Below are 56,269 nucleotides of genomic sequence, written 5' to 3' on the forward strand. Positions count from 1 at the left end.
TTCGGCACGATCCTGGGCGCGGTCAACTTCATCACCACGATCATCTGCATGCGCGCGCCGGGCATGACGATGTTCCGGATGCCGATCTTCACCTGGAACGTGCTGCTGACCAGCGTGCTCATCCTGCTGGCCTTCCCGCCGCTGGCGGCGGCGCTGTTCGCCCTGGAGTCGGACCGGGTGTTCCAGTCGCACATCTTCGACCCGTCCAACGGCGGCGCGCTGCTGTGGCAGCACCTGTTCTGGTTCTTCGGCCATCCGGAGGTCTACATCATCGCGCTGCCGTTCTTCGGCATCGTCTCCGAGGTCATCCCGGTCTTCAGCCGCAAGCCGATCTTCGGCTACATCGGCCTGATCGGCGCCACCATCGCCATCACCGGTCTGTCGATCACCGTGTGGGCGCACCACATGTTCGCCACCGGCGGTGTGCTGCTGCCGTTCTTCTCCTTCATGTCGTTCCTGATCGCGGTGCCCACCGGCGTGAAGTTCTTCAACTGGATCGGCACGATGTGGAAGGGCTCGCTGAGCTTCGAGACGCCGATGCTGTGGACGGTCGGCTTCCTGGTCACCTTCCTCTTCGGCGGTCTGACCGGTGTCCTGCTGGCCTCCCCGCCGCTGGACTGGCATGTGACCGACTCCTACTTCGTGGTGGCGCACTTCCACTACGTGGTCTTCGGCACGGTCGTCTTCGCGATGTTCGCCGGCTTCCACTTCTGGTGGCCGAAGTTCACCGGGAAGATGCTCGACGAGCGGCTCGGCAAGATCACCTTCTGGGTGCTGTTCATCGGCTTCCACATGACCTTCCTGGTCCAGCACTGGCTGGGCGCGGAGGGCATGCCGCGCCGGTACGCCGACTACCTGGCGGCCGACGGCTTCACCGCGCTGAACACGGTCTCCACCATCGGCTCGTTCCTGCTGGGCATGTCGTTCCTGGTGTTCTGGTACAACGTCTGGAAGACGGCGAAGTACGCGCCGAAGGTCGCCGTGGACGACCCGTGGGGCTACGGCCGCTCGCTGGAGTGGGCGACCTCCTGCCCGCCGCCGCGGCACAACTTCGTCACCCTGCCGAAGGTCCGCTCCGAGTCCCCGGCGTTCGACCTGCACCACCCGGAGATCGCGGCCATCGACCAGGTCGAGAACGTCGGGCGCAGGGACATCGCCGACGTCTCGGCGGAGCGGCGCGGCGACATGGGGTGAGCGCGGAGCCGGACGCAAAAGATCCGCAAACGGTGTAATCCAGGCATCCCCGGGAACGCGGTCCCCACGTCGGCGCACGCCGCCGGCCAGCGCTTCGACCTTTCGGGAGGACGAGATGGCCACGCACGGCAGGAACAAGACCGGCCCCGCCCGGGACGACGAGCTCAAGCACGAGATGGAGGGCGAGCTCCGCGCGGGCCGGTCCCTGCGCATGGAGGAGGACCACGAGCTCCAGCCCTCGGGCGAGGACCAGCCCGATGTGGACCGCGCGCCGAACACCGTGCTCACCGGCGGCACGCCCCCGGGGATGGACCACAGCGACGTCGAGGTCCGCAGTGAGCTGGCCCGGCACCTGGGCCTGGGGCTCTACCCGGCCGACCGCGACGCCGTGCTCGGCAAACTGCGCGAGAACAACGCCCCCGACCGTCTGCTGGGCCTGGCGGAGAGGCTGCCGGCCGGGCAGGAGTTCCGGAACGTCCAGGACATCGCCCGGGCCCTCGGGCTGGGCGTGGAGGACACCGGCCACCGCACCTGACCGCGACGGCCCGGGTGCGCCTCCCGCCGGGGACGGCCGGACGGCCGCGTCCGACCGGACGCCGCACCCGCCCGGAGCCTGAGGGCTCCGGGCGGGTGCGGCGTCTTCCGGGGGCGGATGGCGGCGACGGCGCCGAAGAGGGCCGGGGGCCGGGGGACCGGCGGTACGGAAGAGACGGCAGGACGAAGGAAGAAGGGCGGACATGAGCGACCAGGAGCAGCAGGACCCCACCCGGCGGCATCCACGACCGGAGTTCCCCCAGCAGGATCAGCCGCACCCCGGCCTGACCGGGCGGATGGAACCCGAGCCCGACCACGGCGAGTCGTCCTACCGGGGCAGCGGCCGCCTGACGGACCGGAGGACGGTCGTCACCGGCGGCGACTCGGGTATCGGGCGCGCCGTGGCCCTCGCCTTCGCGCGGGAGGGCGCGGACGTGCTGTTCACCTATCTCGCCGAGGAGGAGAAGGACGCCCGGGAGACGGCGCGGCTGGTCGAGGAGGCCGGCCGGAAGGCCGTGCCCCTGCTGTGCGACATCCGTGAGGAGTCCGAGTGCCTCAGGCTGGTGGACCGGGCGGTGGCGGAGTTCGGGCGCATCGACGTCCTGGTGAACAACGCGGCCTTCCAGATGGCGCAGTCCGAGAGCATCGAGGGCATCGGCACCGAGCAGTTCGACCGGACGATGCGCACCAACCTCTACGGCATGTTCTGGCTCTCCAAACTGTCCCTGCCCCACATCCCCTCGGGTGGCAGCATCATCAACACCACCTCGGTGCAGGGGTACAAGCCCAGCCCCCATCTGCTCGACTACGCGATGACCAAGGGCGCCATCGTCACCTTCACCCAGGGGCTCGCCCAGTACCTGGCCGAGCGGGGCATCCGGGTCAACGCCGTCGCGCCGGGGCCGGTGTGGACCCCGCTGATCCCCTCGACGATGCCCGACACCTCGGAGTTCGGCGCACAGTCCCCGCTGGGGCGGCCCGCCCAGCCCGCCGAGATGGCCCCGGCCTACGTCTTCCTGGCCTCCCAGGAGGCGAGTTACATCACCGCCGAGATCGTCAACGCCACCGGCGGGACCCCGCTGCCCTGACGCTCCGCCGGCAGGGCCCGCGGCGCTGACGGGTACTGACGGGCGCTGACGGGTGCTGACGGGTGCTCACCGAAAGCACCCGCATGGCCGCACCCCTTCCGGGTAGGCGTGAGGCTACGACACAAAGCGTCACATACCAGTCATCACAGCGAGAGAAGGGATGCTGGATGTCTCACGTCGAGGAGTCGATCGAGGTCCGCGTGCCGGTGCGCACCGCGTACAACCAGTGGACCCAGTTCGAGAGCTTCCCCGAGTTCATGGAAGGCGTCGAGCGGGTCGAGCAGAAGGACGACACGCTGACCCACTGGGTGACGAAGGTCGCCGGCGCCGAGCGGGAGTTCGACGCCCGTATCACCGAGCAGATCCCGGACGAGCGGGTGGCGTGGACGACGGTCGACGGCCAGGCCAAGCAGGCCGGTGTGGTCACCTTCCACCGGCTCGACGACAGCACGACCAAGGTGATGCTCCAGATGGACCACGACCCCGAGGGCGCGACGGACACCGTCGGCGACAAGCTCGGTGTGGTCCGCCACCGCGCCAAGGGCGACCTGAAGCGGTTCAAGGAGTTCATCGAGAAGCGTGGCGCGGAGACGGGCGCCTGGCGCGGCCAGGTCTGATCCGGTCCTCCGGACCGCGAGGGGGCTCCTCACCCCCTGTCATGCGGCCGCGGCCCGTGACCACCTCCACGGTGGTCACGGGCCGCGGTTCTCCCGTGCGCACGGGTGGGGGCTCACTCCCCCGGCCGGTCCGGCGGCTGCGGTCCCCCGGCCGGCTCCTCCGCCCGCTCCTCGACCGGTTCCGGCGGGGCCCACTGCTCCGGCTCGGGCGCCAGCCTGCGGACCACCGGGGCCGCGGCGGCGCCCAGCAGCGTGGCCGTGGTGATCGAGCCGAGGGTGATGCCCCAGGCGACGGGGCCGAGCGGGGTGCAGCCGAAGAACTGGCTGACCCCGGGCGTCTGGATGACCCCCACCAGGGCCGCGGCCGAACCGATCCCGGCCGTCAGCACATTGCGGTCCAGTCCGCCGGTGAGCAGCGTCTGCGCGAGCTGGGTGCCCACCACCGAGGCCAGGGCCACCGTCCCGGCGCGCCGCCCCCGCCCGGTGAGCCTGGCCGCGCCCCAGGCCAGCCCGGCACCGAGCGTGGTGGTGGCGCCGCGCAGCAGCACCTCCTGGCTCAGACCGGCCCCCAGGGAACGGTCCGGGCCCTCGCTGAGCAGCCGCTCGCCGGCCTCCGTCGCCGGTTCGCGCACCGCGATGGCCAGTGCCGGGGCGAGGTCGGTGAGGAGGTTGACGAGCATGATCTGGCGGGCGTTCAGGGGGGAACTGCCCGTCAGTGCGGCGGCCAGCACGCTGAAGGCCACCTCCCCGAGGTTGCCGCCGACGAGGATGGCCAGCGCGTCGCGCACCGAACCCCACATCGCGCGGCCCTCCAGCAGCGCGGCGATGATCGTCTCCAGCCGGTCGTCGCCGACGACCAGATCGGCGGCGGCGGTCGCGGCGGGCGTGCCGCGCCGCCCGAGCGCGATCCCCACGTCCGCCAGCCGGATGGCCGGGGCGTCGTTGGCGCCGTCCCCGGTCATCGCCACCACCCGGCCGATGCGCTGGTACGCCTGGACGATGCGGACCTTGTGGTGGGGGCTGCACCGGGCGATGACGTCGAGCGTGGGCAGCAGTTCGTCGAGCTCGCCGTCGCTCAGCTCGTCGATCTCCGCGCCCGTGCACACCTTCTGGTCGGGGTCCTCGCTGACGGTGGCCGCGATGGCGTCCGCGGTGGCGGGGTGGTCGCCGGTGAGCATCACCGTCTGCACGCCGGCCGCCCGCAGCCGCGCGGTGGCCGGCGCGGCCGAGGAGCGCACGGGGTCGGCGAGGGCGACGAAGCCGAGGAACGTCAGGCCGGCGACGGCCTCGTCGGTGAGGTCCTCCCCCTCCTCCAGCGTGCGCTCCGCCACGGCCAGCACCCGCCGCCCGGCGCCGGCGAGTTCCTCGGCCGCGCCGGTCAGGCGCTCGCGGGCCGCCGCGTCGAGCTCCTTCTCCTTCCCGGCGTCCTTGCCCGCGTCCTTGCCGCCGCTCCCCTCCCGCAGCCGGGTGCAGCGCTCCAGCACGTTCTCGGGCGCGCCCTTGACGCTGAGCAGCATTCCGCGCGAGGTGCGGCCGGCGGTGGCGTGGTAGGCGCGGGACGGCTCGAACGGCAGGGCGTCGGTGCGCCGCCACTGCGACGCCCCCTGGCGTACGGCCACCTTCGCCCGCCGGGCCCCGGCCGCCACCGCGCGGTCGGTCTGGTGCTCCATGGGCTCGGAGGCGCGGGCCGGCGGGGTGGCGCGCAGCGCGGCGCCCAGGATCTGCTTGCGGGCGGTGTCGAGCCGGTCGGCGGGCAGCTCGCGCCGGCCGTCGCTGACGGCGGCGAGCTGCAGATCGCCCTCGGTGAGGGTGCCGGTCTTGTCGAAGCAGAGCACGTCGGCGCGGCCGAGCGCCTCGATGGTGCGGGGGTTGCGCACCAGCGCGCCGTGGTCGGCCAGGCGGCGGGCGGCGGCGAGCTGGGCCGCGTTGACCAGCAGCGGCAGCCCCTCGGGTACGGAGGCGACGGCCAGGTTCACCGCGGAGGCGAGCGTGTCCGCCAGAGGGCGGCCGTGCAGCAGCCCGGATCCGGCGACCGCGGCGGCCGAGCCGAGCGCCAGCGGCAGGCTGGTCTTCGTCAGGGCGTGCAGCCGCGACTCCACCCCGGTGTCGGGGGCCTTCTGGCGGGCGGTGGCCAGGCTGCGCCCGACCTCGGTGGCCGATCCGGTGGCCACCACGACGGCCACCGCGGTGCCCGCCGAGACGGTGGTGCCCTCGTAGAGCATCGAGCGGCGGTCGGCGATCTGCGCGGCGACCACTGGAGCCGGGTCCTTGGCCACCGGCAGGGACTCGCCGGTCAGCGAGGACTCGTCGACCTCCAGCCCCTCCCCCCGCAGCAGCCGGCAGTCGGCGGGGACGACCTCCTGGGAGCGCAGCACCACCACGTCCCCGGCCACCAGGTCCCCCGCGGCCACCAGGCGTTCGGCCCCGCCGCGCCGCACCCGCGCGCCGATCGCCGAGCGGGCGAACAGTTCCTCCAGAGCCTTGTCGGTCCTGACCCGCTGGACGGCGCCCACCAGTGCGGACGCGCCGGTGATGCCGGCCACCAGCCCCGCGTCGGTACGCGATCCCACGGCCGCCGACAGGGCGGCGCCCGCCGCGAGCACCGGAGTGAGCGGATTGGCCAGCTCCTCGATGAACGCGGCCGGCAGGCCGATGCGGGCCGGCTGTCCGGAGGCGGCCTCCCGGCCCGCCCTGCGCCCGGCCTCCTCCCGGCTCAGGCCCTCGTCGGTGCTGCCCAGCCGCTCCAGCGCGCGGTCGGCGGGCATCAGATGCCAGGGGGTGGTCTCCACCGGCGGGGTGACCGGACGGGACAGCAGTTGCCGGGCCCGCCAGGTGCCCAGGCAGAACGCCGCGGTCCCGGCGCCGGTGCCCGCCGCGGCGCCGCGGGCCGTCGCCCGGGCGGGAGGCGCCTGGAGGGCCGCGACGGCGCCGACACCGCTGCCGCCCGCGGCCAGGAACCGGCTCTCCCGGTCGACCTGGGAGGCCACCCCGACCGCGTCCACGACCAGGCCGGCCGACTCCAGGTCGGTGCCGATCAGGATGTGCGCGCCCCAGGCCGGCGGTTCGCCCTCGCGGTGCACGCCGATTCCGCAGTCGGCGGCGGCCAGCGCCCGCCGGTCGCCCGACAGCAGCAGCACCACCGCGCCGTCCGCCTGCAGCCCGCGCAGGGAGGCGGTGAGGCGGTCGCCGCCGGGGACGACGGCGTCGGCGAAGCCGAACGCCGGCTCGGGGCGGGCACTGGCCAGGACCACGCGCGCCCCTGCGCGGCGGGCCGCGGCCGCCACCGCGTCCGCGCCCGGGGCCTTCTGCCGGGCCAGGCCGGCGACGGCCTCCAGCCGCCCGCCCCTGGCCAGGCCCAGGACGCTCTCGCTGCCCTGCCTGCGCAGCCGGGCCGCCGCCCGCGCCCCCTTGCGCCCGGTCAGCTCCAGTTCCTCCAGCGGCCCCAGGACCCAGCCGTCCTCGTCGCGGTGGGTCTCGCCGATCCTCTCGGGGACGAAGAGCGCGAAGAGCCGCTCGGCGGCCTCCCGCGGGTCGGCTCCCTCCAGCGGCACCAGGTCGGCCAGTTCGTGGTGGCTGCCGCTGAGCGCCTCCTCGTCCAGCACGACGGTGTCCGTCTGCCCCAGACGGCGCAGCACGCTCCGGTCCATGACGGTCGCCCCCCGCAGCGCCAGGGCGCGGCCGAGGGTGGTGGCGAAGCCCTCCCGGCCCGCGTCCGGGGCCTTGGGCACGCCGGAGAGCGCCACCGCCAGCCCGCGCCGCGGTCCGGCGAACGGCGCGGTCGCCGCCCCGGCCGCGGCCGTCAGCGCCATCGAGCGCTCGACGTAGCGGTCGACGGCGTCGGGGGGCGGGGGCACGGGCCGTTCCACCGCGACCGGGCCGGCCGCCGCGTCCTCGGGGCTGCCCACCAGCCTCGCCTCGGCCTCCTCCCATGCCATGCGGTAGGCCCCGGCCTCCCGCCACTGCGCCATGCGCTCCACGACGTCGAGCACGAGGCCGCCGCCGCGCGTGGCCACGCCCTGGGTCAGGGCGGTGAGCACCGGCAGCAGGGAGTCGGCCTGCTGCGGGTCGTGCAGCCCTCTGGCGACCAGTTGCCGCAGCCGCGGATGGCGGGCGACGGCCCCGGTGAGGGCGGCCACCTCGGGCGGCAGCGGCGTCCAGGGGGCCACCCGGTTGAGCGTGGACAGCCCCAGCCCCACCACGTCGGCGGCCAGGGCGGTGACGGACTGACCCGTCCGCGGTCCCTCGCAGGGGTGGTGCGGCTCCTGGCACCACTCCTCGTGCTCCTCGTCCGCGCAGGGGACGTGCCCCTCCGCGCGCTCCACCAGCGCCACCAGTTCGCGTTCGGGCGGCGGCGGGGACTCCAGCGCCACCACCACCCGCCCCGACGGCGCGTTCACCCGTGCCCACAGCACCCCGGGGTGCCGCTCCAGGACGCGTTCCACGCGCCGGGCGGTCCGCTCGCCCTCCGGTGTGTTGACCCCGTGGACGGTGATGTAGCAGCGCCCCGGCCGGGACCACACGGCCCGGCGCGACAGTCCCGTGAACTGCCCGGCCAGCCGGCCGGCGGTGCCCACCGCCTCGCGCGCCCCGGCCTTCACCCCCCGCGGCACCAGACCGGCCGGCGAAGGCACCGGCAGACGCAGACCGGGCAGCCCCGGTACACCCGGCAGACCCGACAGCAACGACATCGACCGTGCCCTTTCGACCCCGAACCGACAGACGAACCCGCGGGCGGCCCCGCGGACAAGCGGCACCACCGGCACAGTCCCCGCCGAAGGAGTCGCACGCTCCGGATAACCCCGTACGTCCGGCTCACACCTGCCGGCCGCGTCGCTCGCGGACAAGTGGGGCCGTACCCGACGTGTCGTACCGGCCCGAGGGGGAACCCCGGTGCGTCGAGACAGACGCACCGAGACAGCAGCGCGGCCCGGTCCGCCGGGCCGGCGGGATGGACATCTATGACCAGCGGGTACATGGGTCCCGAGGACTTCGGCCGGGATCCGCTCGGAGAGTTCCTCGCGCGCTTCCTGGGCGCCTCGTCGTCGGGCGGGCAGCGGCCGGGGCCCCGGTACTTCGACTTCGTGCGGCTGATGAGCGAGCCCGCCCGGCAGCTCGTCTCCTCCGCGGCCTCCTACGCCGCGCAGCACGGCAGCACCGACCTCAACACCGAGCATCTGCTGCGGGCGGCGCTCACCACCGACCCGACCCGCGCCATGGTCTCCCGCGCCGGCGGCGATCCCGACACCATCGTCTCCGAGATCGACCGGCACTCCGGGGACGGTCCGCCGCGCTCCTCCCTCTCCGTCAGCCCCGCCGTCAAGCGTGCCCTGATGGACGCCCACCAGGTCGCCCGCTCCTCCGGTTCGTCCTACATCGGCCCGGAGCACGTGCTGGTGGCCCTGGCCGCCAACCGGGACTCCGCGGCCGGCCAGATCCTCAACGCCGCCCACTTCGATCCCCGCTCCGGGCTTCCGGAGGGGCCGCAGCCCGGCGGTCCGGGTCCGGCCGGCGAACGCCCGCCCGCCCCCGGAGGACGCCCCGGGGGAAGTGGCACGCCGAACCTGGACAAGTTCGGCCGCGACCTGACCGAGCTCGCCCGCGAGAGCCGTATCGACCCGGTGATCGGCCGCGACGAGCAGATCGAGCAGACCATCGAGATCCTGGCCCGGCGGGGCAAGAACAACCCGGTGCTGATCGGCGAGGCGGGCGTCGGCAAGACCGCCATCGTGGAGGGCCTGGCCCAGCGCATCACCGACGGCGACGTGCCGGACAACCTGCTGGGCCGCCGCGTCGTCCAGCTCGACTTCGCGGGCGTGGTCGCCGGCACCCGCTACCGGGGCGACTTCGAGGAACGGCTCAGCGGCATCATCGACGAGATCCGCGAGCACACCGACGAGCTGATCGTCTTCATCGACGAGCTGCACACGGTGGTGGGCGCCGGGGGAGGCGGCGAGAGCGGCGCGATGGACGCCGGCAACATGCTCAAGCCGGCCCTGTCCCGCGGCGAGCTGCACGTCATCGGCGCCACCACGCTGGAGGAGCACCGCCGCCACATCGAGAAGGACGCCGCGCTGGCCCGCCGCTTCCAGCCCGTCCTGGTCCCCGAGCCGGGCACGGCCGACGCCGTGGAGATCCTGCGGGGGCTGCGCGACCGCTACGAGGCGCACCACCAGGTCCGCTACAGCGACGAGGCGCTGCTGGCGGCCGTGGAGCTGTCCGACCGCTATCTGACCGACCGCTTCCTGCCGGACAAGGCGATCGACCTGATGGACCAGGCCGGCGCGCGGGTGCGGCTGCGCTCCTCCACCCGGGGCACCGACGTGCGGGCCCTGGAACGCGAGGCCGAGCAGTTGCGGCGCGACAAGGACCAGGCGGTGGCCGACGAGGACTACGAACGCGCCAAGGAGCTGCGCGACCGCCTGGCGGAGGTGGAGCGGCAGGCCGCCGAGGGGGACGGGAGGCAGCCGGTGGGCGACCGTATCGCCGAGGTCGGCGTGGAGGACATCGCCGACATCGTCTCCCGGCAGACCGGCATCCCCGTCAGCACCCTCACCCAGGAGGAGAAGGCCCGGCTGCTGGGCCTGGAGGACCATCTGCACCGGCGAGTGGTGGGCCAGGACGAGGCGGTCTCCGTCGTCGCCGACGCCGTGCTGCGCTCGCGGGCCGGGCTGTCCAGCCCCGACCGCCCGATCGGCAGCTTCCTCTTCCTCGGCCCCACCGGCGTGGGCAAGACCGAGCTGGCCCGCGCGCTGGCGGAGGCGCTGTTCGGCACCGACGACCGGATGGTGCGCCTGGACATGAGCGAGTACCAGGAGCGGCACACCGTCAGCCGGCTGGTCGGCGCCCCGCCCGGGTACGTCGGCCACGAGGAGGCCGGCCAGTTCACCGAGGCGGTGCGCCGCCACCCGTACTCGCTGCTGCTGCTGGACGAGGTGGAGAAGGCCCACCCGGACGTCTTCAACATCCTGCTCCAGGTGCTGGACGACGGGCGGCTGACGGACGCCCAGGGCCGCACGGTGGACTTCACCAACACCGTCATCGTGATGACCAGCAACCTCGGCTCCGAGGCCATCACCGGACGCGGCGGCGCGCTGGGCTTCTCCCCCGGCGCGGCGGGCGGCGAGGCCGATGAGGCGGCCCGCCGCGAGCGGGTGCTGCGCCCGCTGCGCGAGCACTTCCGTCCGGAGTTCCTCAACCGCATCGACGAGATCGTGGTCTTCCGGCAGCTCTCCGACGAGCAGTTGCGGCGGATCACGGACATGCTGCTGGACGAGACGCGGCGGCGGCTGCACGCCCAGGACGTGGAGGTCGACTTCACCCCGCAGGCCGTGGAGTGGCTGGCCCGGCACGGCTACCAGCCGGAGTACGGGGCCCGGCCGCTGCGCCGCACCATCCAGCGGGAGGTGGACAACCAGCTCTCGCGGATGCTGCTGGGCGGTGAGCTGGCGCCGCACACCCGGCTGCGGGTGGACGTGTCGGACGGCGCTCTGGTCTTCCACCGGGACCGGGCGGCCGCGCCGACGGCGCCGTAGGCGGCGCGCCCGGGCCCACTCACCGAGCCCCGTGCGGCGGCCGCCGCACGGGGCTCGGTGAGTGGCCCGGGGGGCCGGTGTCCCTCCGTCGTCTCCTCAGTGGCCCTTGCCCCGGCCGGTGAGGGCGTCGCGGAGCCGGTCGACCATGCCCGCGCCGGCGTCCATGACCTTGTTGGCCGGCGGGGTGTCGGGGGCCGAGGGGTGGGGGCGCGTCGGGGCGGTCCTCTTCGCGGTGCGAGCCTTGTCGCCCAGCCGGTCCAGCTTCTCCTGGGTCGCCGCCCGGCGCAGCCGCGGGAAGAGGTTGCGTTCCTCGTCGGCGATGTGGGAGCGGATCTCGGTCGTCAGCTCGGCGACGAGCCGGTCGAACTCGGGGTCGTCGGCGCCGCGCCCCTCCATCGCCTTCATGGTGCGCTCGGCCGCGGAGTGCTCCTCGATCTCCTTGTCGGCGATCTCGTCGCCGTCCGGCAGCATCTCCCGCACCGCCGGGTACAGGTACTGCTCCTCGGCGACGGAGTGCCGCACCAGCTCCATGACGGCCTGGTCGGCGAACTCCTTGCGCCGCGCGTCTCCCACGGGCATGGCCTCGATCCTGCCGAAGAGCTCCTCGACCTCCCTGTGGTCCGTGCTCAGCTCCTGGATGATGTCTCCGCCGTGTCCCATGGCCGGTGTCTTCCTTTCGCCGTCTGTCACAGGCGCCCGCCGAAAGGCGGGCACAGACACCGTGTGCCCGGAGTCCGGAACGGTTAACGCCCGGTGACCCACCGCCGTGCGCGCCTCTGCCCCGCGGGGGTCCGGGCGCGCCCGGAGGTGTGTCCGGGCATGCCGACGCGGGGCCCGCGGCCGGGAGGCCGGGCCCCGCGTCGCCGTGCGCGCCGCCCGCGGCGGGCGCCGGCCGTCCGGCTCACTTCTGGGTCAGCATGCCCTCGCGCAGACGTGCCAGCGCCCTGCTCAGCAACCGGGAGACGTGCATCTGCGAGATTCCCAGCTCGGCGCCGATCTCCGACTGTGTCATGTCGCCGCCGAAGCGCATCTGCAGGATGCGCCGGTCGCGCTCGTCGAGCTGCTCCATCAGCGGCTTGAGCGCGTGGAGGTTCTCCACCTTCTCCAGGGCCGGGTCGACGTCCCCGAGCTGGTCGGCCAGAGGAGTGTCCTTGCCCTCGTCGCCCACCGGGAGGTCCAGGGAGCCGGCGACGTAGCCGTTGCTGGCCACCTGCCCCTCGATGACCTCCTCGACGGTGACGTTCATGAACTCCGCCAGCTCCTCGGTGGTGGCGGAGCGGCCCAGCCGGCGGCCGAGCTCCTCGTTCGCGCGGGCCAGTTCGATGCGCAGCTCCTGCAGCCGGCGCGGAACGCGCACGGCCCAGCTGGTGTCCCGGAAGAAGCGCTTGATCTCCCCCACGATGTAGGGAACGGCGAAGGAGGTGAACTCCACCTCGCGGCTCAGGTCGAAACGGTCGATGGCCTTGATCAGACCGATGGTGCCGACCTGGACGATGTCGTCCATGGGCTCCGCGCGGTGGCGGAACCGGGAGGCGACGTAGTTGACGAGCGTCAGGTTGAGCTCGATGAGGGTGTTGCGCGCGTACTGGTACTCGTGCGTCCCCTCCTCCAGCACACGCAGGCGCTCGAAGAACAGCTTCGAAAGCTGCCGGGCGTCGCGGGGCGCGACCTTGCCCGCGTCCTCGATTCTCGGCAGTTCGGGCAGATCAGTGGAGGCGGTCTCCTGCTCCTGGTCCGGCAAGACGTCACCGCTCGTCAGCTGAACCTCCGGGCTCAGGCTACGCATCATGCCCTCCTCTTTTGATCTGTCATGTGCAGCACGGCGCGTACCCGGCCCCGAACAACTCACACGCCCATCCGGGTGAGGTTTTGCCTACGTACACACGATGTCTGTTAATCACCCGGGGTAAATGCCACCATAACGGATTTACTTCTCACAGCACGCATGCGTGAATGGCATGTTCGCGGTGGCCGGCGGGCCGCCGGCGCCGCTCGGCCTCCCGCCTTCCGCGCGACCACCGGCGCGCGGAGGGCGGCAGGTCCTAGGTTGTGCACGGCGGCCGGCCCGGCCGCCGTCACACAGGGCACAGGATCAGGAGGGCCCCATGACCGACGGCCGAACCCGCACCGAACGGGACGCGCCGCCCGCGATCGACCGCAGCGTCCCGCACTCGGCGCGGATCTGGAACTACTGGCTGGGCGGCAAGGACAACTACACCGCCGACCGCGAGGCGGGTGACCAGTACCAGGAGATCTTCCCCGGGATCGTGGAGCTCGCCCGCGCCTCGCGGGGCTTCCTCTCCCGCGCCGTGACGCACCTGGCCGGGGAGATGGGCATCCGGCAGTTCCTGGACATCGGCACCGGACTGCCGACCGCCGACAACACCCACGAGGTCGCCCAGCGGGCCGCCCCCGCCTCACGGATCGTCTACGTCGACAACGACCCCCTGGTCCTGGCCCACGCCCGGGCCCTGCTGACCTCCACCCCCGAGGGCGCCACCGCCTACATCGACGCCGACCTGCGCAACCCCGACACCATCCTGGCCGAGGCCGCCCGGACCCTGGACCTCGACCGGCCGGTCGGTCTGATGCTGATGAACATCCTGGGCCACATCGGGGACTACGACGAGGCCAGGGCGACCGTGAAGCGGCTGATGGCCGCCCTGCCGTCGGGCAGCTGCCTGGTGAGCAACGACGGCACCGACGGAAACGAGGCCTTCAACCGCGCGCAGCGGTTCTACAACGAGCTGGCCGGGGTCCCGTACCTGCTCCGCACCCCCGAGCAGATCGCCGGGTACTTCAGGGGTCTGGAGGTGCTGGAGCCGGGCGTGGTACCGGTCTCGCAGTGGCGGCCGCAGGCCCCGCCGAACGGAGCGTCGCCCTCCGGGGGCCTTCCCCCCGCCGTGGACGAGTACGGCGGGGTCGGCGTCAAGCCGTGACGTCCGGGAGCGCCGGGAGCGCACGGGGACGGTGACCGGCGAACGGCACCGCCCGCGCGTGGCGGGCGGTGCCGTGGAACGGCCGCGGGAGACCTGACGCGGCGCTAGGGGAGGTACCTCTCGACTGCGGCGGCTCCGTGCTCCTCCAGCTCCCTGCGCGCCTTCTCGATCCGCTCCGGCGTGGGTTCGCGGCCGGACAGCCTGACCAGATCCTCCGGATCCACCGGCTGCTCGCTGCCGGTGCGCAGGTGCGTCGGCCGCGGCGCGGAGGACTCTTCCTTGTCGTGTTCACCCTTCACAGCGAGCCTCCTCTGCTCGGTTCCACCCCCATGAGCGGGGTTGTCTGCTGCGTACCCCCGCTTTCCCGGCTGATTCGCCCGGGCGGCACGCACGGTCACGGGCCGGCCGGCTCCGGGCTCGCCCCCGAGGCGCGCCCGGCGGCCCTGAACCGGTCGCGGCCCAGCCTCACCATCGCCCCGGCCCCCGCGGTGTAGGCCAGTGAGAGCACGGCCGCCGCCTGCGCCGGGTGCAGGGCGGACTCCAGAGCCCGCAGCGCCGCCCGGTGGGCGGAGCCCACCGCCAGCAGCGCGCACACCCCGGCGCCGCCCAGCAGCGCGCCGCCCGCGCCCGCCTGCCGGGCGGCGGTCCGCAGTCCGTCGCCGACCCCCTGGAAGCGGTCGCGGAACAGCTCGGACGCCTCCCGGGTCACCTGCTCCACGGCGTCGGCGATGTGCTCGCCCGCGGTACCGCTGTGCGGCATCGTCTCCCTCTCCCTTCCGGGCCCGGTCCGCCCGGTGCTCGTGTTCCCGCCGCGCCCGGTGGCGCGGCGTCCCGCGCGTGCCCCGTACCCGCCGCGGCCCCTTCGATGCCCGCCTTTGTCCGGACGTGCGGCGGCCCCGGCCCAAGCGGCCGGGGCCGGCGTGCGCGGGGCCGGGGTGCGCGGGGCCGGGGTCAGTCCCGGCCGCTGGGGTTGTCGTCCGAGAACTTGCGGGTGTCGCGCGGCTCGACGTAGGGCTCCTCCTCGGCCGGGTGCCCGCCCTCGATGGCCCGGCCGCGCTCGAGCTCGGCGTTGAGTTCCTGGCCCAGCAGGATCACGATGTTGGTGATCCACAGCCAGATCAGGAAGATGATCACGCCGGCCAGGCTGCCGTAGGTCTTGTTGTAGTTGCCGAAGTTGGCGACGTAGAAGGCGAAGGCGGCCGACGCCACGATCCACAGCAGCACGGCGACCAGGCTGCCGGGGCTGATCCAGCGGAAGCGGCGCTTGACGTTGGGCGCGGCCCAGTACAGCAGCGCGATCATGAAGGCGACGAGCAGCACCAGCACCGGCCACTTGGCGATGCTCCACACCGTCAGGAAGGTGCTGCCCAGGCCGATGACGTCACCGGCCCGCTGTGCGATGTCGCCCGTGAAGACCACCGCGACGGAGCTCAGCGCCAGGAGCACCAGCAGGGTCAGGGTGACGCCCACCCGCACGGGCAGCGTCATCCAGATCGGGCGCCCCTCCTCGATGTCGTAGACGGCGTTGGAGGCCCGCATGAAGGCGGCGACGTATCCGGAGGCCGACCACACCGCCAGCGCGACACCGATGGCCAGCGCGAATCCGGCGGCGCCCTGGTTGTTCTGGAGCTGCGTCAGCATGCTCTCGAGGATGTCGCGCGCGGCTCCCGGCGCAATACTGCCGAGGTTGTCGATCAGGGGCTGGATCGCGGAACTGCCGATCACGCCCAGGATCGACACCAGCGCGAGCAGCGCGGGGAAGATCGACAGGACTCCGTAGTAGGTGAGGGCGGCCGCCCAGTCGGTGATGTTGTCGTCCTTGAACTCGGCGACCGTGCGCTTCAGCACGTCCTTCCAGGACCTCTTCGACAGGTCGGTGGGCTTCTTGGGGGCCTGCCCGGCGGAACCGTCCCGCTGTCGGCTCTCGTGCTTCGTCATGTGGTGGCACCTCGTCCGTTCCCGGTCGCCCCCGCCCGCGCGGGCGGGGGCGACAGCCGCGGAGCCTGTCTCAGTGCGCCGAGCCGGGGCCCTGGCGGCGGGTTTCCTCGGCCATGCTCTGCTTGGACCGCTGGGCCTGTCCCTTGACCTCCCCCGCCTGGCCGCGCGCCTCCTCGGCAGTGGTGCGGGCGGCGCCCGAGGCGGTCTCCTTGACCTGCTGGGCCGCCTGCTGGCCGGATTCCCTGGCGTCCTCCTTCAGGTGCTCCACGGACTCCATCGCCGCTTCCCTGACCGGCTCGGCCAGTCCGCCCGCCTTCTCGGAGAGCCGGCCCACCGCCTGCTCCTCCTTCTGCGAGCCGCGCAGCGCCGAGGCCGCCAGCATCCCGGCGCCGAAGGCGATCACACCGGCGGCCAGCGGGTTGCCCTGGGTCTTCCGCGCGGCGTGCTGGGGGGCGGCCTTGACGGCCTCGCCCGCCTGCCCGGCTCCCTCGCGCGCCTTGTCGGCGGTGTTCCCGGCACTGTCACGGACCGACTGCGTCGTGTCCGAGGTGGTTCCCATGACTCGCTCCCGTACTACGGTCATCCTGCCCCGCGCCCGCTCCTTGCGGCGGCGGACGGCGTGGCGGGGGTTGGCGTGGTCGGCAAGCCTGCCGACGTCCTCCGACAGCTCCTGCCGGGTGGTGTCGATCCGAGCCCTCAGCTCGTCGGGTGACGTGCCCATTCGGCGTCCTCCTTGAGGGTCTGGACGGTGCGCTCCGGCTTGGGGTGGACCTGCTTCATCTTCGAGCGGCCCATCACGTACATCACGGCCGCGGCCACGCCCCACAGGGCGGTGACGATGAGCGCCGCCCAGCCCCAGTCCATGACGTTGGCCAGACCGAAGGTGAGCGCCAGCGAGGCGAACAGGACGGTCATGTAGCCGGCGAACCCGGCTCCGCCGTACATGCCGGCGGCCTTGCCCGCCTTGGTGGCCTCCTCGCGGATCTCGGCCTTGGCCAGTTCCACTTCCTGCCGGAACAGCTTCTGCGCGTCCGAGGTGACCGCGGAGAGCAGTTCGCCGATCGAGGCGTCCTCCTGCGTCGTCCTGTCCCGGGCCTCCAGGTCGGTGTCCGGCCGGTGAGCCGTGTACGCCATGTCAGCCCACCTCCGGACGGCGGGGGACGTCGGGGGTCCCGTAGGTGCCGGTGGCCCCGTAGCCGCCGGTGCCGGTGGTGCCCGGGGCTCCCGGGGCGGCGCCGTAGGAGGGCTCCCCGTAGCCGGGCATCTGCCGGACCTCTCCGCCCGGGCCCGTGGGGACCGCGGCGCCCGGGGACGGCGGGTAGGCCTCGTAGCCCTGCGCCTGCGCCGTGCCGGAGCCGTCCTGCCCCTGCCGGGCCGACTTGGTGCCCGCCTTGGCCACACGCCCGATGGCGAAGCCGGCCAGCGCCGCACCCGCCAGGAACGCGCCCGGACGGCGGCGCGCGAAGGACTCGACGCCCTCGACCAGACCGCCGACGCCCCGCTCCTCCAGCATGTCCGCCGCGCGGCGGCCGCCGTCGGCGGCCTGGGACGCCAGGTTCCGCACCGGGGAGTCGGACCGGGTGTTCTCCGCCATGCCCGACAGGTCGTCGGCCCACTGGCGTATGGTGTCGGCCGTCCTCCTGGTCTGCGTGTCCGCCTCCTGCGCGGCACGCTCCTTGAGGTGACCCGCCATGTTGACGACCTGGTCGCGGGCCTCGCCCGTCACGTTGTGCGCCTGCTCCTTGGCGCTGCCGGCCACGGTGCCCGCGGCCTCCTTCGCCCGGTCGGCCGTGGCGCGGCCCTCCTGCTTCGCGGCCTGGCCTTTCTGCTGTGCGGGGCCGTTGCCCGTGATCGGAGATTCACTCACCGGTGCCTCCAGTTGGTCTTACGAAATTTGCCTTTTGCGTCATATGTGACTAGTGACTCACAAAGGGCGAGGTACCCGGCCTTCGACCCGGCATTCACACAACATTCCCTTTTGCCCGGCGCTCCGGCACGGCCGGGGCCCGTACGGAAAGGACGTCTCCGAACGGGCCCCTGGGGGTGGAACCGGCGGTTCAGCGGCGGCGGCGCCGCTTGTCGTCGGCCTCCTCCTCGATGCGCTCCTTGCGCACCTGCCCCTCGACGGTCTCCTCCTCGGTGCGCTCGTCCGTGGTCAGGCGCACCCGCTCCACCGGGCGCACCTCGGTCTCGACCACCGGGCGCTCCTCGTGCAGGGTCACCTCGTACTCACCCTCGGAGATCTCCGGGCCGCTCATGGCCTCGCCCCTGTTCTCCTCGGTGATGGGCTCGCGCTCCACGCGGACTTCCTCGCGCCGCACGGGCACCGTCTTCTGGACGTCCTCGGTGACGACGTACTTGCGCAGCCGGGCCTTGCCGGTCTCCTGACGCTCGACGCCGACGCGCATCTCCTCCTCGGACCGCGTCATGGCCTCGTCGCGGTCACGGCCGCGGGTTCCGCCCGCACCGGTGCGGCTCCCGGCCGTGCCGGCCGTGCCGGCCGTGCCCGCCGCGGCGGTGCCCGTGGTACCCGCGGCGGCGGTGTCGGTGCGGCCGGCCTCCTGCCCGTAACCGCCCCAGTCGACGCCGTAGTAGTCGTACAGCCGGCGCTCCTCCTGTTCGGACAGGTGCCCGCCCTGGTCCACATCGACGTGGGGAGCGTCCTTGACCTGGTCCTTGGAGTACGGCACCTCCAGATGGTCCTCCACCATGGCCGCGTCATGGATCGGGACGAAGGTCTCGTGGCTGCCGAAGAGCCCGGTGCGGACGCTCGCCCACTCCGGCTGGCCCGTGACGTCGTCGAGGAAGACGTGTCCCGCCTCTCCGATCTTCTTGCCCTCGGCGTCGTAGACCTGGTGGTCCAGTACCTCGGGTATCTGCTCCTTGGTGATCATGGGCTCTCCTCGTTGCCGGTTCCTCTGACTCCAAGACTGCGGATAACCACCCGAAAGGCCCTGGAAACCGGAAAAAGGGACAAAAATAGATCAAAATGAACAGTTCTCCTTCTCTCTCCGGAGCGCGGGCCCTCCCCTCCCCTCGCCCGCCCGCGCAGCGCCCCCCGTGTAGCGGCGGGCTCACCGGGTACTCCGGTCCCCGGCGATCCGAGCGGGCCGAAGGGAGACGCGGAGTGCCGCTCCGGCTTGAGGACTACGCCCTGCTGGGCGACACCCGCACCGCCGCGCTGGTGGGATACGACGGTTCGGTGGACTGGCTGTGCCTGCCCCGGTTCGACTCCGACGCGTGCTTCGCCGCCCTGCTGGGCCGTCCCGAGCACGGCCGCTGGCTGCTGGCCCCCAGCGACCGGGCCCGGCCGCTGGCCCGCCGCTACCGGGGCGACAGCGCGGTGCTGGAGACCGAGTACGCCGGCCCCGAGGGCCGGGCCCGGGTGACCGACTGCATGCCCGTCGACGGCGACCACCCCTCGGTGGTGCGCGTGGTCGAGGGCCTGGAGGGGCGGGTGCGGATGCGCTCGCTGGTGCGCCTGTGCTTCGACTACGGCGTCACCCCGGCCTGGCTGCGGCCCGAGGGGCGCAGGCTGCGCGCCTACGCGGGACCGGACGTGGTCGTCCTCGACTCCGGCGCGGACTTCACCGTGGACGGTGACGGCGGCTGCGTCGCCGACTTCTCCGTCGACGCGGGCCGGAAGGTGGGCTTCCGGCTGGCCTGGAGGGGCCTGCGCCACGGGGAGCCGGAGCGCCCGGACACCGCGGAGCTGGTCCGCTCGGTGGCCGCCACCGAGCGGTGGTGGCGGGAGTGGGCCGGCCGCTGCACCTACTCCGGCGAGTACCGCGAGGCGGTGGTGCGCTCCCTGATCACACTCAAGGCCCTGAGCTACTCACCCAGCGGCGGCATCGTGGCCGCCCCCACCACCTCCCTGCCCGAGCAGCTGGGCGGTGTGCGCAACTGGGACTACCGCTACTGCTGGCTGCGCGACGCCACCTTCACCCTCATGGCGCTGCTGGACTCCGGATACGAGCGGGAGGCGGTGGCCTGGCGCGACTGGCTGCTGCGCGCGCTGGCGGGCGACCCGCGGCGGATGCAGATCATGTACGGCGTCGAGGGCGAACGGCTGCTGAGCGAGACGGAACTGGACTGGCTGCCCGGTTACGAGCACTCCCGCCCCGTGCGCATCGGCAACGCCGCCTCCGGCCAGCTCCAGCTGGACGTCCACGGGGAGCTCATGGACGCCCTGCACCAGGCCAGGGCCCACGGCGTGCCGCCGGACCAGGACGCCTGGCGGGTCCAGCGCGTGCTGATGGACTTCCTGGAGTCCCACTGGCGCGACCCAGACAACGGCATCTGGGAAGTGCGCGGCCCGCGCCGGGACTTCACCCACTCCAAGGTGATGGCCTGGGTGGCCGCGGACCGGGCGGTCAAGGCCGTGGAGCGCTTCGGTCTGGAGGGGCCCGCCGACCGGTGGAGGAGCCTGCGGCGGGAGATCTTCCGCGAGGTCTGCGCGTACGGCTACGACCCCGACCGCGCGACCTTCACCCAGTTCTACGGCTCCGCGGAGCTGGACGCATCGCTGCTGCTCATCCCGTCCGTGGGCTTCCTGCCCGCCGACGACCCCCGCATGAAGGGCACCGTGGCCGCGATCGAGCGGGAGCTGGTCGGGGACGGCCTGGTGCAGCGCTACACCATGGGCGGCCGCACCGACTCCGTGGACGGCCTGCCCGCGGGCGAGGCGGCCTTCCTGCCCTGCTCCTTCTGGCTGGCCGACAACTACATCCTCCAGGGCCGCGTGCGGGAGGGCCGGGAGCTGTTCGAGCGGCTGCTCGACCTGCGCAACGACCTGGGCCTGCTCTCGGAGGAGTACGACACCGGGCACCGGCGGCTGGTCGGCAACTTCCCCCAGGCCCTCTCCCACATCCCGCTGATCGACACCGCGCAGAACCTGGCCGGGAGCCGGGGGCCCTCCCGCCTCCGCTCCGGCGACGGGCGCCCCTGAGCGCGCCGCTCACGGGCCGCCGCTCACGGGCGCGCCCGGCCCGCTCAGTGCCGGGCGAGCTCGATGACCGTCTTGACGTCGTCCGGCCGCCGCTCGAAGGCCTGGGCGAAGGACTCCAGCGGCACCCGGCGGGTGATCAGCGCGTCCAGCCAGCCCCGGTCCGCCTCGGCGAGGGCCTCGGCCGCGGCCGCGTAGTGCTGCCGGTTGGCGTTGACCGAGCCGACCACCGCGGAGTTGTCCAGCACCAGTTCGCGGTTGAGGTATCCGGCATCCACCTCCAGGGTGCGCCCGGCGGGCGACAGCCCCGTCAGGCAGAGCACGCCGTAGGGGTCCATGGCCGACATCACCCCGAAGACGACCGGTGCGGCACCGGTCGCCTCGATCACCACGTCCGGCCGTACCCGCTCCATGACCCGCTCGGCGTCCTCACAGTGGTACTCGGCGCCCAGCCGCCGGACCAGCTCCGGCTTGGGGCCGCTCTCCACCCGGTCCAGGACGTGGACCTCCAGGCCGCGCCGGTGCCCGAGCAGCGCGGCGAGCAGCCCGATCGGCCCGGCGCCCGTGACGAGCACCGAGTGCGGGGCGAACCAGGACCTCCCGCCGACGCGCTCCACCTGGTCCCAGGCCTTGGCCACCACGGTGGTGGGCTCCATGAGCACCCCGACGTGCTCCAGTCCGGGGTCCAGACGCACCGCGTAGTCGGTCTCGACCGTCCAGGAGGTGGAGGCGTAGCCGTCGAGCCCCTTGATGCCGCGCTCGGTGAACATCCCGTTGCGGCACATGTCGAAGTAGCCGTGGGCGCACGCCCCGCACGGCACGGGGTCGGGCCGGCGGACGACGCCGACCACCAGGTCGCCGGGCACCCAGCCGCTGTCCGGCGGCGCCTGGCGCACCCGGCCCAGGGACTCGTGGCCGATGACCAGCCGCTCCCGGTCCGGCGGCGGGGCTCCGTGACCCCCCGAGAGGATCTCCGCATCGGTGCCGCACACGCCGACGGCCAGACCGTCCACCAGCAGTTCGCCCTCCCCCGGCTCGGGGTCGGGGAGGGTGTCGAGCCGCAGGGAGTTCCTCCGGTCGGGAGCCACGGTCAGCGCCTGCACGTCCACTCCATCCGTCGGTCGGGTCCGGTGTTCCTCTCCGGTACCCCCGACCGCGCCGGACACGCGCCACACTGGGGGCATGTGCCGCAGCATCAGGACACTCCGACCGCCCATGGCTCCCGAGGTCGGCGACGAGGACATCCGCGCCGCCGCCCTGCAGTACGTCCGCAAGGTCTCGGGTTTCAGGGAGCCCGCCGCCCACAACCGCGCCGCGTTCGAGCGCGCCGTCGAGGCCGTGGCCGGGGCGACCCGGGAACTCCTGGACGACCTGGAGGTACGCGGCCGGGGCGGCGCCCGGCCGCCCGGGGAGCCTTCGTCCCGCTCCTGACCCCCGCCCGGCCTCCCGGCCCCTGCTCCCCGGGCGGAGCAGGGGCCAACGGGCGTTGGCCTAGACTCGCCGCCATGCAGCCGACCGACACCGCCCCCGGCGGCCGTCCCCGCCGCTCCGACGCCACCCGGGCCGCCATCCTGGAGGCGGCCCGCGAGCGCTTCGCCTCCGACGGCTACGAGCGCGCCACCATCCGCGCCATCGCCCGGGACGCGGGCATCGATCCTTCGATGGTGATGCGGTACTACGGCAACAAGGAGGGGCTGTTCGCGGCGGCCAGCGAGTTCGACCTGCGCCTTCCCGACCTGACCGCCGTGCCCCGCGAGGAGGCCGGGACCGTGCTGGTCGGGCACTTCCTGGAGCGCTGGGAGGAGGACGACGCGCTGAACGCGCTGCTGCGCGTCGGCGTCACCAATCCCGCGGGCGCCGAGCGCATGCGCGCGGTCTTCCAGGAGCAGGTGGCGCCCGCGGTGGCGGCCGTCTGCCCCGATCCGGAACGGGCGGGGGCCCGCGCGGCCCTGGTGGTCTCGCAGATCCTGGGCATGGCCGTGAGCCGGTACGTGCTGCGCTTCCCGCCCGCCGCCGGGATGCCGCGGGCGGAGGCCGTCGCCTGGCTGGCGCCGACGGTACAGCGCTATCTGACGGCGGAGTCGCCCTGACGCACCTCACATGCCAACATCCGTTGGCCAACATCTGTTGACTGGATGCCGTCCGGCGCGCCATCCTGACACCAGACGTTGGCCAACAACCGTTGGCATCAAACGGAAGAGGTGCTGCCCCATGAGCGGAACCGCCGAAGCCGCCACCCCCGCACTTCCCGGACGGACGGACGTCGTCATCGTCGGCGCCGGACCCACCGGCCTGGCCCTGGCCGCCCACCTGGCCTCCGCCGGCGTGGCCTTCATCCTGCTGGACCGGATGCCGCAGGGCGCGGGCACCTCGCGCGCGGGGGTCGTCCACGCCCGCACCCTGGAGACGCTGGAGCCGGTGGGGGCCGCCGCTCCGCTGGTCGAACGCGGTCTGCGGGTGACGCGGTTCGGTGTGAGCCGGGGACGGCACCGGCTGGCGACCGTCGCGTTCGACGGCCTGCCGACCCCGTACCCCTACGCGCTGATGCTCCCGCAGCACGAGACCGAGGCCGTCCTGCGGGACCGCGTCCGCGCCCTCTCCGGCGATCCCGCCCCGGTACACCGCCCGTACACCGTGACCGGCCTCGGTCAGGAGCCCGGCGGGGTGACCGTCACGGTGGACGGCCCGCGGGGGACGCAGACGGTGCGGGCGGCGTACGCCGTCGGTGCCGACGGGATGCGCAGCACGGTCCGGGAGACGGCCGGCATCGGCTACCGGGGCGGCCGCTACGCCCAGTCCTTCGTGCTGGCGGACGTGCGGATGGACTGGCGGCCCGGCCGCGGGGAGGTGTCCATGCTGTTCGACCCGGACGGACCGGTCCTGGTGGCGCCCCTGCCCGGGGACGTCTTCCGTCTGGTGGCCGCCGTGCCCGAGGCTCCCGGGGAACCGGACGCCGCGTTCGTCCAGCGGGTGCTGGACGAACGCGCGGGCGGGCAGGGACGGGTCGGCGAGATGCTGTGGGGCTCGCGCTTCCACGTCCACCACCGGATCGCCGACCGCTACCGCGCCGGCCGGATCGTGCTGGCCGGCGACGCCGCCCACGTCCACAGCCCCGCCGGTGGCCAGGGCATGAACATCGGCATCCAGGACGCCGCCGCCCTCGGGCGGGCGCTGGCCGACGTCCTCCTCCGGGGCGCGGACCCCGGCGCCCGGCTGGACGCCTACGAACGGGAGCGGCGCCCGGCGGCCGAACGCGTCATCACCTTCACCGACCGCCTCACCCGGGCGGTCACCGCCCGCTCCCTGCCCGTCCGCGCCGGCCGCGACGTGACACTGCGTCTGCTGGGCCGCGTCCCGGCCTGGCGCACCCGGCTGGCCGCCGAACTGGCCGGGCTCCGCCCCTGACGGGGCCGGCGGGCGAGGGTCCCTCAGTACCCGCTCAGTACCCGCTCAGCACCCCGCCGGACTCCCCGTGCCCGCCGTACGGGACCAGCCGGGCCAGGGCGCCGGGCAGTCCACCGGTGTGCACCACTCCCAGCCGTCGGGTGGCGCGGGCCGATACGGTCAACGGCCCGTCGAGCCGTCGATGCGCTCGCGCAGGATGTCGGCGTGGCCCGCGTGGCGGGCGGTCTCCTCGATCATGTGCACCAGGATCCAGCGCATGGTCGGCGGCGGGGTCTCGCGCAGCGACCGCACCCCGGGCCGGTCCAGCCGGTCGCAGGCCGCGGCGATGGCGTTCGAGCGCCCGGCGGCCTTCCGATAGGCGCGCAGGATCTCCCCGGCCGTCTCCCCGGGCGCGGGCGGCGCGCCGTCGTCCGCGGGAGTGTCCCCCTCACCCGCGAACGCCCAGGCGAACCAGTTGTGTTCGACCGCCGTCAGATGCTTGACCAGCCCCAGCAGACTCGTCCCGGAGGGCACCCCCGCCGCCCGGGCCGCCTCGTCCGGCACACCGGCGGCCTTGGCCGCGACCGCGTCCCGCAGGTAGTCGAGGAAGGCCAGCAGGGTGGTCCGCTCGTCGGCTTCCGCCTCCGGGGGCCGCACGTCGCCGCGCGCCCCCTCCGCCGCGCTCGCCGTGCCGTCGGCGTCCGTGGCGTCCGTGGCGTCTGCGGTGTCCGTCGTGTCCGTCATGCGGCGACCCTAGCCGCCGCGCACGCCGCCGGGCAGAGCCCAGAGCGGCCTCAGGCCAGCAGTGCGTGCAGCGAGGCGGTCATCGCGGCGGCGAACGCCTCCCCCGTGCCGGCGTCCACCCGGTCCAGCGACAGATAGGGGTTGAGGTCCTCCAGTTCCACGAGCAGCAGTTCCCCCTCCGCCGTGCGGCAGGCGTCCACCCGCTGGATGCCGTGGTCGATGGCGTTCCAGTCCACGAACCGCTGCGCGAAGGCGAGGTCGTCCGCCGTGGGGGCGTACGGTTCCAGCTCCCAGCGCCGCGCGGGGTCGGGGGCGTAGAGGGCGTACTGGAAGGAGCGGTCGACGAAGTAGAACGAGACCTCGTGGCGGAAGTCGATCCTCGGCTGGACCAGCAGACCGGCGCCCGATCCCAGGGCGAGGTGGGCGAGCCGGTCCGCGGGGACGATCTCCAGGCCGATGGAGTCGGCGCCGAGTTCGGGCTTGACGACGTACTCGGCCGCCGGCGGCAGCCGGTCCAGGTCCTCGCGGCGGTCGACGGTGGGGATGACCGGCTCCCCCGCCGCGCTCAGCTCGGTCAGGTACCGCTTCCCGACCATGTCCGCCCTGCCCGACAGCTCGTTGAAGACCCTGCTCCCCCGTTCCAGCGCCCGGGCGCGGAAGCCCTCCCAGGCGTCCCGGTGGTGCAGCACGGGGCCGCTGTTGCGCACCACGACCGCGTCGAAGGCGTCCATCAGCGCCGCCGCGTCGCGCGGGTGGCAGAGCGCGATCCGGAAGTCCTCGCGCAGCCGGGCCGAGAGGCGGACGTCCTCGTCGCCGTAGCGGCGGCCCCGGGCCTCGTAGGAGAGGTCGGTGACGTAGAGCAGTGCGGGCTGGTGGCGCATGGTTCCCGTTCCCTGTCGCGTGTCGGCTCCCGAGAAACTACCTCCCGGCCTCCGGGGACCGGCCGCTCCCTCCGTCCGGACGGGGTACCCCGGGCGGAGCAGAGGAAATGTGCTGATATCACTCTTCCGCCGCTTTCGGCCCCCCGGACGCTCTGTGAAGCTTGAGGGACACACGGTGACAAACCCATCGCCACACAGGGAGTTGACCCATGGTGCTGTCGATCTCCGGTGTCCTGCTGTTCGGAGTGATCGTCTTCCTGTTCTTCCGCAAGGACAACCTCAAGCTCTCCCACGCCATCGTGTGTGCGCTCTTCGGGTTCTACCTGGCGGGATCGGCGATCGCACCCGGCATCCAGGCGGGCGGGGACACCCTCGCCAACCTCCTCGGGAACATCCCCTTCTAGGAACCCCCCGGCGCGGCCCCTCCGGTACGCCAACCGGGACCACCGCACCCACGACCCGCAGGACTTCGAGCCCCAGGGCTCCGGACGGCAGGAGATTCGGCGTGGCCTGGCGGCCCTTTCCCCCGGCACTCACCCCGCTGCACGCTTCCCACCCCCACCCCGCACCGGGCGCCGCCCCGCCGGCCCGCGGGCGGGACCTGCGGCGGGCGGCCGCGGAGCACGCCGTCGACGCACTGCGGCTGCCGGCCGTGGCCGTCCGCGGTCTGGGGCGCCTCGCCTCCGCGGGGCGGCGCCGCTGGGAGCGCACCCCCCGGGAGCGGCGGGGCCCGGTGCTGTTCACCGTGGCCGCCTGCCTGCTGGCGCTGTGGCTGGCCCCGTACGGGCCGCTGCTGGGGGCGGCCGCACTGGCGGGCGCCGCCCTCTGGCAGGGCCGCGACCGGTCCCCGGACACCGCCGGGGGCGAGCCGGGCGAGGCCGAGCGCGCACGGCTGCAGACCCTCTACGAGGCGCTGGTGCCGCATCTGTCGCTCGCCGACGACCCCCGCCCGCAGCCCCTGTACGCCCACGACGGCGACTGGCGGCGGGCCTTCACCGGCTTCGCGTTCGCCGAGGAGGGGCGGCTGGCCCGGCTGCGGCTGCGCTACCCGCCGCACTTCGGGGACGGCGATCCGGAGTCCCGCGCGCGCCTCCAGGAGCTGCTGTGCGCCAAGGCCGGCCGGGGCCGGGAGTACCACTTCGCCTGGGCGGAGGAAGTGGGCGAGCTCACCCTGACCGCGCTGCCGCCGCTGCCCTCCGGCATCTGCGCGCAGCGCTTCGTCACCGCGCCCGGCGAGACCGTGCTGGGCTTCACCGACCTCCACACCGTCCCCCGCACGGTGCCGGTGGTCGCGGAGGGCGGCGAGCGGCTGGACGTGCCTCCGGTGGTGTGGCGTACGGGCCCGCGCTCCACCGAGCCGCACCTGCTGGCGCTGGGCCACCCGGGGTCGGGGACGACCACGCTGCTGCGGTCGGTCGCCCTCCAGGCCCTGCGGCAGGGCGAGGTGCTGGTCGTGGACGGCGGCGGAGCGGGCGAGTACGCGTTCCTGGCCGGACGCGGCCGGGTGCGGGCGGTGGAGTCCACCCCGGCCGGCGCGCTGTCGGCGCTGGAGTGGGTGGTGCGGGAGACCGAGCGCAGGCTGCTGGCCGCCAACCGGGTCCGCCAGACCGGACGGGACGCGCCGGAGGACGTCTGCCGCCCGCTGTGGGTGCTGGTGGACCGGCCCTCGGTGCTCAGCCACCTGGCCCGTGCCGAGGGGCAGCGCGACCCGCAGGACCTGCTCCAGGTGCCCCTGCGGTACGGGCGCGCGGTGCGGGTGACCGTGGCGCTGGTCGACCAGTTCGAGGGCGCGGGGGAGCTGACCGGGGCCGTCCGCGCGTACACCCGGGCACGGGTGGTGCTCGGCGCGGCGACGCCGCAGGAGGTGCGGGCGGTGCTCGGCGAGGCGCCCTCGACCACACCGCCTCCCGAGGTGCCCGCGGGGCGCGGTTACGCCCGGCTGGGCTCGGGGCCGGTGCACCGCCTCCAGGTGCCCGCCGCCCCCGACCCCTTCGACGGGGAGGCGGCCGAGCCGCAGCGGCGGGCGGTCCTGGAACTGCTGCCGGAGCCGGTGGCCGGTCCGCCGAGGGCCGCGGCCCGGCGGGCGCTCCACTGAGGCTCCGGCAGGTGGCGGGGCGGGCGGCCGGGCATGCGGCGGGACGCGCGGCGCTTCAGGCGACGGAGCTGCGCGGGATGTCGCCGCCCGCGCTCCGTCCGTCGGCGACCAGCCGCGCGGCCGCCGCCAGCCGGGCCGCCGCCTCGGCGGCCACGGGGCCGGAGACCGTGAACGGCAGCCGCACATAGCCCTCGAAGGCGCCGTCCACCCCGAAACGGGGCCCGGAGGGGACGCGCACCCCCAGCCGCTCGCCGGCCTCGGCGATCCGCGAACCGGACAGATCACCGGTGCGCACCCACAGCGTGAGGCCGCCGCGCGGGACGGTGAACCCCCAGTCCGGGAGGTGTTCGCGCAGGGCCTCGGTGAGGGCCGCGCGGTTCTCCCGGGCCCGCTCGCGGTGGACCTCCATGGCCTGGTCCCAGCCGCTGTCCCAGCCGCTGTCCCGGCCGCTGTCCCCGTCTTCCCGCCCATCGCCCTGTGCCCCGCCCTGCCCGCCGCTCTCCGCCAGCAGCCGGGCGACGGCGAGCTGCTCCAGCACGGGACTGCCCAGGTCCGCGTAGACACGGGCCGCGACCAGGCTGCGGATGGTCTCGGGCGCGGCCCGGATCCAGCCGATGCGCAGCCCGGCCCAGATGGCCTTGCTGGCCGATCCGACCGTGACGACGGTGGAACCGCCCGGGTCGAACGCCGCGACCGGGCGGGGCATCGGCTCGCCGGGCGGGGCGTCGAGGTCGAGGCCGGCCATGGTCTCGTCCGCCACCAGCACGGTGCCCGCGGCCCGGGCGGCGGCCACCAGCTCCCGGCGCTGCTCCTCCCCGGCCAGCGCGCCGGTGGGGTTGTGGAAGTCGGCGATGACGTACGCCATCCGCGGTGCGGCGTCCCGCAGCACCCGGCGCCAGGCGGGCAGGTCCCAGCCGGTGAGGCCCTCGCCCATCGCGACGGGCACCAGCCGGGCGCCCGCCTCGCTCAGCAGGCGCAGCACGTTGGCGTACGAGGGGTGCTCGACGGCGACGCGCTCGCCGCGCGGCGCGAACAGCGCGCGGATGGCGGCCACCGCGCCCATGGCGCCGGTGGTGATCATGATCTGCTCGGGCATCGTCGGGACGCCGCGGGCGGTGTAGCGGTCGGCCAGGGCCTGGCGCAGGACCGGCAGCCCCGCCGGGTAGTCGCCGTGGGTGTGGGCGTAGGGCGGCAGATCGGCCAGGGCTCCCTGGAAGGCGCGGGTGAGCCAGGGCTCGGGGGCGGGAAGGGCGGCGCAGCCCAGGTCGATCATGGTCCCGGCGGCGTCGGGTGGCAGGGGCGCCAGCCCGCCGGACGGCAGGGGGTTGCCGGCGGGCAGGGCGGTCCAGCTCCCCGCGCCGCGGCGCGAGGCCAGGAACCCGTCGCCGCGCAGCGCCTCGTACGCGGCGGCCACGGTGGTGCGGCTGACGGACAGGGCCGCGGCCAGCTCCCGCTCGGCGGGCAGCCGGGCGGCGACGGGAACGCGGCCCTCCAGCACCAGCAGGCGCACTCCGTCGGCGAGGGCCCGGTAGGCGGGCGTCCGCCGCGCTCCGCCCGCCTCGGCACGGTGGGAGGACAGGAGGCGGGCGAGCTGGGACGCTCCGACCGCCGAAGTCCACTGAGCCATCGGTTGAGTCCACCTTCTCCAGATTGGCCATGTGCGGGAACCGTCTACAGGCCACAGAGTGTCACGCATCAGTCCAACGCGCCAGAAAGGACGGCCCCTTGTCCGGTTCCACAGGATTCACAGGATCCGGGGATCCAGGCGGTTCCGCCGCGCACCCCGGCCGCCACCCCGACCGCCGCACCGGTCACCTGGTCCGCCGTCTCGTACGGCTCTACGCCGGCCTGGTGCTCTACGGGGCCAGCCTGGCGCTGATGGTCCGCGCCGATCTCGGCCTCGGCCCGTGGGACGTCTTCCACCAGGGCGTCTCCGGGCACACCGGGCTGACCATCGGCACCGTGGTGATCATCACCGGCGCGGCCGTGCTGCTGCTGTGGATACCGCTGCGGGAGCGGCCCGGCCTGGGCACCGTCTCCAACGTGATCGTGGTGGGACTGGCCATGGACGCCACCCTGGCCCTCATGCCGGAGCCGGCCGTGCTCGCGGTACGGGCGCCGCTGCTGGTGGGCGCGGTGGTGCTGAACGGGGCGGCGACCGGCCTGTACATCACGGCGCGCTTCGGGCCGGGCCCGCGCGACGGCCTGATGACCGGCCTGCACCGGGTCACCGGACGCTCGGTGCGCCTGGTGCGGACGGGCATCGAGGTGGCCGCCCTGGCCACCGGCTTCCTGCTGGGCGGCACCGTGGGCGCGGGCACGGTGCTCTACGCGCTGGCGATCGGGCCGCTCTCCCAGTTCTTCCTGAGGGTCTTCGGCACGCCCGCCGGCGGGACGGACGGCGGCCGGGCCGGTTCGGGTGGCGATCCGGCAGGCGGCTTCGGGAACGGCTCGGCGGACCGCCCGCAGGGGCGCCGGAGGCGTCGCGCGATACTGCGTCCATGACGGCACCGGCCTCCCGCGCACCGCGCCCCGACCACCCCTTCTTCGACCACCCCGCTCCCCTGGCCTTCGCCCACCGGGGCGGCGCCGCGCCGGGAGCGGAGAACACCCACGGCGCCTTCGCGCGGGCGGTGGGGCTGGGCTACCGCTATCTGGAGACCGACGTGCACGCCACGGCGGACGGAAAGCTGGTCGCCTTCCACGACGCCACGCTGGACCGGGTCACCGACGGCAGCGGGGCGATCGCCTCCCTGCCGTGGGCACAGGTGCGGCGGGTCCGGGTGGGCGGCGGTGAGCCGGTGCCGCTCTTCGCCGACCTGCTGCGCGCCTTCCCCCGTGCCCGCTGGAACATCGACGTCAAGGCGGACGCCGCGCTCGCCCCGCTGCTGGAGATCCTGGACCGCGCCGACGCCTGGGGCCGGGTGTGCCTGGGGGCCTTCGACGAGTCCCGGGTGGCCCGGGCCCGGCGCCTGGCGGGCCCGCGGCTGGCCACCTCGCTGGGCACGCGCGGCGTCCTGGGCCTGCGGCTGCGCTCGTACCGCCTGCCGGGCGCGGTCGGCCGCGGCGCGCTGTGCGCGCAGGTCCCGGTGCGGCACGGCGGGATACCGGTGGCGGACCGGGCGTTCGTCCGCCACGCCCACCGCAGGGGCCTCCAGGTGCACGTGTGGACGGTCAACGACCCGGAGCGGATGAGGGCGCTGCTGGATCTGGGCGTGGATGGCATCATGACCGATCACATCGAGACACTGCGCACGGTACTGGCCGAGCGGGGAGCCTGGATCTGACGCCCGGCGGACGGGCGGCCGGAGCCGCCGGGCGGCGAGGGCCGCTCCCCCGCCCGCGTCCCGTGTCTGCGCACGGGACGAGCGAGGGGGCGCGGGTGGGCACCGAGACCGTGGCGGGGGCCGGGGACGCCGAGGGCACCGGGGACGCCGGGCGAACGGCGAAGAGCGCGGGCGGCACGGGCGGCACCGGTGGCACGGGCGGCGTGGAGAACCCGGAGGGCTTCGCCGGGGCCGCCGAGCGGCGCCGTGAGCAGCGCGGCTGGTACTTCTACGACTGGGCGGTCTCCGTCTTCTCCACCAGTGTGCTCACCGTCTTCCTCGGCCCCTATCTGACCTCGGTCGCCGAGGCCGCGGCGGACGGCGCCGGCTACGTCCACCCCCTGGGCATCCCGGTCCGCGCCGGCTCGTACTTCGCCTACACCGTCTCCGTCTCGGTGCTGCTGTCGGTGCTGGTGATGCCGCTGGCCGGGGCGGTCGCCGACCGGTCGGGCCGCAAGAAGCCGATCATGGGCGTGTTCGCCTACCTGGGGGCGGCGGCCACCACGGGGATGTTCTTCCTGGAGGGCGACCGCTATCTGCTGGGCGGGGCGCTGCTGGTGGTGGCGAACGTCTCCTACGCCACGGCCGTGGTGGTCTACAACTCCTTCCTGCCCCAGATCGCCACTCCCGCGGAGCGGGACGCGGTCTCCTCCCGCGGCTGGGCCTTCGGCTACGCCTCCGGGTCCCTGGTGCTGGTGGCCAACCTGGCGCTGTTCCTCGGGCACGAGTCGCTGGGCGTGGACGAGGGCACCGCGGTGCGGATCTGCCTGGCCTCGGCGGGCCTGTGGTGGGCGGTCTTCGCGATCATCCCGCTGCGGCGGCTGCGCGAGCGGCCGGCCGCGCACACCCCCACTGGTTCGGCCGGTTCGGCCGCCGGGGGGCTGTCCCTGCGGGGCGGCTGGCGGCAGCTCGCCGGGACGCTGCGCGATCTGCGCCGCTATCCGCTGACCCTGATGTTCCTGCTGGCCTACCTGCTCTACAACGACGGCGTGCAGACGGTGATCACCCAGGCCTCGGTCTTCGGCGCCGGGGAGCTGGGGATGGACCAGACCACCCTCATCGGCGCGGTCCTGCTGGTGCAGGTCCTGGCCGTGGTGGGGGCGCTGCTGCTGGGACGGCTGGCGCTGCGCTACGGCGCCAAGCGCACGATCCTGGGCTCGCTGGTGGCGTGGACGGCGACGGTGGGCGCCGGATACGTGCTGCCCGCGGGTGAGCCGGTGTGGTTCTTCGTGCTGGCCGCGGCGATCGGAATGGTGCTGGGCGGCACCCAGGCGCTGTCGCGCTCGCTGTACGCGCAGCTGGTGCCGCCGGGCAAGGAGGCGGAGTACTTCTCGCTGTACGAGGTCAGCGATCGCGGCACGAGCTGGCTGGGGCCACTGGTGTTCGGACTCACCTACCAGCTCACCGGCAGCTACCGGGACGCGATCATCTCACTGGTGATCTTCTTCGTTCTGGGTTTCGTCCTGCTGTTGCGGGTACCGGTCAGACGAGCGGTGGCGGCGGTGGGCGCCGCTGCGCCGGATCGGATTTAGGCCATCGGCCGAAGGGCGGGTAGTGTACGCCTGCAACTCGTCGGATGGACCGTTACCGCACGCCAAAGATAGGCGAACGTTACGTTACGTCCCTTGTGGGATGTGACGAAGCGGGCGGCTGCGGGTACCGCATATCCGACGAGGCAGCGGCACGACGGGCGACGCATGTCCCAGATCGGGAATCTTCACCGCCGACCGGACGTTGACCGGATGACGACGACAGCGACACCTGTCCTGTGGGCGACAAGCCCGGGAGGCACGATTCATGAGTGAGCGAGCTCTGCGCGGCACGCGACTCGTGGTGACCAGCTACGAGACCGACCGCGGTATCGACCTGGCGCCACGCCAGGCCGTGGAGTACGCATGCCAGAACGGTCATCGGTTCGAGATGCCGTTCTCGGTTGAGGCCGAGATTCCGCCGGAGTGGGAGTGCAAGGTATGCGGCGCCCAGGCGCTCCTGGTCAACGGCGAGGGCCCCGAGGAGAAGAAGGGTAAGCCCGCGCGTACGCACTGGGACATGCTCATGGAGCGGCGCACCCGTGAGGAGCTGGAGGAGGTGCTGGCCGAGAGGCTGGCGGTCCTGCGCTCCGGGACCATGAACATCGCCGTGCACCCGCGGGACAGCAAGCGCAAGTCCGCCTGAAGGCGGCACGCGGCACCGCGCCGCGGCGCACCGTGGGAGCACGTGGGTGAGGGCCCGGCCACCGTCCGGTGGCCGGGCCCTCACCCACGTGTGCGTTCCCGCAAGAACGGCTAACGCGCTCCCCCGCCCTCCTCGCCGGGGGCGTCGCGCTCGTCCTCGCGCACGACCTCTCCCCGCACCACCTTGCCGTCGGGCCGGTGGATGCGGAACTGCTCCTCCGCCGTACGCGCCTGCCGCAGGGAGTCCTCCAGGGATCCGGGGGCGAAGCCGGTGCGGCGGCCGAGCCGGCGCTCCACGCCGCGGCGCAGCAGCGCGGCCGTCGGCGGGAGGACGCACAGCAGTCCGGCCACGTCCGAGATCAGGCCGGGCAGCATCAGCAGCAGGCCGCCGAGCATGGCCAGCCCGTGCCCGCCCCGGTCGGCCTGCGGCCCCGGGCGCGGCTCGGCGCCCGGCTGGAGGCTCTCGACGGTCTCGACCAGACCGCGCCAGGCGCGGCGTCCCGCGCGCTTGACGACCGCGGCGCCCAGTACCGCCCCCGCGACCAGGACGATCAGGACGACCAGCCCGTTCGTGGCGTCCGCCAGCAGGGTCAGCAGCCAGGTCTCCAGGACCACGAAGGCGGCCAGTCCCAGGGGGACGAAGCTGCGCCGGGGGCGGCGCCGCGGCCCGGTGCCGGGAGATCCCGGGCCCTGTGGTCCGGTACGGGAGTGCCGCGGAGGTGGCTCGTACGGGTACGGTGCGCCGGTCGTCATGTCATCCAGTGTGCCTGCGGCCGAGCGCCTGGTTCACACGGGACCGCACACCCCAGGCGGTGACCCGCCACAGGGCCTCGGCGACGATGTCGCGGTTCATCTTGCTGTCGCCGCGCTCGCGCTCCACGAAGGTGATGGGCACCTCGACCACCTGGTACCCGGCCTGCACGGCGCGGTGGGCCAGGTCCACCTGGAAGCAGTACCCCTGGGACGCCACGTCGTCCATGCCCAGCCCCAGCAGAGTCTCCTTGCGGAACGCCCGGTAGCCGCCGGTGACGTCCCGCAGGGGCACGCCCAGCAGCAGCCGGGAGTAGGTGCTGCCACCGCGCGAGAGGAACTTGCGGTGGCCCGGCCAGTTGACCACCCGCCCGCCCGGCACCCAGCGCGAGCCCAGCACCAGGTCGGCGCCCTTGAGCGCGGTCAGCAGCCTGGGCAGTTCCTCGGGCTGGTGGGAGCCGTCCGCGTCCATCTCGACCAGGACGTCGTAGCCGTTGTCGATGCCCCAGCGGAAGCCCGCCAGATAGGCGGCGCCCAGCCCCTCCTTGCCCTCCCGGTGGAGGACCTCGACCCGCTCGTCCCCGGCCGCCATCTCGTCGGCGACCTTCCCCGTGCCGTCGGGGCTGTTGTCGTCCGCGACCAGGACGTGGGCCTCGGGGACGGCGGCGCGCACTCTGGTGACGATCGGCCGGATGTTGTCGACCTCGTTGTAGGTCGGGATGATCACGAGGATCCTGCCGAGCGGATCCTTCCGGCGCTGCCCCGCCTCGTTCACTGCTGCCGCCTCTTCTCGTCCGTCCTGTTCACCCCGTGTGCCCGCCCCCGTCGGCCGGTCGCGAAGGCCGCGGCGCAGGACAGGACGCCCACCATAGCGAGCACCCACTCCGGTGCGGGGCCGATCCGGTCGGAGAGGGTGGTCTCGTCGCGCAGCGGGAGGTCGGCGGTGACCACGTCCTGCGTGAACTCCTCCGTGCGCTGCCCGATCGTGCCGTCGGGGGCGACGATCGCGCTGATGCCGCTGGTGGCGGCGGTGACCACGGCCCGTCCGTGCTCGACGGCCCGCAGCCGGGACATGACCAGCTGCTGCTCGGGCTGGCCGGTGTTGCCGTAGGTGGCGTTGTTGGTCTGGATCACCAGTGCGCGGGCGCCGTCGTTGACGGTGTCGCGCACGATCTCGTCGTAGGCGACCTCGAAGCAGATGACGTCGCCGAGCCGGGCGGGGCCGACGTCCATCACCCCGGTGCTCTGGCCGGGCCAGAAGTCGCGCGGGACGCGCTGGAGGCGGGTGATGACCTTGCTGAGCTGGTCGCGGTAGGGAACGTACTCGCCGAAGGGCACCGGGTGCTGCTTGGTGTACGAGGCTCCGGGGCCCGCCTCGGGGTCCCAGACGATGCCCTGGTTCTCGACGTAGCCCTCGCGCTCGGGGTGCTCGACGAGGGCGCCGACCAGGACGGGGACGCCCACGGCCCTCGCCGCCCGGTCGATGGCGTCGTACGCCTGCGGGTACCGGTGCGGGTCCAGGTCGGAGGCGTTCTCCGGCCAGATCACCAGGTCGGGCCGCTCCTCCCGGCCCGCCTCCACGTCCTCGGCCAGCTTCAGGGTGGCCTCGACGTGGTTGTTGAGGATCATCATCGGGCGGCCGAGGAAGTCCATGCCGGGCTGCTGGACGTTGCCCTGGACGACGGCGATGCGGACGGTGTCGGCCGCCGCGGTGCGGACCGGCACGGCCTGGCCGGCGGCGGTCACGGCCGCGGCCAGGGCGACCGCCCCGGCGGCGGCGAGGGCCGGGCGCGCCGCACCGGCGCCGGCCTCCGCCGGGGAGGCGGTCCCGCCCCCCTCGTCCGTCTCCTCCGCTCCGCGTCGCCGCCTGGTGACGGCCGCCGCGACCCGGACGGCAGCCGCGGCGAGCAGGCCGCCGGTCAGCGCGACGGCGAAGGTCACCAGCGGGGCGCCGCCCAGGGCGGCCAGCGGCAGGAACGGCGAGTCGGTGACGGCGAAGGCCAGCCGCCCCCAGGGGAAGCCACCGAAGGGGATCCGGTCGCGCGCCCACTCCTCGGCGACCCACAGACAGGCTCCCCACAGCGGCCACAGCGGCAGCCGCGAGGTCGCGGCCAGCCCGGCGCCCATCGGGACGAGGAACAGCGACTCGACCAGGGACAGACCGAACACCGCGTCCCAGCCGATCACATGGAGCCACTTGAGCAGCACGAGGAAGAACGGCAGCCCCATCGCCAGACCGAGCCAGGCCCCCTGGCGGGCGGTACGCCCCCGGGCGAGGAGGGCGAGGACGGCGACCGCGGCGACCGACAGCGGCCACACGTCGTACGGGGGGAAGGCGGCGGCCAGGGCGACACCGCTCACCGCCGCGGCCGCCGTGCGCCACGCCTCGCGGCGTGCCGACCTGGCCAGGCGGACGGGGAGCCGGGGCGCCGGGCGGGCCCCGGCCTCGCCGGCGGCCGGGTCGGGGGCGTCCCCGGTTTCCCCGGCGGCGGCGCGGGCCGGGACGCCGGCCCGGGCGGGCGTACGGCGGTGCTGCGGCTCGTCCGGACGGTCGGCGGCCGCGCCGCCGGTCTCGGCTTCGGCGGTGGTCTCGGGGCCCGATGGCACGGTCGCGGCCTTTCTCGCAGGTCGTGCAGGTCGTGCGGTGATGAGCCCGACCGTACAACGCCCGGCGGCTCCCACGGGGCCGGGGTGGGGATGCGAAGGCTCCGTACCGGGGCGGGGCGGGGCGGGCGGAGCGGAGGGGACGTACGGGGCGGGGGCGTTCTCGGGATCGGGGCCCGGCGCCCTTCGGGCCGACCTGGGACCCGCTGGCTGCGGATCGGCCGAAAGTCGTTGTCTACTGAGCCTCCGGGCCCCACCCGGGTCGCACCGCCGACCAGCCGGGATCACTCCGTCTCCGTGCCGCGGACGCTGGATCTGGCTCCCGGCCGTACGCCGGTGCGACGCACCGCCCATGACCCAGCTCGCTCGACGACTGTGCGCGGAGGATCCCCGGTCGGACGTCCTGTGGTGGACCCGGCAGAACCTACCCGCCGACCGCCACAGCCTGTCAACACCCTCACGACCTGCGGCGTTTCCTCAAAGCAGCAGGTCAGTGCAGAGAGGGCCACCGCGGGAGGGCAGACCTGGGGGGACATCGTTCGGCGGTATGGCCCCGCCTTCCGTCACCCGTTCGGGTGTTGGTAGATCGTTTGTCCCCCGACCACCGTCCGCAGGCAGACGGGCAGCGGGCGCCCCGGGCCGAGGTCGGGCAGGCCCGGGGTGCCCGAGCGCGGGTCGGTGGACCAGGCGGCGATCCGGCCGTCGGGCACCTGCACCACCAGGTCGCCGGTGCGCCACACGGCGTAGTCGGCCGGGGCGCCGGGGACGAGGACGCCCGCGTCGTCGCGGCCGACCGCCCGCCAGCCGCCGCGGGTGTGGGCGGTGAAGGCGGCGCGGACGGAGATCCGGTGCTCGGGGGTGCGGTGGAAGGCGGCGGCGCGCAGGGTGCCCCAGGGGTCGAGCGGGGTGACGGGGCTGTCGGAGCCGAGCGCCAGGGGCACACCGGCGCGCAGCAGGGCGGCGTACGGGTTGAGGGTGCGGGCGCGTTCGCGGCCCAGACGCCGGGCGTACATGCCCCCCTCGCCGCCCCAGGCGGCGTCGAAGGCCGGCTGGACGGAGGCGGTCAGGGCCAGCTCGGCGAAGGCCGCGACGGTGGCCTCGGTCAGCATCTCGGCGTGCTCGACGCGGTGCCGGGCGGCCCGCACCCGCTCCAGGCCGACCCGCTCGGCGGCCGCGCGCACCCCCTCGGTGACGGCGGTGAGGGCGGCGTCGCCGATGGCGTGGAAGCCGGCCTGGATCCCGGCCTCGGTGCAGGCGGCGACGTGGGCGGCGACGGCGTCGGCGTCCAGGTGGCCGGTGCCGCGGTGGCCGGCGTCGGCGTAGGGCTCGTGCAGATGGGCGGTGTGGGAGCCCAGGGAACCGTCGGCGAAGAGGTCGCCCGCGGCGCCGAGGGCGCCGAGCTCCCGCACCCGCCGCGCCCCTTCGGGGGAGGTGATGTGCTCGGCCCAGTAGCCGAAGACGCGGGGTCCGGGCTCGGCGGCGGCCAGCGCCAGCAGGCCGGTGAGGTCGTCCTCGCTCGAGATCTCCGGTCCCGCGCACTCGTGGAGGGTTCCGATGCCGCGGGAGGCCGCGTGGCGCAGGGCGGCGCGCTGGGCCTCGGTGCGCTGGGCGGGGGTGATGGAGGCGTGGGCGACGGCGCGCACCGCGTGGTGGGCGTCGCCGGTCAGGGCGGCGTCGGGGGCGTAGCCGGGCAGCTCTGTGACGCCGGGGTCGCCGGGGACGAGGTCGAGCAGCGCGGTGGTGACCAGGGCCGAGTGGACGTCGACGCGGGTGAGGTAGAGCGGCCGGTGGTCTGCGGCCGCGTCGAGCTCGGCGCGGGAGGGAAGCCGCTGCCCGGGCCAGGCGGCCGCGTCCCAGCCGTGGCCGAGCAGGATCCGGTCGCCGGGGCGGGCCCGGGCGTACTCCCGTACGCGGTCCAGGACCTCGGCCGGGGAGCGGGTGCCGGACAGGTCGAGGCCGGTGAGCGCCAGACCGGTCGCGGTGGCGTGGACGTGGGAGTCGGTGAAGGCCGGGGTGACGAGTGCGCCGTCGAGGTGGACCACCTCGTCGACGCCGTCGGCGAAGGAGTCCGCGGCCCCTTCCGAACCGACCCAGGCGATGCCGCCGCCGTCGACGACCATGGCGGTGGCGAAGGGGTCGGCGGGGCTGTGGACCTCGCCTCCGCGTAGGAGGACGGTGCGGGGGCGGTCGAGGCGGTCGGGACCGTCGGGACCGTCGGGAGGGGCCGTGCTGTCGCTCATGACTGCCAGTCTCCCCCTCCCCCGCCGCTCCCGGCCGCCGGGGTCGCCCGTACGCGGCGCGGGGACCCTCACACGCGGGGCGGCCGGGCCTCGTAGGGGGTGGACAGCACGACGGTGGTGCGGGTGGAGACCCCGGCCAGGGAGCGGATGCGCGCCAGCAGGTGCTCCAGTTCGACGGGGGCGGCGACCCGGACCTTGAGGATGTAGTTCTCGTCGCCCGCGACGCTGTGGCACGCCTCGATCTCGGGCACCTCGGCGAGCCGGTCGGCGATGTCGTCCGGGGCGCTGGGGTCGAACGGCTTGACCGAGATGAAGGCGGTCATGGGCAATCCGACGGCCTCGGGGTCGACGATGGCCGCATAGCCGCGGATGACACCGCGCTGCTCCAGCCTGCGGACGCGCTGATGCACCGCCGAGGTCGACAGGCCGGTGGCCCTGCCCAGGTCGGTGTAGCTCATCCGCCCGTCCCTGACGAGCAATTCCACGATGCGACGATCCAGCTCCTCCACGACAGGCAACCTACTGCGCCGGGCGCACCACGGCACACCGTTCGGCCTGTCGGCGACCCCGGGGCGCGGACATGTGACCAACGCCACACCCGTGCTCCCGTGTCCGGGAGGGTGCGGAGATTACGGATGGGCAACGGAGGGAAATGCTTGCTGTGGCCGGGACACCCTCGATCGGACACCCGGCAGCCCGTCCAAGGGGGATTGCATGCGCAAGGTGAAGTCGCTCCACACCGGTCACCCGGACGCCGAGGCCCGCGAGGAGAGAGCCGAGGCCGACGAGACCTATGAGACCTACGAGATCTTCCGGGTGGTCTGCCCGGACTGCGCGCAGCCGATAGCGCTGCTGGCGGACGAGGAGACGCTCCCCGAGCACGCTCTGTGCCCGACCCCGTGGAACCCGTTCGGCCTGACGGTGTGCCAGGGCTCGGGGCGTCCGGTGGGGGACGCCGGGCCCGAGGGCCCGGAGCACGAGGCCCGGGAGCAGGACGCCGCGACACTGCTGACGCTGCCCGAGGGGCTGCACTGGCGGATGCAGCCCTTCTCCCATGTCGGCGGCCCGGGTACGCACCCGATGCGTGTTCCGCACGGGCGTCACCCGCGCCACTGACGGCTCGCGCCGCCCGGCCCGGAGGCACCGCACGCCCGCGCACCCGGAACGCCCCCGGACACCGCCGGGCACGGACGCACCGGCGGTCCGGCCGGCGGCCCGCGCCCGGGGCCCGTCCGGCGGCGCGGACCGCCGTCGCGCTCAGCGGCTCTCGGGACCGGCCAGGTGGCGGGCGATGACCACCCTCTGGATCTGGTTGGTGCCCTCGACGATCTGCAGCACCTTGGCCTCCCGCATCAGGCGCTCGGCCGGGTAGTCGCGGGTGTAGCCGTAGCCGCCCAGCAGCTGGACGGCGTCGGTGGTGACCTTCATGGCCGTGTCCGTGCAGAACAGCTTGGCCATCGCCGCCTGCCGGGCGAAGGACTCCCCGGCGTCGCGCAGCCGGGCGGCGGCCAGGTACAGGGCGCGTCCGGCCTCGATCTGGGTGGCCATGTCGGCCAGCATGAACCGTACGCCCTGGAAGTCGGAGACGGGGCGGCCGAACTGCTCGCGCCCGGCGGTGTGGGCCAGTGCCTCGTCGAGGGCGGCCTGGGCGACCCCGATCGCGCAGGCGGCGATGCCGAGCCGGCCGGAGTTGAGGGCGTCCAGGGCGATGGCGAAGCCCTGCCCCTCCTCGCCGATCCGGCGGCTGTCGGGGACGCGGACCCCGTCGAAGTGGACCTGGGCCGTCGGCGACCCGCCCATCCCCATCTTGCGCTCGGGGGCGGCGGCGCTGAGCCCTTCGGCGTCGCCGGGGACGAGGAAGGCGGTGATGCCGCGCGGTCCCTCCTTTCCGGTGCGGGCCATGACGGTGTAGAAGTCGGCGATGCCGCCGTGGGTGATCCACGCCTTGGTGCCGTCGAGCACCCAGTCGTCGCCGTCGCGGACGGCGCGGGTGCGCATCGCGGCGGCGTCGGAGCCGGAGGAGGGCTCGGACAGGCAGTACGCGCCCAGCAGTCCGCCGGCGAACATCCCCGGAAGGTGTTCGGCGCACTGCTCCTTGGAGCCGTAGTGGGCGAGCGCGTGGCAGGCGAGGGTGTGGACGCTGACGCCCAGGCCCACGGTGAGCCGGGCCGCGGCCAGCTCCTCCAGGATCTGCAGATACACCTCGTAGGGCTGCTCGCCGCCGCCGAACTCCTCGCCGTAGGGCAGTGAGAGCAGGCCGGACTCCGACAGGAGGGTGAAGGTCTCACGGGGGAAGCGGCCGGACTCCTCCTCCTCGGCCGCGACCGGACGGATCTCGCGCTGGGCGAGTTCACGCACCAGGGTGAGGAGGTCGCGGGACTCCTCGGTGGGCATCCGGCGTTCCACCGGCTGGGGGCCGTACTCGGTCATCGCGGCGCTCTCCTCCCTGTTGGGGGCTGCGGCGGCGGACGCTCGGGGTGGGGCGCCGCCACCGGGAAGTGGTGGTACCGGCCGATGTCGCCCCTCGGGTCGCGAGAGCGGCTGACCAGCGGCTGTGGCGATTGGAGTATGCCCGATCGGCGGCCCCGCGTCACCGCGGGGCGAGGATCACGGCGGAGATCCCGGCGGAGGTCGCGGCGGAGGTCGCGGCGGAGGTCACCGCCGGTTGTCGGTGCCCGCTGTCACACTCCACCGTATGCGGGACGGCCACGGCCCCGGGCGAGGGGGCGGACGGGACGGGGAGGGCGCGGTGCGCTGGGCGGTGGCGGTGACCGCCGAGGGCACGGCCCTGCTGTGCCCGCTGGACGGGCGGGGGCGCGCGGCGGGTCCGGTTGTGACCGAGCCGGACCTGGCGCGGGCCGTGGCGGAGCGCACCGCCTCCGGCTCGGCCACCCGGTGGGTGTGGCGGTCGACGGCGCAGGTGTACCCGCGGCTGCTGGAGGCCGGGGTGCGGGTGGAGCGGTGCCATGACACGGAGGCGTGCGAGGCGCTGCTGCTGGGCCACGAGGGCCGGTGGGGCGAGCCGCGTTCGCTGTCGGCGGCCTGGGCGCGGCTGCACCGGGCGCCGGTGCCGGAGGATCCGCCGCTGCGCGCGGCCGACCGGCAGCCCTCGCTGTTCGCGCCGGGCCCGGTGCCGCTGCCGCCGGGCACGGATCCGCTCGCGGCCCTGCTGGAGGTGTACGCCGGCCAGCTGCGGAGGGTGGAGGCGGCCGGGCACCCGGAGCGGATGCGGCTGCTGCTGGCCGCGGAGTCGGCGGGGACGCTGGTGGCGGCGGAGATGAACCGCGCGGGGGTGCCCTGGCGGGCGGACGTCCACCGGGAGCTGCTGCGGGAACTGCTGGGCGAGAGCTATCCGGGTGGCGAGCCCGCCCGGCTGGCCCAGCTTGCCGAGGAGGTCTCGCGCGCCTTCGGGCCGGGGGCGCGGGTACGGCCGGATCTGCCGGCGGACGTGGTCAGGGCGTTCGCGCGGGACGGGATCCGGCTGTCCTCGACCCGGGCGTGGGAGCTGCGGAAGATCGACCATCCGGCCGTCGCCCCGCTGCTGCGCCACAAGACGCTGTACCGGCTGCACACCGCGCACGGCCGGTCCTGGCTGCGCACCTGGGTGCGTGACGGCCGCTTCCATCCCGAGTACGTGCCCGGCGGCTCGGTCACGGGCCGCTGGACGAGCAACGGCGGGGGCGCGCTGCAGATCCCCAAGGTGGTGCGGCGCGCGGTGGTGGCCGACGAGGGGTGGCGGCTGGTGGTCGCCGACGCCGACCAGATGGAGCCCAGGGTGCTGGCCGCCGTCTCCCGCGACCGGGGCCTGATGGAGGTGGCCGGAAGCGGCCGGGACATGTACTCGGTGCTGTCGGACCGGGCGTTCGGCGGCGACCGGGACCGGGCCAAGCTGGCGCTGCTGGGCGCGGTGTACGGGCAGACCTCGGGGGACGGCCTGCGGCACCTGGCGGACCTGCGGCGCCGCTACCCGGCGGCGGTGGCGTACGTGGACGAGGCGGCACGCGCCGGCGAGGAGGGCCGGCTGGTGCGCACCTGGCTGGGGCGCACCTGCCCGCCCGCGGCCGCCCGGGAGGAGGATCTCGGGGACGGCGGGGCCGGTCCGCCCGGGACGGACGCGCAGGGCCCGTCCGGTGGCGGCGCGGCCCGGGCCCGCGGCCGGTTCACCCGCAATTTCGTGGTGCAGGGCAGCGGGGCCGACTGGATGCTGCTGGTGCTGGCCTCCCTGCGGCAGTCGCTGGCCGGGACGCGCGCCGAGCTGGTGTTCTTCCAGCACGACGAGGTGATCGTGCACTGCCCGGCGCGGGAGGCGGAGGCGGTGGTGGAGGCCGTCCGCGCGGCGGGCGAGCGGGCCGGGCGCGCGGCCTTCGGCGAGACCCCGGTGCGCTTCCCGTTCACCACGGCCGTGGTGGAGTGCTACGCGGACGCCAAGTGAGCGGGGTCTTCGGGGATCACGGCGGTGTACCCGGGTACACCGCATTCTCGCGGCCCTTCCCGGCCCCGCCGGGCCCCGTACCGCGTTTCCCGTGTTCCCCGCGTTCCCAGGAGCCACACCATGAGCGACACGATGAGCGGCACCGCGCAGATCGGCGTCACCGGACTCGCCGTCATGGGCCGCAACCTGGCCCGCAACCTCGCCCGTCACGGCTACACCGTCGCCGTGCACAACCGCACGGGCGCCCGGACCAGGGCTCTGGTGGAGGAGTTCGGCGGGGAGGGCGACTTCGTGACCGCCGGGACGCCGCGTGAGTTCGTCGCCGCGCTGGAGCGGCCGCGCCGCGTGATCGCGATGGTCAAGGCGGGCGAGGCGACCGACGCCGTCGTCGGGGAGTTCGCGCCGCTGCTGGAGCCGGGCGACATCCTCGTCGACGCCGGCAACGCCCACTTCGCCGACACCCGCCGCCGCGAGGAGGCGCTGCGCGAGCGCGGCGTCCACTTCGTCGGCGCGGGGGTCTCCGGCGGCGAGGAGGGCGCCCTGCACGGGCCGAGCATCATGCCCGGCGGCTCGGACGAGGCGTACGCCGCGCTCGGTCCGCTGCTGGAGGACATCGCCGCCAAGGCCCCCGACGGCGCGCCCTGCACCGCTCACATCGGGCCCGACGGCGCCGGGCACTTCGTGAAGATGGTGCACAACGGCATCGAGTACGCCGACATGCAGCTCATCGCCGAGGCGTACGACCTGCTGCGCGCCGTCGCCGGGTACACCCCGGCCCAGGTGGCCGAGGTCTTCCGCACCTGGAACACCGGGCGGCTGGACTCCTACCTCGTCGGGATCACCGCCGAGGTCCTGGCCCACACGGACGCCGTCACCGGGCGGCCCTTCGTCGACGTCGTCGCCGACGCCGCCGAGCAGAAGGGAACCGGCCGCTGGACGGTGCAGACCGCCCTGGACCTGGGCGTGCCGGTCTCCGGCATCGCCGAGGCGGTCTTCGCCCGCTCCCTGTCCGGGCACACCGGTCTGCGCGAGGCCGCCGCCGGCCTGCCGGGCCCGCACCGGCCCCCGCTCGGCGAGCGGGACGCCGCACACTTCGCCGACCAGGTCGAGCAGGCCCTGTACGCCTCGAAGATCACCTCCTACGCCCAGGGCTGGAACATGATGCGGGCGGCGGGCGAGGAGTACGGCTGGAACATCGACCTGGGTGCCGTGGCCGCCGTCTGGCGCGGCGGCTGCATCATCCGGGCCGCCTTCCTGGACCGGGTGCGGGCCGCGTACGCCGCGGACCCGGCGCTGCCCACACTGCTGGCCGACGCGGAGTTCGCCGATGAGACCGGCGCCGCGCAGGAGGCGTGGCGGGCGGTGGTGGCCACCGCCGTCCGGTACGGCGTCCCCGTGCCGGGCCTCTCGGCGGCGCTGGCCTCGTACGACGCCCTGCGAGCCGACCGGCTGCCCGCCGCCCTCACCCAGGCGCAGCGCGACTACTTCGGCGCCCACACCTACCGGCGCACCGACCGGCCCGGCGTCTACCACACCCTGTGGGGCCAGGACCGCTCCGAGGTCCGCACCGACGGCTGACTCCGGCGGCCGGGCGGTCAGAGGGCCCGACGGCCCGCCGCAGGCATTGGTATGGACATGACTTCAAATCCCTTCTACGCTCTCCCGGACCAGACCTGAGAGCGCTCTCATGTCTCCGCTGTCCGACCCCACCTCGACCTCACCAGGTAGAGCCGACAGAAGGAGAACAACCGTCATGCGACGCAGGATCGGTGTGCGCGCGGGCCTGTCCGCGCTGCTCGCGCTGGGCGCCCTGACAGCCACGGGAAGCGGGCTCGCCTCCGCCTCCCCCGCCCCGGCCGAGCCCCGCGCCGGCGCACCCGCGCAGGAACTGGTGGACGCCATGGAGCGCGACCTCAAGCTGACCGAGCGCCAGGCCCGGAAGCGGCTGCGGCAGGAGGCCGCGGCCATGGAGGCGGCCCCCGGGGCCGAGCGGGCCGCGGGCGCCGACTTCGCCGGCTCCTGGTTCGACGCCCGCTCCGGCGGGCTGGTCGTCGGCGTGACCGCCCCCGGCAGAGCCGCCGCCGTACGGGCCGCCGGCGCCGAGGCACGGGTGGTCGAGCACAGCGCGAAGGAACTGGACGCGGCCAAGGAGCGGATCGACGCCCGGGCGGAGCGGAAGGCGGCCCCGGATGCGGTGAGCGGCTGGCATGTCGATCCCCGCGCCAACACCGTGGTGGTCGACCTCGTGAAGGGGGCCGAACGCGACGCCGCGGTGCGGGACTTCCTGGCCGACGCACGGAAGGCCGGTCCGGTGACGGTGCGCGAGACCGCCGGCGGGGCGCCGCGCACCCTCGCCGCCGGCGTCGTCGGCGGCGACCCGTACTACACCGGCAACGCCCGCTGCTCCATCGGCTTCTCCGTGCACGGCGGCTTCGTCACCGCCGGGCACTGCGGGTCGGCCGGGGCGTCTGTGCGCGGCTGGGACGGCTCCCAGATGGGCACCTTCCAGGGCTCGTCCTTCCCCGGCAACGACTACGCCTTCGTGCGGACCGGCCACGGCTGGTGGACCGTCCCGGTGGTACTGGGCTGGGGGACGGTGCCCGACGTCCTGGTGCGCGGCTCGGCCGAGGCCCCGGTCGGCGCCTCGGTCTGCCGCTCCGGCTCCACCACCCGCTGGCACTGCGGCCAGATCCTGGCGAAGAACGAGACGGTCAACTACAGCCAGGGCGCCGTCCACCAGATGACCAAGACCAGCGTCTGCGCCGAGCCCGGCGACTCCGGCGGCTCGTTCGTCAGCGGCGACCAGGCCCAGGGCGTCACATCGGGCGGCTGGGGCAACTGCTCCGGCGGCGGCGAGACGTGGTTCCAGCCGGTCAACGAGATCCTGTCGGTGTACGGCCTGACGCTGCACACCGCCTGACACCACCCCCATCCCCGTACGCCGCGCCCGGGGGTGCGCGGAGTGGAGGCCGCCCGGCCGGACGCCGGGCGGCCTCCGGCCGTCCTCCCGCCCGCCGGGATCGGATCTGTGTTACGGTGAACCACGTTGCAGTTTTGGTACCCATGAACTTTGTGCGCGCCTGACGGTTTGTGACCTTCAGGCGCCTTTGTTTTTCCGGCTCTTCCGGCGGGGTCTCATTGCGGCGACACGGAGATCCGCACAGTGCGGATCTCCTGCTCTGCCCCTATCTGGAGGAGAAAAAGTATGGCTACTGGCACCGTGAAGTGGTTCAACGCGGAAAAGGGTTTCGGTTTCATCCAGCAGGACGGCGGCGGCGCCGACGTCTTCGCGCACTACTCGAACATCGCCACCCAGGGCTTCCGCGAGCTCCACGAGGGCCAGAAGGTCACCTTCGACGTCACCCAGGGCCAGAAGGGCCCGCAGGCGGAGAACATCCTCCCCGCCTGATCCCGCCGCGTTCGGCGAACGCGACGCGCAGCACCATGAAAGCCGGGGCCCGCACCACAGGGTGCGGGCCCCGGCTCGTGCCGCGTCCCGGCCCGCGGACGCGGCATCACCACGCCGCGCCGCCTCTTCGCCGCACCGCCGTGCGCCCCCAGCCGTACGCTCCTCTCCGGCCCGCCCGGCCGGCTCTCTCCGCGCAGCAGCGCGATCCGCTCTTTCACCGGCTCGTTCCCGCGACTCTCCGCCCGTTCACGCGCCGCGGAGCCTCCCCGGCACGCGCCGCCCCGAGGAAGGTCCCACCCCGCGTGAACCAGAATTCCGGAACCCGTTCCGCCCGCCCGGCCCGCCGCCGCCCCTCCCGCTCCCAGGCCGCCGCGCGGATTCCCGCCCAGAAGACGACCCCCGGCCGCGGGAGCGCCCCGCGCCGGGACGCGCCCATGGCGCCGGCCGGCACCCCCGGGCTGCCCCCGGCCGCCTCGTTCGCCGAGCTGGACATGCCCGCCCCGCTGCTGGAGGCCCTGGGGCGCGAGGGCGTCACCGCCCCGTTCCCGATCCAGGCGGCCACCCTGCCCGACTCGCTCGGCGGCCGCGACGTCCTGGGCCGCGGGCAGACCGGTTCGGGCAAGACCCTCGCCTTCGGGCTGGCCCTGCTCGCCCGCACCGCCGGACACCGCGCCGAGCCGCGCAGCCCGCTGGCCCTGGTGCTCGTGCCCACCCGGGAACTGGCCCAGCAGGTCACCGACGCCCTCACCCCGTACGCGAGGGCCGTACGGCTGCGGACGGCCACGGTCGTGGGCGGTCTGTCCATCGGCCGCCAGGCCGCCGCGCTCAGGAACGGCGCCGAGGTGGTCGTCGCCACCCCCGGGCGGCTGAGGGACCTGGTCGAGCGCGGCGACTGCCGGCTGGACCAGGTGCGCACCACCGTGCTGGACGAGGCCGACCAGATGGCCGACATGGGCTTCCTCCCGCAGGTCACCGCCCTGCTGGACCAGGTGCGCCCGGACGGCCAGCGGATGCTGTTCTCCGCCACCCTGGACCGCGACGTGGACCGGCTGGTGCGGCGCTTCCTGTCCGACCCGGTGGTCCACTCCGTGGACCCCCCGGCCGGCGCCGTCACCACGATGGAGCACCACATCCTGCGGGTGAGCACCGACGACAAGAACGCCGTCGCCACGCGCATCGCCGCCCGCGACGGGCGGGTGATCATGTTCGTGCACACCAAGCGCGCCGTGGACCGGCTGGTCAGAAGGCTGCTGGCCAGCGGTGTGCGGGCCGGCGCGCTGCACGGGGGCAAGTCGCAGAACCAGCGCAACCGCACGCTGGAGCAGTTCAAGGACGGGCAGGCCACGGTCCTGGTGGCGACCAACGTCGCCGCCCGCGGCATCCACGTCGACAACCTCGATCTGGTCGTCAACGTGGACCCGCCCGCCGACCACAAGGACTACCTGCACCGCGGCGGCCGTACCGCGCGGGCCGGCGAGTCCGGCAGCGTCGTCACCCTGGTCACCCCCGAGCAGCGCCGCGAGGTCGACCGGATGGTGGCCGCCGCCGGTGTGTCGCCCCGGGTCACCCCGGTGCGCTCCACCGGTGAGGAACTCGTCCGGATCACCGGGGCGAAGGAGCCCTCCGGCGTCCCCGTGGTCATCGCCGCGCCGCCCGCCGAGCGGCCCCAGCGGGCCCAGCGGCCCCGGGGCGGTTCTTCCGGCCGGGGCGGCGCGACCGGCCGGGGCGGCGCCTCCCGCGGACGCCGGGGGCGTCCGGCGCGGGGGCGGCGTGCGCCGGGTGCGGCGAGCAGCGCCTCCTCCTGACCCGCTCACGGCCGCCGGGGCACCCGGTCGGCCGTACGGGCCGGACCGCCGTGCATGCCGTGTGGGCCGCCGGGGTACCCCGGCGGCCCACACGGCGCACAGCCCGTGGAGCCGGTGGAACCCGTACAGCCCCGTGCAGGAGGATCCGATGGCGAAGATCAGCAACCCGATCGAGCTGCAGAAGGCCCTGGGCGGCGTGGACTACCCCGCCGACCGCGAGTCCCTGGTGAGGAACGCCAAGGAGAAGGGCGCCAAGAAGGAGGTCGTCGAGGAGCTCTCGTCGCTGAGGAAGGACCGTTTCGACGGGCCGGACGATGTGAGCAAGGCGGTCTTCGGCAAGGGCTGAGCCCCGGCCGTACGACATCCCTGGGGGCGCGACCGCCGAGCGGTCGCGCCCCCAGGGCGTGTGCGGTGCCGTGTACGGGGCCGCCTGCGGGTCAGTACACCTAGCTCCGCCCGCCCTCGCCCTTCTCGCCGGTGAGGTCCTCGCGGTCCATACCGGCCTCGTTCATGGCGTCCTCGAGCTGCCGTCCGACGTTCCCGCGGTCCTTGTTCGCCTCCTCGGCCCGGCGGGCGGACTCCTGGCCCTGCTCGTCGAAGACGACCTGGTCGGTCTTCTCGGTCTTCGGCCGGTTCTCCTCGGGGGTGGTCATGACGGCCTCCTCGGCTCCGTGGCGTGCGCGGTCGTCCGCGACCGCCGTCGATCTCCTGTGCAGGAGGACGCCGTACCCGTTCAGGGGCGCCGCATGCGCGTCCGTTTCCCCGTCCGCTTTCCCGTCCGCTTTCCCGTCCGCCGTCTCCGCGCCGCTCGTGCCCGCCGGTGTCCGCGGCGGTTCAGACGGTGGCCGCACGGTCGCCGTGCTTGAAGACCTGGCGGTCGTGCCACTTCACGAAGACGGGGTCGACCGTCGGCCGTCCGGGACGGGGCCTGGCCAGCGGGGTGCCGTCGAGCGCCTCGACGGCGCGGCCCGCCGGGCTGCGGGCGGTGTAGCGGGGGGAGACGCGGATGCGCAGGTCCGGGGTGAGGCCGAGCGCCCCCAGGTCGAACAGCGCGTGGTGCAGGGCGCACAGCGCCAGACCGTTGGACGGCTCGTCCGGGCCGTCCTGACTGTGCCAGCGCACATGGGCGGCCTCCAGCCCGGCCGGGTGGCGGCCCAGTGCCCCGTCGTAGCCGCACATCGCGCAGGCGCGGGCGTACGCGTGCAGCACCTGCCGGGTGAACTCCGGCCGGCGCGGGCGGCGCCTTAGGCCCTGTCTGACAAATAGCGCTGTCCGCCCGAAGGGCGGGCTCCGCGGCGTCTGGTGCGTGCGATCGCAAGGCGGAGGAGGAGAGCGCAGCGTGCTGCGCCGACGATCGACAACGCAGCGAGCGTGCGTGCCAGACGCCGCGGAGCAGGCGGGATTTGTCAGACAGGGCCTAGCGCCCCGAGGGTGAGGGCGGCCTCCTCCACGGCCGTCAGGTCCAGTCCGGCGTCGGCGCGGATGGCGGGGCCGAGGGCAGGGGTGAAGTGGAGGTCCAGCAGGAGCCGGGCGGCGGAGGCCAGGGTCCCGGGATCGGCCAGGAGGCGCTCGACGGGCTTGTGCAGCCTCCCGGTCGCGCCCCGGGCTCGCAGCCAGGAGCCGCGCTCGGGGGCGGAGGCGGGTATGGGGCGGCCGTCGGCGTCCCGCGGGTCCCACAGGGTGCGTTCCAGGTGCACGAAGGGCATGGCGGCGCGGTCGGAGGACCGCGCGGGCGGACCGTAGTCGTCGATCATGCGGCCGACCGGCTCCTCGGCCTCGCCGTAGGCCGCCGCCGTGCTGCCGGTGGCCGCGAAGCGGCCCAGCAGCCACAGCAGCAGGAGCGGTTTGTGCGGTGCGCGCCGTCCCGCGACGGTCGCCCGCCTCAATCCCGCCAGCGCGGACAGCAGTTCGTCCTCCGTCGCCACATGCCCCGTCACGGCGGCCACGGTGCCATGTCCGGACCGGTCCGCGCCGGGGAACGCGTGGACGGGCCCGGCCGCTCGTCAGTCCTTTTCGGTGGAGGAGCCGCCGCGGGAGGTCCACGGGACGGTCGGCTGGAGCACGGCCTCGGTCAGCGCGCGGGTGCGCAGGGTGGTGACCTGCTGGTACTCGGGGTCGGCGACCATACGGCAGAACGCCTCCCGGCTGGGGTAGCGCACGAGCAGCACCGCGTCCCACTCCTGTCCGTCCTCGGCGACCAGGGCCGTGGCGCCGTCGCCGGCGTAGAGCACCTCGGCGCCGTAGCGCTCCAGGAAGCGGTCCGCCAGGTGCCGCGCGTACTGCTCGTACGAGGTCCGGCCGTCCGGGGCGAAGCGCAGCAGGTTGAGCATGACGACCGGGCCGCCGGGGTCCTCGGCCAGCATGCGCTTGAGGTCGGCTCCCGTGGGGTCGATGGCCATGGGGATCTCCTTGCCGCCGTGTCGGCGCGTCGGTGTGCCGGTGTGCCGGTGTGTCGGTGCACTGCCGGCGGGTTCGGCAGGAGCTTAGACGCCCCACCGCCCGTTGCATACCGTCTGGTCGGTCCGCCTTGGGGGGTGTGCGGTTCACCGGTACGGGCGAGCCTGTGGCGGGCCCCGGAGGGTAGGCCCTTGTGCGCACTGAGGCGGACGGGTTCCCGTCCCCGCCCCCACCCCTCCCCACCCCTCGGCGGCAGGAGATCCCCTTGTCCTCCACACTGTCCCCCAGACCGTCTCCCGGGCCGTCCCGCGGCCCGTCCTCCCGTACGACCCGGCGCGGTTTCCTGGGCCTGACCGGCGCCGCGGCGGCGGCCGCGGCCGGTGCGGCGGCGCTTCCGCCTCTGGGCGCCTTCGGCGCCGGCGCCGCGGCCGGCGAGTACCGGCTCCCGGCGGTCACACACCCCTACCACCCGGCCGCCCTCTACCCCGGGGACGCCGACGACGACGCCCCCGGCGAGCCCCTCAACGCCGGTGTGGAGTGCTGCCGGGAGGGGGTGGACGCCTGATGGCCGTCTTCGTCCCCCGCTCGGAATGGGGCGCCCGCGCCCCCACCAACCGGCCCTCCGGCATCACGCCGGGGGACGGCGGCACCACCGTCCACCACGTCGGCGGCACGCCCGTCGCCCGCTCCGACCACGGCGAGTGCGCCGGCCAGGTGCGCGGCATCCAGAACCACCACATGGACGGCAACGGCTGGGCCGACATCGCCTACACCTATCTGGTGTGCGTCCACGGCCGCGTCTACGAAGGGCGCGGGCCGTGGGTGCGGACCGCCGCCAACGGCACCGACTCCGGCAACCGGGACTGGTACGCGGTGTGCGCCCTCACCGGCGGCTCCTCCTCCGGCTACGACTCCGTAACCGAGGAACTCCTGGACGCCCTGCGCTGGTCGATCGCCAATCTGCGCGACATCGGCGGCGCGGGCCGCGGGATCAACCGGCACGGCGACCATCTGCCGACGTCCTGCCCGGGCCTGCTCTCCTCCTATGTGCGCGACGGCTCGCTGGAACCCGCCTCCGGCCCTCCCGCCTGGCCCGGCGTCCACCTCAGCCATCCGCCGGCCACCGAGCACCCCGCCGTGGGGCTGTGGCAGCGGCGGATGCGCGAGCTCGGCTGGTCCCCCGGCACGGGCGGGCGGTACGACGCGCGGTCCAAGGAGGTGTGCGAGCGCTTCCAGGCACGGCACGGCCTGACGGTCGACGGCGTCGTCGGCCCGGAGACCTGGAAGGCATGCTTCGGCTGACACCCCTCCGGCCGCGGCCCCTCCCCGGACGCCGGCGCGCTCCGGGCCCCCGGCGGGGCCGGGTGGCCCATTCGGCCCTGGGCCGGGGGCAGGCATCCGCGGAAGGCTTGCGGGCAGCGTGTTCCACGGGGGCGCGGAATCCGCGCCCCCGCCGGCCCCGCACGGCCGGCCGGACACGTACACGCGCACGCGCGCCGGGGTACGGCGCGGGACGAGGGAGGAAACGGTGGAGCGGACGGCACAGGGCACGGCCGGGAGGGCGAGGGAGGCGGTGGACGTCGTCGCCTACGGGGTCGTCACCGACGAACGGCCCCTGCTGGAGAAGGCGTTCGACGGGCGGCACCGCCTGCGCTGCCTGGACCTGGTCCTGGACCGGGACACCGCCGCCACGGCCGCCGGGTGCGCGGTGGTGTGCAGCAGCGTCAACGACGTGCTGGACGAGGAGGTGCTGACCACCCTGGCCGGCGGCGGCACCAGGCTGGTCACCCAGCGCGCCACCGGCTACAACAACATCGACCTGGACGCCGCCCGGAAGCTGGGCCTGTCGGTGGCGCGCGTGTCGCACTACTCCCCGCACTCGGTGGCCGAGTTCGCCTGGGCCCTGGCCCTGGCGGTCAACCGGCGGGTGCCCCGCGCGGTGACCCGCACCCGCGACTTCGACTTCCGGCTCAACGGCCTGATGGGACGCGACTTCCACGGGCGCACCGCCGGGATCCTGGGCACCGGGAAGATCGGCGCGGCCTTCGCCCGTATCGCCGCGGGCTTCGGCATGCGCCTGCTCGGCTCCGACATCGCGGAGAACCCCGAGTGCCTGGCCCTGGGCATGGAGTACGTCGACCGCGACCGGCTGTTCACCGAGTCCGACCTGATCAGCCTTCATCTGCCGCTGCTGCCCGACACCTACCACGTGGTCGACGGCGACGCCCTGCGCAGGATGAAGGACGACGCGATCCTGATCAACACCAGCCGGGGCGGTCTGATGGACGCCCACGCCCTGGTGGAGACCCTGCGCGAGGGCCGTCTGGACGGGGTGGGGCTGGACGTGTACGAGGAGGAGGCCGGGGTCTTCTTCTTCGACCGCTCACTGGACGTGGTGACCGACGACACCCTCGCCCGGCTGATGACCTTCCGCAACGTCCTGGTCAGCTCCCACCAGGCGTACTTCACCCACGACGCGGTGGAGCAGATCGTCCGGGCCACCGCCGCCAACGTCGAGGACCACCTGGCCGGACGCACGGGCGAGAACGTCCTCGTCCCTCCGCCCGCCCCGTCCGCCCCGCGCTGACCGGCCCGGGCCCGGGCCGCGTAAGGCCTCAGGCCCCCGGCGGCCCGCCGGCCGCGGGGAGGCCGCCGGCGCCGGGAAAGCCGGCCGCCTCTCCCCCGGCTCCCCCGGCTCCCCCGGCGCCGCGTGTGAAGCGGCTCTCGAACCGGGCCGCGGCGAACCCGGCCGCGCCGACGGCCGCGACGGCCGCCAGGGCTGACGGGCCCGGCGGCTCGGTGCGGAGCACCTCCTCCAGGAAGGGCACCGTGACGGCGGCCGCGCCCAGCACCACGGCGGCCAGCACCGCCGCCGGCAGGAAGGGGTTCTCCCGCGTCAGCAGCCGCTCCCGCAGCCCCAGCACGACGCCGAGCTGGGCCGCCAGCAGGGCCAGGAACAGTGTGGTCTGCCACGGCCGGCCGGCCTCCCGCGCCCACAGCGCCGCCGCCAGGGAGGCGGCGGTCACCAGCGCGGCCAGCCGCAGGATCCGCAGCCACAGCCCGTCTCCGAGCACATGCCGGCCGGAGGGGTGCGGCGGGCGGCGCATGGCGTTCACGGAGACCGGCTCGGCTCCCATGGCCACGCCCGTCAGACCGTGGGTGAGCAGGTTGATCCACAGGATCTGGCCCGCCCGCAGCGGCACCGTCAGACCGAGGAAGGGGCCGATCAGCATCACCAGGATCTCCGCCGCTCCCCCGGCCATGCCGTAGAGCAGGAAGCGTCGGATGTTGTCGTAGACCCGCCGGCCCTCCTCCACCGCCGCGACCACCGTGCGCAGTTCGTCGTCGGCGAGCACCAGGTCGGCGGCCTGCCGGGCGACCTCGGTGCCCCGTCGCCCCATCGCCACCCCGATGTCGGCCTGCCGCAGCGCCGGGCCGTCGTTGACGCCGTCGCCGGTCATGGCGGTGACCGCGCCGCGCGTCCGCCAGGCCTGGACGATGTCCACCTTCTGCTGCGGATCGGTGCGGGCGAACACCCGCACGGTGGACGGGTCGGCGACCTGTCCGGCGGCCAGCGCGCGGCCGGTGACCACCTCGGGCGGCTCGGTGGGCGCGGCCCCGTCGGTTCCGGTCGGGCCCGGGCCCCGGTCGAGGATGCCGAGCCGGGTGGCGATCGCGCGGGCGGTGGCCGGGTGGTCACCGGTGATCATCACCGGGGTGATGCCCGCGTCCCGGCAGGCGGCGACGGTGGCCCCGGCCGCCTCCTTGGGCGGATCGCTCAGCGCCGCCAGCCCCAGCAGCCGCAGCCCGCTCCCGGCCTCCTCCCAGCGGCCGGGCTCCCAGCGGCCGGGCTCCCCGTCGAGCGGGCCGGACGCCACGGCCAGGACGCGGTAGCCCTCCGCCGACAGCGCGGCGGCCTCGCGGTGGGCGCGCTCCAGCCGCAGGGGCGTCTCGTCCAGGAGCGAGCCGTTCAGGACCGTCTCGGGGGCGCCCTTGAGACACACCAGGCGCCCGCCGGAGGGCTCCCGGTGGACGGTGGTCATGCGCTTGCGCAGGCTGTCGAAGGGCACCTCGCCGATCCGGGGGTGCTCGCGCAGCACCTCGGCGCGATCCAGGCCGGCCTTGGCGGCCGCGGCCAGCAGCGCGGCCTCGGTGGGATCGCCGAGTGCACTCCAGCGCTCCTCGCCGTCGTGCGGGGGGCGCAGCGCGGCGTCGTTGCACAGCACGGCGGCGGTCAGCAGGGCCCGTACGGCCTGTGCCGTCGCGGGGGCGGGCGGCCCGGGCGCACGCTCGCCGCCACTGCCACTGCCACTGCCACTGCCGTCGGACAGCAGTTCGCCGGCCGGTTCGTATCCGCCGCCGGTGAGGCGGACGGTGCCCCGGGGCGTCCACACCCGCTCCACGACCATCCGCCCCTCGGTGAGGGTGCCGGTCTTGTCGGTGGCCAGCACGGTGACCGAGCCGAGGGTCTCCACCGCGGGCAGCCGCCGCACCAGCGCGTTGCGGGCGGCCATCCGCCGGGCGCCGAGGGCCAGGGCGAGGGTGACGACGGCGGGCAGCGACTCGGGGACGGCGGCCACGGCCAGGCTGATCGCGGTGACGGCCATCGTCTCCAGCGACTGGCCGCGGGCCAGGCCCAGCAGCAGCACCAGCAGGCACAGGACCACCGTGACCGCCGCGAGCACCCGGCCCAGACCGGCCAGGCGGCGCTGGAGCGGGGTGGGGCCGCGGCGCGGACGCAGCAGGGCGGCGATGCGGCCCAGCGCGCTGTCCGCTCCGGTGGCGGTGACGGTCGCCACCGCCCGGCCGCGTACGACGACGGTGCCCGCCCGCAGAGCACCGGCCTCCGGTTCGCCGGCCCGGACGTCCTTGTCCACGGGCACGGACTCACCGGTCAGCGCGGACTCGTCCACCGCCAGCACCCAGGAGCGCAGCAGCCGCGCGTCCGCCGGGACGATGTCGCCCTCACCGAGCAGGAGTACGTCACCGGGCACCACCTCGGCCGAGGGCACCTCCCGTTCGGCGCCGCCGCGCACCACCCGGGCCACGGGCGCGGACATGGCGGTCAGCGCCGCGATGGCGTTGTCGGCGCGCACCTCCTGGGCCACGCCGACGCCCGTGTTGGCGACGATCACCAGGGCGATGACGGCCGTGTCGCCGTGGTCCCCGGTCAGCAGCGTCAGCACCACCGCGCCGAGCAGGACCAGGATCAGCGGGTCGCGCAGCTGTGCGGCCACCCGC

50 protein-coding genes and 1 pseudogene (1 of these 51 cut by a window edge) are annotated in these 56,269 nt (G+C 74.5%); 26 read left to right on the forward strand and 25 right to left on the reverse strand.

Features of this window, described 5'->3' with window-relative positions:
• From CUT83_RS23355 to CUT83_RS23370, 4 genes are all read left to right on the forward strand, one after another.
• A partial coding sequence (locus CUT83_RS23355; RefSeq protein WP_101257814.1) for a cytochrome c oxidase subunit I occupies positions 1–1,194 on the forward strand: 1,194 nt, incomplete at its 5' end.
• A gap of 115 nt (positions 1,195–1,309) precedes the next feature.
• On the forward strand, positions 1,310–1,729 hold the full coding sequence (locus tag CUT83_RS23360; protein ID WP_101257815.1) for a DUF2795 domain-containing protein: 420 nt from the start codon (positions 1,310–1,312) through the stop codon (positions 1,727–1,729).
• Positions 1,730–1,931: 202 nt separating this feature from the next.
• The gene (locus tag CUT83_RS23365) at positions 1,932–2,816 is read left to right on the forward strand and encodes an SDR family oxidoreductase (RefSeq protein ID WP_101257816.1); all 885 of its coding nucleotides are present in this window, start codon (positions 1,932–1,934) and stop codon (positions 2,814–2,816) included.
• Between the two features lie 167 nt (positions 2,817–2,983).
• Positions 2,984–3,433, forward strand: coding sequence for an SRPBCC family protein (locus CUT83_RS23370; RefSeq protein ID WP_101257817.1), 450 nt, complete (start codon positions 2,984–2,986; stop codon positions 3,431–3,433).
• 113 nt (positions 3,434–3,546) lie between these two features.
• On the opposite strand, the gene CUT83_RS23375 is transcribed toward CUT83_RS23370, so the two are convergent.
• On the reverse strand, positions 3,547–8,121 hold the full coding sequence (locus CUT83_RS23375; protein WP_101257818.1) for a cation-translocating P-type ATPase: 4,575 nt from the start codon (positions 8,119–8,121) through the stop codon (positions 3,547–3,549).
• Positions 8,122–8,391: 270 nt separating this feature from the next.
• On the opposite strand from CUT83_RS23375, the gene CUT83_RS23380 reads away from it, so the two are divergent.
• Positions 8,392–10,965, forward strand: coding sequence for an ATP-dependent Clp protease ATP-binding subunit (locus tag CUT83_RS23380; protein ID WP_173915139.1), 2,574 nt, complete (start codon positions 8,392–8,394; stop codon positions 10,963–10,965).
• 96 nt (positions 10,966–11,061) lie between these two features.
• Here the strand turns inward: CUT83_RS23380 and CUT83_RS23385 are convergent, their stop codons facing one another.
• Both CUT83_RS23385 and CUT83_RS23390 read right to left on the reverse strand, forming a co-directional pair.
• Complete coding sequence (locus CUT83_RS23385) at positions 11,062–11,625, reverse strand: hemerythrin domain-containing protein (RefSeq protein WP_101257819.1); 564 nt, start codon at positions 11,623–11,625, stop codon at positions 11,062–11,064.
• Positions 11,626–11,866: 241 nt separating this feature from the next.
• Positions 11,867–12,751, reverse strand: a complete 885-nt coding sequence (locus CUT83_RS23390) for an RNA polymerase sigma factor SigF (protein ID WP_093656464.1) — start codon at positions 12,749–12,751, stop codon at positions 11,867–11,869.
• Positions 12,752–13,070: 319 nt separating this feature from the next.
• Between CUT83_RS23390 and CUT83_RS23395 the strand changes: the two genes are divergently transcribed.
• Complete coding sequence (locus CUT83_RS23395; protein ID WP_101257820.1) at positions 13,071–13,904, forward strand: SAM-dependent methyltransferase; 834 nt, start codon at positions 13,071–13,073, stop codon at positions 13,902–13,904.
• A gap of 104 nt (positions 13,905–14,008) precedes the next feature.
• On the opposite strand, the gene CUT83_RS23400 is transcribed toward CUT83_RS23395, so the two are convergent.
• The 7 genes from CUT83_RS23400 to CUT83_RS23430 all read right to left on the reverse strand — a co-directional run bounded on the left by CUT83_RS23400 (position 14,009) and on the right by CUT83_RS23430 (position 18,736).
• On the reverse strand, positions 14,009–14,203 hold the full coding sequence (locus CUT83_RS23400; protein WP_101257821.1) for a hypothetical protein: 195 nt from the start codon (positions 14,201–14,203) through the stop codon (positions 14,009–14,011).
• Between the two features lie 95 nt (positions 14,204–14,298).
• Positions 14,299–14,664: a phage holin family protein gene (locus tag CUT83_RS23405; protein WP_101257822.1), complete on the reverse strand. Its 366-nt coding sequence runs from the start codon at positions 14,662–14,664 to the stop codon at positions 14,299–14,301.
• Between the two features lie 191 nt (positions 14,665–14,855).
• Entirely contained in the window at positions 14,856–15,842 is a 987-nt protein-coding gene (locus tag CUT83_RS23410; RefSeq protein ID WP_101257823.1) for a YihY/virulence factor BrkB family protein, read from the reverse strand.
• A gap of 70 nt (positions 15,843–15,912) precedes the next feature.
• Complete coding sequence (locus CUT83_RS23415) at positions 15,913–16,563, reverse strand: DUF3618 domain-containing protein (protein ID WP_101257824.1); 651 nt, start codon at positions 16,561–16,563, stop codon at positions 15,913–15,915.
• Positions 16,539–16,976 carry a phage holin family protein gene (locus tag CUT83_RS23420; protein ID WP_101257825.1) on the reverse strand — a complete coding sequence of 146 codons (438 nt, stop codon included), beginning with the start codon at positions 16,974–16,976 and terminating at the stop codon, positions 16,539–16,541. The genes CUT83_RS23415 and CUT83_RS23420 overlap by 25 nt, the downstream gene beginning before the upstream one ends.
• Position 16,977: 1 nt before the next feature.
• Positions 16,978–17,709 (reverse strand): hypothetical protein, encoded by a 732-nt coding sequence (locus CUT83_RS23425; protein ID WP_158239048.1) that lies wholly within the window; start codon positions 17,707–17,709, stop codon positions 16,978–16,980.
• A 190-nt stretch (positions 17,710–17,899) separates the two neighbouring features.
• Positions 17,900–18,736, reverse strand: a complete 837-nt coding sequence (locus tag CUT83_RS23430) for a DUF2382 domain-containing protein (RefSeq protein ID WP_101257827.1) — start codon at positions 18,734–18,736, stop codon at positions 17,900–17,902.
• Positions 18,737–18,969: 233 nt separating this feature from the next.
• On the opposite strand from CUT83_RS23430, the gene CUT83_RS23435 reads away from it, so the two are divergent.
• Positions 18,970–20,790, forward strand: a complete 1,821-nt coding sequence (locus CUT83_RS23435) for a glycoside hydrolase family 15 protein (protein WP_101257828.1) — start codon at positions 18,970–18,972, stop codon at positions 20,788–20,790.
• A 44-nt stretch (positions 20,791–20,834) separates the two neighbouring features.
• Here the strand turns inward: CUT83_RS23435 and CUT83_RS23440 are convergent, their stop codons facing one another.
• Positions 20,835–21,890 carry a glucose 1-dehydrogenase gene (locus tag CUT83_RS23440; protein WP_101257888.1) on the reverse strand — a complete coding sequence of 352 codons (1,056 nt, stop codon included), beginning with the start codon at positions 21,888–21,890 and terminating at the stop codon, positions 20,835–20,837.
• 79 nt (positions 21,891–21,969) lie between these two features.
• On the opposite strand from CUT83_RS23440, the gene CUT83_RS23445 reads away from it, so the two are divergent.
• From CUT83_RS23445 to CUT83_RS23455, 3 genes are all read left to right on the forward strand, one after another.
• The gene (locus CUT83_RS23445) at positions 21,970–22,218 is read left to right on the forward strand and encodes a DUF2277 domain-containing protein (RefSeq protein WP_101257829.1); all 249 of its coding nucleotides are present in this window, start codon (positions 21,970–21,972) and stop codon (positions 22,216–22,218) included.
• A gap of 74 nt (positions 22,219–22,292) precedes the next feature.
• Positions 22,293–22,877, forward strand: coding sequence for a TetR/AcrR family transcriptional regulator (locus CUT83_RS23450; protein ID WP_101257830.1), 585 nt, complete (start codon positions 22,293–22,295; stop codon positions 22,875–22,877).
• Between the two features lie 121 nt (positions 22,878–22,998).
• Entirely contained in the window at positions 22,999–24,192 is a 1,194-nt protein-coding gene (locus CUT83_RS23455) for an FAD-dependent oxidoreductase (protein ID WP_101257831.1), read from the forward strand.
• A gap of 34 nt (positions 24,193–24,226) precedes the next feature.
• Here CUT83_RS23455 and CUT83_RS31435 read toward each other — a convergent pair whose 3' ends face one another.
• The 3 genes from CUT83_RS31435 to CUT83_RS23465 are packed head-to-tail and all read right to left on the reverse strand — an operon-like array spanning position 24,227 to position 25,796.
• Complete coding sequence (locus CUT83_RS31435) at positions 24,227–24,355, reverse strand: hypothetical protein (protein WP_277347707.1); 129 nt, start codon at positions 24,353–24,355, stop codon at positions 24,227–24,229.
• Entirely contained in the window at positions 24,352–24,915 is a 564-nt protein-coding gene (locus tag CUT83_RS23460; RefSeq protein WP_101257832.1) for a DinB family protein, read from the reverse strand. Before CUT83_RS23460 ends, CUT83_RS31435 begins: the two co-directional genes overlap by 4 nt.
• Positions 24,916–24,965: 50 nt before the next feature.
• Positions 24,966–25,796: an ATP-grasp domain-containing protein gene (locus CUT83_RS23465; RefSeq protein ID WP_101257833.1), complete on the reverse strand. Its 831-nt coding sequence runs from the start codon at positions 25,794–25,796 to the stop codon at positions 24,966–24,968.
• Positions 25,797–26,005: 209 nt separating this feature from the next.
• On the opposite strand from CUT83_RS23465, the gene CUT83_RS23470 reads away from it, so the two are divergent.
• Positions 26,006–26,200: a hypothetical protein gene (locus CUT83_RS23470; RefSeq protein ID WP_093849355.1), complete on the forward strand. Its 195-nt coding sequence runs from the start codon at positions 26,006–26,008 to the stop codon at positions 26,198–26,200.
• A gap of 137 nt (positions 26,201–26,337) precedes the next feature.
• Positions 26,338–27,891, forward strand: coding sequence for a hypothetical protein (locus CUT83_RS23475; RefSeq protein WP_101257889.1), 1,554 nt, complete (start codon positions 26,338–26,340; stop codon positions 27,889–27,891).
• Between the two features lie 55 nt (positions 27,892–27,946).
• On the opposite strand, the gene CUT83_RS23480 is transcribed toward CUT83_RS23475, so the two are convergent.
• Positions 27,947–29,518 (reverse strand): aminotransferase-like domain-containing protein, encoded by a 1,572-nt coding sequence (locus CUT83_RS23480; RefSeq protein WP_101257834.1) that lies wholly within the window; start codon positions 29,516–29,518, stop codon positions 27,947–27,949.
• 98 nt (positions 29,519–29,616) lie between these two features.
• On the opposite strand from CUT83_RS23480, the gene yczE reads away from it, so the two are divergent.
• The 4 genes from yczE to CUT83_RS23500 all read left to right on the forward strand — a co-directional run bounded on the left by yczE (position 29,617) and on the right by CUT83_RS23500 (position 33,392).
• A complete protein-coding gene (gene yczE / locus CUT83_RS23485; RefSeq protein ID WP_240957726.1) occupies positions 29,617–30,396 on the forward strand; it encodes a membrane protein YczE in 780 nt (259 codons plus the stop codon).
• Entirely contained in the window at positions 30,393–31,178 is a 786-nt protein-coding gene (locus CUT83_RS23490; protein WP_101257835.1) for a glycerophosphodiester phosphodiesterase family protein, read from the forward strand. The genes yczE and CUT83_RS23490 overlap by 4 nt, the downstream gene beginning before the upstream one ends.
• 203 nt (positions 31,179–31,381) lie before the next feature.
• Positions 31,382–32,749 carry an MFS transporter gene (locus CUT83_RS23495; protein WP_240957728.1) on the forward strand — a complete coding sequence of 456 codons (1,368 nt, stop codon included), beginning with the start codon at positions 31,382–31,384 and terminating at the stop codon, positions 32,747–32,749.
• A gap of 265 nt (positions 32,750–33,014) precedes the next feature.
• A complete protein-coding gene (locus CUT83_RS23500) occupies positions 33,015–33,392 on the forward strand; it encodes an RNA polymerase-binding protein RbpA (RefSeq protein WP_093656502.1) in 378 nt (125 codons plus the stop codon).
• A gap of 110 nt (positions 33,393–33,502) precedes the next feature.
• Here the strand turns inward: CUT83_RS23500 and fxsA are convergent, their stop codons facing one another.
• The 5 genes from fxsA to CUT83_RS23525 all read right to left on the reverse strand — a co-directional run bounded on the left by fxsA (position 33,503) and on the right by CUT83_RS23525 (position 39,494).
• Positions 33,503–34,144, reverse strand: a complete 642-nt coding sequence (gene fxsA / locus CUT83_RS23505; RefSeq protein WP_101257836.1) for an FxsA family membrane protein — start codon at positions 34,142–34,144, stop codon at positions 33,503–33,505.
• A 1-nt stretch (position 34,145) separates the two neighbouring features.
• On the reverse strand, positions 34,146–34,916 hold the full coding sequence (locus CUT83_RS23510; protein WP_101257837.1) for a polyprenol monophosphomannose synthase: 771 nt from the start codon (positions 34,914–34,916) through the stop codon (positions 34,146–34,148).
• Positions 34,913–36,748: an apolipoprotein N-acyltransferase gene (gene lnt / locus CUT83_RS23515; RefSeq protein ID WP_206606930.1), complete on the reverse strand. Its 1,836-nt coding sequence runs from the start codon at positions 36,746–36,748 to the stop codon at positions 34,913–34,915. The genes CUT83_RS23510 and lnt overlap by 4 nt, the downstream gene beginning before the upstream one ends.
• Positions 36,749–37,308: 560 nt before the next feature.
• Positions 37,309–38,985, reverse strand: a complete 1,677-nt coding sequence (locus CUT83_RS23520; RefSeq protein WP_101257839.1) for an amidohydrolase — start codon at positions 38,983–38,985, stop codon at positions 37,309–37,311.
• Between the two features lie 68 nt (positions 38,986–39,053).
• The gene (locus CUT83_RS23525; RefSeq protein ID WP_194074729.1) at positions 39,054–39,494 is read right to left on the reverse strand and encodes an Lrp/AsnC family transcriptional regulator; all 441 of its coding nucleotides are present in this window, start codon (positions 39,492–39,494) and stop codon (positions 39,054–39,056) included.
• A gap of 205 nt (positions 39,495–39,699) precedes the next feature.
• Here CUT83_RS23525 and CUT83_RS23530 point away from each other — a divergent pair, with 205 nt between their 5' ends.
• Positions 39,700–40,101 (forward strand): hypothetical protein, encoded by a 402-nt coding sequence (locus CUT83_RS23530; protein WP_101257840.1) that lies wholly within the window; start codon positions 39,700–39,702, stop codon positions 40,099–40,101.
• A 141-nt stretch (positions 40,102–40,242) separates the two neighbouring features.
• Here CUT83_RS23530 and CUT83_RS23535 read toward each other — a convergent pair whose 3' ends face one another.
• Entirely contained in the window at positions 40,243–41,415 is a 1,173-nt protein-coding gene (locus tag CUT83_RS23535; protein ID WP_101257841.1) for an acyl-CoA dehydrogenase family protein, read from the reverse strand.
• A gap of 265 nt (positions 41,416–41,680) precedes the next feature.
• Between CUT83_RS23535 and CUT83_RS23540 the strand changes: the two genes are divergently transcribed.
• From CUT83_RS23540 to CUT83_RS23565, 6 genes are all read left to right on the forward strand, one after another.
• Entirely contained in the window at positions 41,681–43,417 is a 1,737-nt protein-coding gene (locus tag CUT83_RS23540; protein ID WP_101257842.1) for a bifunctional 3'-5' exonuclease/DNA polymerase, read from the forward strand.
• 132 nt (positions 43,418–43,549) lie between these two features.
• Complete coding sequence (gene gnd / locus CUT83_RS23545) at positions 43,550–44,995, forward strand: NADP-dependent phosphogluconate dehydrogenase (RefSeq protein ID WP_101257891.1); 1,446 nt, start codon at positions 43,550–43,552, stop codon at positions 44,993–44,995.
• A 175-nt stretch (positions 44,996–45,170) separates the two neighbouring features.
• Complete coding sequence (locus CUT83_RS23550) at positions 45,171–46,337, forward strand: S1 family peptidase (protein ID WP_101257843.1); 1,167 nt, start codon at positions 45,171–45,173, stop codon at positions 46,335–46,337.
• A gap of 285 nt (positions 46,338–46,622) precedes the next feature.
• Positions 46,623–46,826 carry a cold-shock protein gene (locus tag CUT83_RS23555; protein ID WP_093656524.1) on the forward strand — a complete coding sequence of 68 codons (204 nt, stop codon included), beginning with the start codon at positions 46,623–46,625 and terminating at the stop codon, positions 46,824–46,826.
• A 302-nt stretch (positions 46,827–47,128) separates the two neighbouring features.
• Entirely contained in the window at positions 47,129–48,631 is a 1,503-nt protein-coding gene (locus CUT83_RS23560) for a DEAD/DEAH box helicase (RefSeq protein ID WP_439145010.1), read from the forward strand.
• A gap of 148 nt (positions 48,632–48,779) precedes the next feature.
• Positions 48,780–48,977: a DUF2795 domain-containing protein gene (locus CUT83_RS23565; protein ID WP_101257844.1), complete on the forward strand. Its 198-nt coding sequence runs from the start codon at positions 48,780–48,782 to the stop codon at positions 48,975–48,977.
• A gap of 100 nt (positions 48,978–49,077) precedes the next feature.
• Here the strand turns inward: CUT83_RS23565 and CUT83_RS23570 are convergent, their stop codons facing one another.
• The 3 genes and pseudogenes from CUT83_RS23570 to CUT83_RS23585 form a co-directional block, all read right to left on the reverse strand.
• Positions 49,078–49,284, reverse strand: a complete 207-nt coding sequence (locus CUT83_RS23570) for a hypothetical protein (RefSeq protein ID WP_093849342.1) — start codon at positions 49,282–49,284, stop codon at positions 49,078–49,080.
• A 181-nt stretch (positions 49,285–49,465) separates the two neighbouring features.
• Positions 49,466–50,556, reverse strand: a pseudogene (locus tag CUT83_RS31540) (HNH endonuclease).
• Between the two features lie 78 nt (positions 50,557–50,634).
• Entirely contained in the window at positions 50,635–51,030 is a 396-nt protein-coding gene (locus CUT83_RS23585; protein ID WP_101257846.1) for a DUF1330 domain-containing protein, read from the reverse strand.
• A 263-nt stretch (positions 51,031–51,293) separates the two neighbouring features.
• On the opposite strand from CUT83_RS23585, the gene CUT83_RS23590 reads away from it, so the two are divergent.
• The 3 genes from CUT83_RS23590 (at position 51,294) to CUT83_RS23600 (ending at position 53,615) form a co-directional block, all read left to right on the forward strand.
• A complete protein-coding gene (locus CUT83_RS23590; RefSeq protein WP_101257847.1) occupies positions 51,294–51,593 on the forward strand; it encodes a hypothetical protein in 300 nt (99 codons plus the stop codon).
• Positions 51,593–52,330, forward strand: a complete 738-nt coding sequence (locus CUT83_RS23595) for a peptidoglycan-binding domain-containing protein (RefSeq protein WP_101257848.1) — start codon at positions 51,593–51,595, stop codon at positions 52,328–52,330. The genes CUT83_RS23590 and CUT83_RS23595 overlap by 1 nt, the downstream gene beginning before the upstream one ends.
• A gap of 271 nt (positions 52,331–52,601) precedes the next feature.
• Positions 52,602–53,615, forward strand: coding sequence for a 2-hydroxyacid dehydrogenase (locus CUT83_RS23600; protein ID WP_101257849.1), 1,014 nt, complete (start codon positions 52,602–52,604; stop codon positions 53,613–53,615).
• A gap of 28 nt (positions 53,616–53,643) precedes the next feature.
• On the opposite strand, the gene CUT83_RS23605 is transcribed toward CUT83_RS23600, so the two are convergent.
• Positions 53,644–56,269, reverse strand: the 3' portion of a protein-coding gene (locus CUT83_RS23605; protein ID WP_101257850.1) for a cation-translocating P-type ATPase. 125 nt of this gene lie beyond the right edge of the window; 2,626 of the gene's 2,751 nt are visible here — the last part of the coding sequence; its start codon lies off the right edge, out of view; its stop codon occupies positions 53,644–53,646.

Source organism: Streptomyces barkulensis (assembly GCF_002843305.1).
GTDB classification, from domain to species: domain Bacteria; phylum Actinomycetota; class Actinomycetes; order Streptomycetales; family Streptomycetaceae; genus Streptomyces; species Streptomyces barkulensis.

Coding starts and splice junctions, on each gene's coding strand:
- CUT83_RS23450 (WP_101257830.1), top strand. CDS start 22,293: ATGCAGCCGACCGACACCGCCCCCGGCGGCCGTCCCCGCCGCTCCGAC.
- CUT83_RS23410 (WP_101257823.1), bottom strand. CDS start 15,842: ATGACGAAGCACGAGAGCCGACAGCGGGACGGTTCCGCCGGGCAGGCC.
- CUT83_RS23420 (WP_101257825.1), bottom strand. CDS start 16,976: ATGGCGTACACGGCTCACCGGCCGGACACCGACCTGGAGGCCCGGGAC.
- CUT83_RS23365 (WP_101257816.1), top strand. CDS start 1,932: ATGAGCGACCAGGAGCAGCAGGACCCCACCCGGCGGCATCCACGACCG.
- CUT83_RS23535 (WP_101257841.1), bottom strand. CDS start 41,415: ATGACCGAGTACGGCCCCCAGCCGGTGGAACGCCGGATGCCCACCGAG.
- CUT83_RS23415 (WP_101257824.1), bottom strand. CDS start 16,563: ATGGGCACGTCACCCGACGAGCTGAGGGCTCGGATCGACACCACCCGG.
- CUT83_RS23460 (WP_101257832.1), bottom strand. CDS start 24,915: ATGACGGACACGACGGACACCGCAGACGCCACGGACGCCACGGACGCC.
- CUT83_RS23385 (WP_101257819.1), bottom strand. CDS start 11,625: ATGGGACACGGCGGAGACATCATCCAGGAGCTGAGCACGGACCACAGG.
- fxsA (WP_101257836.1), bottom strand. CDS start 34,144: ATGACGACCGGCGCACCGTACCCGTACGAGCCACCTCCGCGGCACTCC.
- CUT83_RS23445 (WP_101257829.1), top strand. CDS start 21,970: ATGTGCCGCAGCATCAGGACACTCCGACCGCCCATGGCTCCCGAGGTC.
- CUT83_RS23360 (WP_101257815.1), top strand. CDS start 1,310: ATGGCCACGCACGGCAGGAACAAGACCGGCCCCGCCCGGGACGACGAG.
- CUT83_RS23570 (WP_093849342.1), bottom strand. CDS start 49,284: ATGACCACCCCCGAGGAGAACCGGCCGAAGACCGAGAAGACCGACCAG.
- CUT83_RS23490 (WP_101257835.1), top strand. CDS start 30,393: ATGACGGCACCGGCCTCCCGCGCACCGCGCCCCGACCACCCCTTCTTC.
- CUT83_RS23455 (WP_101257831.1), top strand. CDS start 22,999: ATGAGCGGAACCGCCGAAGCCGCCACCCCCGCACTTCCCGGACGGACG.
- CUT83_RS23380 (WP_173915139.1), top strand. CDS start 8,392: ATGACCAGCGGGTACATGGGTCCCGAGGACTTCGGCCGGGATCCGCTC.
- CUT83_RS23585 (WP_101257846.1), bottom strand. CDS start 51,030: ATGGCCATCGACCCCACGGGAGCCGACCTCAAGCGCATGCTGGCCGAG.
- CUT83_RS23565 (WP_101257844.1), top strand. CDS start 48,780: ATGGCGAAGATCAGCAACCCGATCGAGCTGCAGAAGGCCCTGGGCGGC.
- CUT83_RS23465 (WP_101257833.1), bottom strand. CDS start 25,796: ATGCGCCACCAGCCCGCACTGCTCTACGTCACCGACCTCTCCTACGAG.
- CUT83_RS23390 (WP_093656464.1), bottom strand. CDS start 12,751: ATGCGTAGCCTGAGCCCGGAGGTTCAGCTGACGAGCGGTGACGTCTTG.
- CUT83_RS23405 (WP_101257822.1), bottom strand. CDS start 14,664: ATGCCGCACAGCGGTACCGCGGGCGAGCACATCGCCGACGCCGTGGAG.
- gnd (WP_101257891.1), top strand. CDS start 43,550: ATGAGCGGCACCGCGCAGATCGGCGTCACCGGACTCGCCGTCATGGGC.
- CUT83_RS23470 (WP_093849355.1), top strand. CDS start 26,006: ATGGTGCTGTCGATCTCCGGTGTCCTGCTGTTCGGAGTGATCGTCTTC.
- CUT83_RS23370 (WP_101257817.1), top strand. CDS start 2,984: ATGTCTCACGTCGAGGAGTCGATCGAGGTCCGCGTGCCGGTGCGCACC.
- CUT83_RS23395 (WP_101257820.1), top strand. CDS start 13,071: ATGACCGACGGCCGAACCCGCACCGAACGGGACGCGCCGCCCGCGATC.
- CUT83_RS23480 (WP_101257834.1), bottom strand. CDS start 29,518: ATGGCTCAGTGGACTTCGGCGGTCGGAGCGTCCCAGCTCGCCCGCCTC.
- CUT83_RS23555 (WP_093656524.1), top strand. CDS start 46,623: ATGGCTACTGGCACCGTGAAGTGGTTCAACGCGGAAAAGGGTTTCGGT.
- CUT83_RS23375 (WP_101257818.1), bottom strand. CDS start 8,121: ATGTCGTTGCTGTCGGGTCTGCCGGGTGTACCGGGGCTGCCCGGTCTG.
- CUT83_RS23430 (WP_101257827.1), bottom strand. CDS start 18,736: ATGATCACCAAGGAGCAGATACCCGAGGTACTGGACCACCAGGTCTAC.
- CUT83_RS23520 (WP_101257839.1), bottom strand. CDS start 38,985: ATGAGCGACAGCACGGCCCCTCCCGACGGTCCCGACGGTCCCGACCGC.
- CUT83_RS23595 (WP_101257848.1), top strand. CDS start 51,593: ATGGCCGTCTTCGTCCCCCGCTCGGAATGGGGCGCCCGCGCCCCCACC.
- CUT83_RS23540 (WP_101257842.1), top strand. CDS start 41,681: ATGCGGGACGGCCACGGCCCCGGGCGAGGGGGCGGACGGGACGGGGAG.
- CUT83_RS23550 (WP_101257843.1), top strand. CDS start 45,171: ATGCGACGCAGGATCGGTGTGCGCGCGGGCCTGTCCGCGCTGCTCGCG.
- CUT83_RS23500 (WP_093656502.1), top strand. CDS start 33,015: ATGAGTGAGCGAGCTCTGCGCGGCACGCGACTCGTGGTGACCAGCTAC.
- CUT83_RS23530 (WP_101257840.1), top strand. CDS start 39,700: ATGCGCAAGGTGAAGTCGCTCCACACCGGTCACCCGGACGCCGAGGCC.